Genomic DNA, 55915 nt, shown 5'->3' on the forward strand with positions numbered 1-55915 from the left:
GACCGTGGGCAGCTTCGCCACGGTGTTGTCGGCCCTGGCCTTCTTGGCGGCCTGGCGCGGCGAGGCCGAGGCCCTGCTCGAGGCCGCTGCGCAGACCGACCCGCTGACCGGCTTGGACAACCGACGCGCGCTGGAGCAGCGGGGGGACGCCCTGATCGCCAACGCCCGCCGCCACGGCGACACCCTGCTGGCGCTGATGATCGACCTCGACCACTTCAAGCAGGTCAACGACCGCCACGGCCACGCGCAGGGCGACGCCGTGTTGGTGCTGCTGGCCGACATCCTGCGCGAACTGATGCGCCCCGGCGACTGCGCCGCGCGCCTGGGCGGCGAGGAATTCGTGGTGCTGCTGGGCCGCACGCGGTCCGACGGCGCCGAGGCCTTCGACCGCCGCCTGCGCGAAGCGCTGCAAGCCCGCGCGCCCGAGGCCCTGGGCTTCTTCGTCGACTTCAGCGCCGGCTGGTCCGTGCTGCGCCCCGGCGACCGCGACGTGCACGACCTGCTGCAGCGCGCCGACGCGGCGCTGTACCTGGCCAAAGGCGACGGCCGCGGTTGCCTGCGCGGCGAGCCCGGCGGCGCGCCGTGAGCGACGCCAACCTCGTCGACGAGCGCCGCGGCGTCGACGCCTGGGCGACCGACGCCGCCCTGCGCGAGCGCCTGGGCCCCCGGCCTGCGCTGGCCACCTACGCCGCGCACTTGGCCACCGAACAGGCCTGGGACTGGGCCGAGCAGGCCAACGCCCGGCCGCCCGAGCTGCACACCCTGGACGCCCGCGGCCGCCGCATCGACCGCGTGGACTTCCACCCCCACTGGCACCGCCTGCTGGGCGCCATCCGCGGCACCGGGGCCTTGGCCGCGCCCTTCAGCGGCGGGCGCTGGGCCGAAGCGGCGGCCACCTTCTACGTGCACGGGCAGCTCGAGGCCGGCAGCCTGTGCCCCGCGACGATGACGCAGGCCGCCATTCCCGTGCTGGCGCGCCACGCGCCGGCGCTGTTCGCGGCGCTGCGCGACGGCCTGCTGAGTGCCACCCACGAGGGCCACGACGCCCCCATCGCCCCCGGCCGCCCGCTGTGGATCGGCATGGGCATGACGGAGAAGCAAGGCGGCTCCGACCTGCGCGCCTGCGTCAGCAGCGCGCAGCCCCTGGGCCACCGGCTGCACGGCGCCGAGGCCTACCGGCTGGACGGGCACAAGTGGTTCTTCAGCGCGCCCATGAGCGACGCGCACCTCATGCTGGCCCGCACCGACGAGGGCCCGACCTGCTTCCTGGTGCCGCGCTGGCGCTGGGACGGCAGCGGGCTCAACGGCGTGCACATCCAACGCCTCAAGGCCAAGCTGGGCAACCACAGCAACAGCAGTTCCGAGGTCGAGTTCCACGGCAGCGAAGGCCTGCTGGTGGGCGCGCCGGGCCGCGGCATCGCCACCCTGGTGGAGATGGCCGGCTACACCCGCCTGCAGTGCGTGGTGGGCAGCGCGGCGCTGATGCGCGCCGGCCTGGTCCAGGCCCTGCACTGGGCGCGGCACCGCAGCGCCTTTGGCCGGCGCCTGGTGGGCCAGCCGTTGATGACGCAGGTGCTGGCGGACCTGGCCCTGGAGAGCGAGGCCGCGCTGCAGCTCATGCTGCGACTGGCCGAGGCCTTCGACCACGCCCCTGAGCGAGCCGACAGCGACCCGGTCGAGCGCGCCTGGCAGCGCGTGCTCACGCCCGCCGCCAAGCTCTGGGTGTGCAAGCGCGCGCTCGCGCACACCGGCGAGGCCATGGAGGTGCTGGGGGGCAACGGCTACGTCGAAACCGGCGTCATGGCGCGCCTGTACCGCGAGGCCCCGGTCAACAGCATTTGGGAGGGCAGCGGCAACGTCATGGCCCTGGACGTGCTGCGCGCCGCGCAGCGCGAGGCCCTGGCGCTGGAGGCCTGGTTCGACGCCACGGCCCCCGCCTTGGACGCCCCCGAGCAAGCCCGCCTGCAGGTCCTGCGCCAGGCCCTGCGCGGCACCGATGCCGAGCCTCGTGCCCGGCAAATGGCCCTGGAACTCGCGCTGTTGGCCCAGGCGGCGCTCTTGCGCCAGCACGCCCCGGCCACAATGGCCGACGACTTCATCACCGCCCGCCTGCGCGCGCCGGCGATGGTGCTGGGGGGCACGCCCCTGGCCCACGCCCACGCGCACCTGCAGCGCGCCCTGCCCGCTTGAACACGCCCCAACGAATCGCCCTGTTCGGCGATGTGCTCGACATCGCCTCGCCCCCGCCGGCCGGCGCGCCGCTGGACGCCATCCCCGACGGCGTGCACTGGCACCCCGACCACTGGCTGCTGATCGAGAACGGTCGCGTCCACGCCCTCCAGGCGGAGGCCCCCGACGCGAGCTGGACGCGCCACGAGCACCGCGGTCACCTGATCCTGCCTGGCTTCGTCGACACGCACGTGCACGCCCCGCAGCTCGACGTCATCGCCAGCTATGGCACCGAGCTGCTGGACTGGCTGAACCGCTACACCTTCCCCACGGAACTGGCCTGGGCCGACCCGGCCGTGGCGCAAGCCGGCTGCGAGGCCTTCGTGCGCCAGCTGCTGCGCCACGGCACCACCAGCGCGCTGGTCTTCCCCACGGTGCACAAGGGCAGCGTCGACGCCCTCTTCACCGCCGCCCAGGCGCGCGGCATGCGCCTGCTGGCCGGCAAGTGCCTGATGGACCGCCACGCCCCACCGGGCCTGCTGGACACCGTGGCATCGGCCGAGCGCGACAGCCTGGACCTGATCCAACGCTGGCACGGCCAAGGCCGCCTGGCCTACGCGCACACGGTGCGCTTCGCCCCCACCAGCACCGAGGCCCAGCTGGCCTTGGCGGGCGAGCTGCTGGCCGCGCACCCCGGCACCTACCTGCAAACCCACGTGGCCGAGAACCGCGCCGAGGTGGAGTGGGTGCGCCACCTGTTCCCCCACGCCCGCAGCTACCTGGACGTGTACGCCCAGCACGAGTTGCTGGGTCCGCACAGCGTGCTGGCCCACGGCATTTGGCTGGACCCCGACGATCGCGCGCGCCTCCAAGACACCGGCGCCGTCATTGCCCACTGCCCAACCTCCAACACCTTCTTGGGTAGCGGCCTGTTCGATTGGCGCGGCAACGCCGAGCGCGGCGTGCGCCTGGGCATGGCCACCGACGTCGGCGGCGGCACCTCCCTGAGCCTGCAGCGCACCCTGGCGCAGGCCTACCAGGTGGCGGCCCTGCAGGGCCAGCGCCTGGACGCCTACACCCTGCTGCACAGCGCCACCGCCGGCAACGCCGAGGCCCTGAACCTCGGCCACGAAATCGGCCGCCTGGCGCCCGGCCACGTGGCCGACGTGGGCGTGTGGCGCTGGGCCGATGAGGACAGCCTGCTGGCGCAACGCCTGGGCCGCGCCCAAACCCTGCACGAAAAGCTGTTCGCCTGGCTGATGCTGGGCGACGAGCGCCTGCTGGTGCAAACGCACGTGGCCGGCCTCCCCCAACTCTGAAAGCAAGTCGATGAAATACCTGCACACCATGGTTCGCGTGCGCGACCTCGACGCCTCGATGGCCTTCTACCGCGACGCGCTGGGCCTCGTCGAAGTGCGCCGCAACGAGGTCGCCAACGGCCGATTCACGCTCGTCTACCTGGCCGCCCCCGGCGACGAAGACGCGCAGATCGAGCTGACCTACAACTGGCCCGACGAGAACGGGCAGGTCGAGGACTACGGGAGTGCCCGCAACTTCGGCCACCTGGCCTACGCGGTGAAGGACATCTACGCGGCCTGCGCCCGGCTGCAGGCCGCGGGCGTGACCATCCTGCGCCCGCCGCGCGACGGCCGCATGGCCTTCGTGCGCTCGCCCGACCAGATCTCCATCGAGCTGCTGCAAGACGGCCCCGCCCTGCCCCCGACCGAGCCCTGGGCCTCGATGCCCAACACGGGCAGTTGGTGATTCAGCCCCCTCGATCCAGTGCCTGTTGCCTCGGGGCGGCTCCCTATCATGCGGCGCGCGCCATCGGCTGACTGAGCCCGGGCGCGGCGCTTCGCCATGCTGTTCACCACCGTTCCTTTTGCCCTGCTGTTCCTGCCGCTGACCCTGGTCGGCTTTTTTGCGTGGGCACGCTGGTCTCACGCCGCGGCTGCCGCATGGCTGTTGGTGGCCTCGCTGTTTTTCTACGGCTTTTGGATGCCGGAGTTCACCCTGCTGCTGGTGGCCTCGATTGGGGCCAACTTCGCACTGGGCTTGCGCTTGGCGCGGCAGCCGCTCGGGCAGCGAGGGGCGTGGCTCACTGCGGGCGTCGCCTTCAATTTGGGGCTGTTGGCCTACTTCAAGTACGCGAACTTCTTCGTCGGTAGCTTGAACGCCGCCTTGAGTTGGAGCCTGCCCGGTGCCGATGTGGTGTTGCCCATCGGCATTTCGTTCTACACCTTCACGCAGATTGCGTTTTTGGTGGACGTTTCACGGGGCAAGGTGCATGAGGTCAACCCCGTGCACTACGGGCTCTTCGTCACCTACTTTCCGCACCTGATTGCAGGTCCCGTGCTGCACCACGGGCAAATGATGCCGCAGTTCCGCGACGCATCGACCTACCGCTTGCAGCCGCGCATGCTGGCCGTGGGTCTGTCAGTTTTCGCCATCGGCCTCATCAAGAAGGTGGTGTTGGCGGACGGGGTGGCACCCTACGCCGATGCGGTTTTCACGCCAACGGATGCGGGCCTCACGCCCAGCACGGCCGAGGCTTGGCTGGCCGCATTGGCCTACACGCTTCAGTTGTACTTTGATTTTTCCGGCTACTCCGACATGGCCATCGGTCTGTCGCTGATGTTCAACGTTCGGCTGCCGTTCAACTTCGATTCGCCCTACCAAGCCCGGAACATCAGCGACTTCTGGCGCCGGTGGCACATTTCCTTGTCGACGTTCCTGCGCGACTACCTCTACATCGCCTTGGGTGGCAATCGCCACGGGGCCGTGCGGCGCTACGCGAACTTGGCCACCACCATGGTGTTGGGGGGGCTGTGGCACGGCGCGAGTTGGACCTTTGTCTTCTGGGGCGCACTTCACGGCGCCTACCTCATGGTCAACCATGGGTTCCGGGCGCTGTGCGGCGAAGCGCGATTGGCCTGGCTGGCCACCCAGCGTTGGTTCACCTGGCCGAGCTGGGTCTTGACGATGGTGGCCGTCGTGGTGGCTTGGGTCTTTTTCCGGGCGACCAGCTTCGAGGGCGCGGCCCGCATGTTGATCGCGATGGCGGGGGAAGGCGGGAGTCCGCAAGCCCTTTGGAACGCGGGTCTGCAGGCCCACGCTGGCTGGCTGTGGTGCGGTGCTCTTGGTGCGCTTGCGCTGTGGGCGCCGAACAGCAACCGCATTGGACTCTGGTTGGAACAGCGTGCATCGCAAGGGGCTGCCTGGTGGCCGTGGTGGATGGGCACGGTGGGCCTGGCCTTGGCGCTGTTCATGGTCCTGCTCAACACCGTGCGCGACAGCGTTAGCGCATTCATTTATTTCAATTTCTGATGAGCTTCAAGCGTGCGCTGATCCATGGGGTGCTGGCTCTGTCGGCCGTGGCGCTCGTGCTGGAGTTGCTTCTCCGCATGCTGCCGGTGTCCACCGCCACCATGGTGGCGGATCACCTCGGCGCCGGCATTCCGACGGTGCCACCCCACCATCGCTGGACCATGGCCACCGGATGGGACCTCCGGAATGCCCAGACTTTGCAGGCCAACGCGCAGGGCTTCTCCGCGCGCCACGACTTCAAGCCCAACCCGCAAGCGGTGGCCTTGATCGGAGACAGCTTCGTCGAAGCCTCCATGTTGCCCGTCGAGCAGCGATTGGAGGCCCAATTGGAGGCCCAACTTGGGGCGCGCCCCGTCTATGCCATGGGAAGCCCGGGCTCCTCCCTGTTGGACTATGGACACCGACTGCGCTGGGCCGTGCAGCAGTTCGGCGTGCGTGAGGCGGTGATCTTCATGGAGCGTCTCGACGTGGCGCAAAGTCGCTGCGGCTCTGGCAATGTGAAGAGCCTGTGCTGGGACCCCCGCGAAGGTCGAGTGCGCCCCGTCGTCGAACCCGAGCCCAACGTCATCAAGAGGATCCTTCGCCACTCGGCCTTGGCCCAGTACGTCCTTGGCCAAATGCGGCTCGATGCCCGCGTGTTCTGGGCCAATGCCCTGCACCAGGCAACGCCTGCGCAAGGGCACGAGGTCGGGCAACGAAGCCGCAAAGCGGCGACTCCCTTGAGCAGCTTGCCCTTGAGTGAAGCCGAGCGCAACGAGATCGATCGCATCGCCGAACTCTTCTTCGCTCAATTGGATGGCATGCCGGTGCGGGTTGTCTTGGTCGTGGATGCCAGCCGATCAGACCTGCGAAACGGGGACACCGGTACCGGCGCCGCGCGCGAGCACTTCATGGCGCTGGCGCGCGCGAAGGGACTCACCGTGGTCGACATGGCTCCCGTTTTCGCCGAGCACCTGCGCCGCTCGCCTCTTTCCCTCGAAGTGGGTCCGTACGACCAACACTTGAACGGACTGGGTTTGTCTTTGGTGGCTCGGGCCTCTGCAAAGGCTTTGCTTGGGCATTGACAGCCTCCACTCGCCTCGCCGACCGATTTGAGCGGGTCGGCGCCGCCTCAGCGTCACAACCCATCACGTCTCTTTCAAGGCGGTGCGAGACAGCCCCGCCCTGCGCCCGACGCCCACCATGGGCAGCGGGCAAACCGGCATCGCGAAGCCCTGGGACCTCGGCGGATCAGCGCTCGCGCTTCAGCTCAACCTGCAAGCGCGCCGGCTGCTTGCCTTTGTTGCTCCACATCCAGCAATAGGTCTGCGACGGGTCCACGACCAAGCGCCCGTCGGCGCGGGACGTGCCGGGGTTCTTGACGGGGTACACGACGTCGTTGCCCAGGTGGTAGTGCACGTTGAACGCCAGGTCGGCGCTGCTGTCGAAGCGCCAGGCCACGGCCTGCCCCTTGTCCAGCGCGCCGCACAGCTCGGCGAAGCCGCCGGGCGCCACGTCCAAGCGCTGCTCGAAGCGGCCTTCGGCGTTCCAGGCGATGTCGACCACCGCGGCCTGCGCGGTGGCACCGCCCAACAAAGCGGCGAAAAGCGCCAGGGCGCGTGCGGAGGAGAAGGCGTTCATCAGTGCAAAGTTCCTCGGTCGTTCAGGGCTTGTTGGTCGGCGCGTTCCATCTCGCTGGCCGTGCTCACCGCCTCGCGCCACAGGCGCGCGGGGATGAAGGTGCGCAGTTGGTGCATCGCGCGCTCGATGAGCACTGGGGCCATCTCGTGGTGCACGTGGGGCAGCACGTCGGCGGTGATGTCGGCGCCCAGGTCCACCCAGGCCTGCGCCGCGTCCACCACGTGGGCGTAAGGCACGGCCTCGTCGCGCTGGCCGTGCAGCAGGTGCAGGGTGCAGCCCTCGGGCGCGCTCACCGGCCGGGCCAGGGGCGCCGCGCCGAAGCTCATCACGCGCCCGGCCAGCCGGGCCTCCGCCTGCACGGCCTCCAGCGCCATCAAGCCACCTTGCGAGAAACCGCCCAGGGCGACACGCGGCCAGTCGAGCGCGAAGGCCTGCGCCCACTGCCGCACGGTGGCCACGAAACCGGGCAACGCCGCGGCGACGCCGGCCACCAGACCCTGTTCGGCCTCGTCGAACCACTGGAAGCCGTCGATGGCCTTGGCCGGCAAGCGCAGCGGGGCGTCCAGGGCCACGATGGCGGCCTGTGGGTACTGCGCGCGCAGGGCCTGGGCCAGGCCGTCCATTTGCCCGGCGTGGGCGCCGGCGCCGTGGAACAGCAAAAACAGCAACTCCACCGCCCCTTGCGCGGGCAACAGGGGCTGCGCGTGGGCGTGGGCGGGCAAGGGGGGCAGATTCATCGGGCGGCCTGCAATTGGTCGCGCGTGGCCAGGGCCACGGCGCGGGCTTGTTGCGCAAAGTCGGCCAGGCTGCGGCCGGCGTACAAGATGGCGCGGCTGCTGTTGACCAGCATGGGGCCCGCGCCGTTCGCCTGCACGGTGGCCACGGCGTCGCCGCCCTGGGCGCCCACGCCGGGCACCAGCAGGGGCACGGTGGGGGCCAGTTCGCGCACGCGGGCCAGCTCGCGCGGGTAGGTGGCACCCACCACCAGGCCCACCTGGCCTTCGATGCGGTTCCACTCGGTCTGCGCGCGGCGCGCCAGCTCTTCAAAGAGGCGGGGCTGCCCGTCCACGTCGGCCAAGCGCTGCATTTGGAAGTCGTCGCCGCCCGGGTTGCTGGTGCGGCACAGCACGAACACGCCGCGGTCCTGCCAAGCCAAGAAGGGCTCGATGGTGTCGAAGCCCATGTAGGGCGACAGGGTCACGGCATCGGCCTCGAAGCGCTCGAAAGCCTCGCGGGCGTACAGGGTGGCCGTGGCGCCGATGTCGCCCCGCTTGGCGTCCAGCACCACGGGCACCTGCGGCGCCTTGGCGCGGATGTGGCGGATGACGCGCAGCAGCTGGTCCTCGGCGCCCGCGGCGGCGAAGTAGGCGATCTGCGGCTTGAAGGCCGCGGCCAGGTCGGCCGTGGCGTCGACGATGGCGCAGCAGAAATCGGCGATGCGCCGCGCGTCGCCCTGCCAGTCGCCCGGGAACTTGCTCGGGTCGGGGTCCAGACCCACGCAGAGCAGGGAGTCGCGGGTGGCGGCGTTCAGGCGGTCGGCAAATCGCATCGCAGGGCATCAAGGCAGGAAGTGCCGCATTGTCGCCAGCGCGGCACGGCTATGGTTCGGCCATGGACGTGCTGCTCACCCCCCGCCTGCGCCTGCGCTGGTTCCGCCCCGAGGACGCCGAGTTCATCCTCGGCCTGATCAACGAACCCGCGTGGATCGCTGGCATCCGCGACAGCGGCGTGCGCGACCTGGACGCCGCCCGCGCTTGGGCCCAGTCGCGCCTCATCGCCCCTTACTGGCAGGTGGGCCACGGCTTTTGGCTGGTGGAGCGGCGCGCTGACGCCGAGCCCCTGGGCCTGTGCGGCATCTTCAAGCGCGACAGCCTGCCCCTGCCCGACCTGGGCTACGGCCTGACCACGCGCCACGCCGGCCAGGGCTACGCCCGCGAAGCCGCCCGCGCCTGCCTGGTCTACGCCCGGCGCGTGCTGGGCCGCGACGAACTGCTGGCCATCACCTCGCCCACCAACGGGCCCAGCATGGCCTTGCTGGAAGACCTGGGCTTTGTGCGCGAGGGCGAGCGCGTCGGCGACGACGGCCCCACGGTGGACTGGCGCTGGCGCGCCGACCCTGCGCGGCCGCAAGACGACACCGCGCTGGCGACCGATTGGGTGCGGCGCTTTTGGGCCTGCCAGGGGCCCGATGCCGAGGGGGTGCGCGCACTGGCGGCCTTGCCGGCCTTGTGCACGGCCGAGGCGGAGTTGCAGGGTCTCGATGGGACGATGCTGAGCGTGCGCGGCTGGGTCGAGGTGGGCGGTTTGGTGCCCGGCTCTTGGGTCGGCGAAGAGCCTGCGGTCACGTTGGCCAGCGACGGCAACGAGGCCGAAGTGACCTGGGGGCCATGGCGGCACCGACTGGTGCGCGACGGCGAAAGGCGGTGGCGCTTGAGTCACCTCAGTTCAAGGTCGTGAGGGCTGCCCCCTGCGCCATGCATTTGGCTTGGCGCGCTTTGTGCGCGTTGAGGCAAGTGCCAGGTTGGTCGTCAACGAACTTGCGATAGGTCACTGACGAGCATGGAAGGTTCTGTGTACATCCACATCATTTACACCGACACCGAGATGCTCTTGTCTCGAAGGGAGTTCGGGTCTTGGCAGGAGATTCAGGATGTCTACGAGGCGTACAAGGCATCGCTAGGCCCGTGGCCGCCGGATGCCGTGATCGACTATCTTGAAAGGGAGTACGACGGCCTCTCTCCGTCGGCAAAAGTCCAAGTTGAGTCTCTTCTTGTGGGCGAGGCTGAGGCGTGCGTTCTCACCTTTGCTGCCGGATAACTTCTGTTTCGATTCGCCGATGAGCAGCCCCAGGGCCGCGACGAAAGTGCCTCTCCGAAGGCTTGACTTGGGGGCCCCGGCGCAGCGCCTGGCAGCTCGGCGGTGCTTTCAGTGCCGTGAGGCCAGTGACATTGGCTGCAAAGCCATTTACCCCCCAGCCCGCTTCGGCTTCCACCCCTCCGGCCGCGCTGCCAGCCAGGCCATCACCTTTTCCACGTGGTCGCCCTGCACCTCGATGCAGCCGTCCTTCACCGTGCCGCCGCTGCCGCAGGCGGCCTTGAGTTGGCGGCCCAGGGCTTCGAGCGCATCGGGGGCCAGGGGCAGGCCTTTGACGACCGTGACCCCCTTGCCCTTGCGGCCCTTGGTGTCCAGGCTGACGCGCACCTTGCCGTCGCCCACCACCGCTTGGTTGCGCTTGCAGATGCAGGTGGCCATCGAATGCCGGCAGTCGGGGCAGACGCGGCCGTGCTCGGTGCTGTAGACGAGGCGCGTGTTCATCGGGCGCTCCCGGGTTTGAGGTGGCGGTCGAAGAAGGCCTGCACGCTGCGGTACAGGTGCAGGCGGGCTTGGCGGCCGGCGATGCCGTGGGCCTTGCCGGGGTAGATCAGGGTGTCGAAGACTTTGCCCTCTTGCTGCAGGGCCTCGACGAGGCGCAGCGAGTGCTCGAACAGCACGTTGTCGTCGGCCGTGCCGTGCACCAGCATCAGGGGCTGCTTCAGCAGCTTGGCGCGCGAAGGCAGGTGAGCCTGCGCGTACGGCGCCGCCTTGCCCCCTTCCGGCAGGCCGAGGTAGCGCTCGGTGTAGGCGGTGTCGTACAGGGTCCAGTCGGTGACGGGCGCCACGCCCACGGCGGCGGCGAAGGGGGTGTCGGCGTCCAGCAGGGCGCGGGCGGCCAGGAAGCCGCCAAAGCTCCAGCCGAAAAAGCCGATGCGCTGCGGGTCGACGCGGGGCTGCAGCTTGGGCAGGGCGCGCACGGCGGCGAACAGGTCGGCCACCTCCACCAGGCCGAAGGCGCGGTGGTGGGCGCGCGTGAAGGCGCGGTCGCGATGGGCCATGCCGCGGGTGTCCAGGGCCAGCACGCCGTAACCGCGCTGCGTCCAGTGCGCGACCCAGGCGCTGTCGCGGCTCCAGGCCCAGGTGACGGTGGCGGCGCCGGGGCCGCCATAGGCCAGCACCAGCACGGGGTGGCGGCCCTTCACCGCGCCTTGGGGGGCGAAGTAGAAGGCGTTGAGCGGGGTGCGGCCGTCGGCGGCCGTCAGGTCCAGGGCCTGCGGTGCGCGCAGGATTTGGCGCAGCAGGGGGTCGGGCGCATCGCCAGGCAAGGGCGTGGCGCCCTCGCCGCTCACCGGGCGCAGGCTCAGGCGCGGCGGCTCGCCGAAGGCCGAGCGCGTTTCCAGCAGCTGCGTGCAGCCCAAGTCGGCCTGGGCGTCGCGCCACTGGCGCGGGGCGCTGCCCGGCAGGGGCTGCACGGTGGGCTGGATGGTGGGCTGAGCTTCGGCGGCGTTCAGCACGAACAAGTCACGGCCGCGGCCGCGGTCCAGCGCCGCGGCCAGCACCACGCGCTGGCCGTCGGTGCACACGGCGTGGGCCACGGGCTCGGGCAGGTCGGTGAGCGCCGTGCGCGCGCCGGTGACGCGGTCCACCAGCTGCAACTGGCGGCGGCCGCTGGCTTCGGACGACCACAGCAGCGCCGGCCGGCCCGACCGCAGGACGCCGGGCAGCTCCATCAGGTCGCTGTGCGCCTCGACCCAAGCGGGGTCGGTGTCGGTCAGCAGCTCGCGCGGGCCGTTGGCGGTGAACTCGGTGAGCGTCAGGCGCGTTTGGTCGCGCGGCATCCACTGCAGCCAGGGCGTGCCGTCGCGGAACCAGCCGGCGCGCACCAGGTACTCGGCGTCCTTGGGCAGCGGCAGGGCTTGGCGCTGGCCGGTGGCGACGTCGATGCGCCAGGCCGTGACCTCGGCGTTGGCCTCGCCCGCCGCGGGGTAGCGCTGCTCGGTGAGCGTGGTGCGGTCGGCAAAGATCTGCGCGCGGGTCTTGAGGCCCACGCGGGCCTCGTCGACGCGCAGCGCCAGCAGTTGCGTACCGTCGGGCGACCACCAAAAGCCGCGCTGGCGGTCGAACTCTTCGGCGGCGATGAACTCGGGCAGGCCCCAGCTCACGGTGGGTGTCAACGTGGCGCCGCCGTCTGGGGTGAGCGCGCGCGCCGGCTGGTCGCCGTCCAACGCTTGCACCCACAGGTGGCCGCCCATGGCGTAGGCCACGCGGCGGCCGTCGGCGCTGCAGCGCGGGTCTTGCTTGGGCTGGTCGGGGCTGTGGGTGAGGCGCTGGGCCACGGGGCCGGCGTCGGTCAGGCGGACTTGGTAGAGGTCGCCCGACAAGGGGAACAGCAGGCGGTCGTCGGCCTTGCCGCACCACTGGTACTGGGTGATGCCACGTTCGCTGATGCGGCGGCGCTCCAGCGCCATCTTCTCGGCCTCGCTCAGCACCTGGGCCGCGCCCCCCAGCAAGTCGGCCGCGGCGACGAGCCGGCGCGGCGCGCCCCCGGCGGTGGGTCGGGCCCAGAGCTCGAGCTGCTCGCTGTCGGCCTGCGAGGGCTGCAACAGGCTGACCCAGCGACCACCGGGCGAAATCTCGGCCTGGCGCGGCAGGCGACCGGCCAGCGGCGGGTCGGCGGTGAGGCGTTCGAGGGTGAGGGTTTGGGCCGCCGCGGGGGTCGCGAGGCCCGTGGCCAGCGACAGGCCCAGGGCAAGGAGCAAGGAACGGGTCATGCCCCGATTGTCTCGGCGACCCGGCGCCGATTCACCGGCACCGACTCACAGCTGCGGCAACCACAGGCCCATGACGGCCCCAAAGATGCCCACGGCCGTGGCCAGGCTGCACAGCACCAGGCCCAGGGCCATGAGGCGGCCGCGGCCGCGGGTGCGCAGGTAGAGCTCCAACACCCCGAGCGGCAGCAAGAACTGCCCGAAGCTCAGCGCGGTGACGAAGGGGCCGGTGAAGGTCTTGGGGTCGAAGCCCACGGGCTGCTGCCAAATCAGCAGCCACAGCATCAGCCCCACACGGAAGAACCACACGCCGTTGGCCGCCAAAAAGAGGCGCAGCGCCCAGCGCCGGTGCTGGTCGAACTGCCGCGCCCGCGCGTGCTGCCAAGCGCGCCAGGCGAACACCACGATGAGCACGCCATTGAGGCTCATGGCGACGTGCATGGAGGCGTCGCCCACGGTGCCGCGCATCCACACCAGGTAGAAGCCGCTGAGGCTGGCGATCACGGCCCCCACCATGAAAAGGCGTCCGCCCCAGCGGTGCCAGGCCGGGGCCGCGCGGCGCAGCGCCGGCACCAGCTGCAACACCCCCAAGGCGCTGAGCAGCAGGCCGGCCACCAGGTGCGCGCTGAGCAAGCCGTTGCCCAGGGCGTCGCCCAGCACCCAGCGGGCCTCGCCCGGTGCGCCGCCCAAGGCCGCCCGGCCGTAGGACAGGCCGATGTAGGCAGTAAAGATCGCCAAGCCCGTGGCGGCGACCAGAAACCAAAGCGTGGCGGCCCGCGAGAGCCAGGGGCTGGGAACGGCAACGGTGCGCATGGGGAGGTCCGGAGTCCGAAAACGCGGGACTGTCCGCAGGCGCCCGGCCGTGCGCCACCCGAGGGCGACCAAGCGGCGTTTCGGGCGGCTGAAATGCAAAGCCCCGCGATCGGCGGGGCTTTGCAGGGGGCGATCAGGTTGCGCTTAGGTGGCGCTTAGGTGGCGATCAAACCCGGGCCGCGAGCTGGGCGGCAATGCCCGTGTAGTGCCCCGGCGTCAGCGCCAGCAGGCGCTGCTTCTCGGCCTCGGGCAGGGCCAGGCTTTGGATGAAGTCCTGCATCAGTTGCTGGGTGATGACCTTGCCGCGGGTGAAGGCCTTGAGCTGCTCGTAGGGCTCGGGCAGGCCGAAGCGGCGCATCACGGTTTGCACGGGCTCGGCCAGCACCTCCCAGGCGGCGTCCAGGTCGGCGGCCAGGTTGGCCGGGTGGGCCTCCAGCTTGCCCAGGCCCTTGGCCAGGCTGTCGTAGCCCAGCAGGGTGTAGCCCAGGGCCACGCCCATGTTGCGCAGCACGGTCGAATCGGTCAGGTCGCGCTGCCAGCGGCTGATGGGCAGCTTTTGCGCCAGGTGCGTGAGCACCGCGTTGGCCAAGCCGAAGTTGCCTTCGGCGTTCTCAAAGTCGATCGGGTTGACCTTGTGCGGCATGGTCGACGAACCGACCTCGCCTTCCTTGGTTTTTTGCTTGAAGTAGCCGACGCTGATGTAGCCCCAGATGTCGCGGCTCAGGTCGATCAGGATGGTGTTGACGCGGGTGAAGGCGTCGAACAGCTCGGCCATGTAGTCGTGCGGCTCGATCTGGATGGTGTACGGGTTGAAGCACAGGCCCAGGCGCTGCTCGATCACGCCGCGGCTGAAGGCCTCCCAGTCCACGTCGGGGTAGGCGCTCAAGTGCGCGTTGTAGTTGCCCACGGCGCCGTTCATCTTGGCCAGCAGCGCCACGCCAGCAATCCGCTCGCGGCCGCGCTGCAGGCGGGCCACGACGTTGGCAATCTCCTTGCCCACGGTAGTGGGGCTGGCGGTCTGGCCGTGGGTGCGGCTCAGCATGGGCAGGCCGGCCAGCTGGTGGGCCATGGCGGTCAACACGGCCACGATGCCATCGAGCGAGGGCAGCATGACGTCCTGGCGTGCGGCCTTGAGCATCAGGCCGTGGCTGGTGTTGTTGATGTCTTCGCTGGTGCACGCAAAGTGCACGAACTCGCCCTTGGCCGTCAGCTCGGGGAAGGGGCTGGCGGCGAACTGCTGCTTGATCCAGTACTCGACGGCCTTGACGTCGTGGTTGGTGGTGCGCTCGATGTCCTTGATGGCCTGGGCGTCGGCCGGCGCGAAGGCGGCCACGCGCTGCTGCAGCCAGTCGCGGGCGGCGGCGCTCAGGGGCGGGAACTCGGGCAGGCCGGCGTCGCTCAGGGCGATGAACCACTCCACCTCGACCTGCACGCGGCGGTGCACGAGGCCGAACTCCGACAGCAGGCCGCGCAGGGCGCCCATGCGGCTGGCGTAGCGCCCGTCCAGGGGGCTGAGGGCGGTGAGGGCGGAAAGTTCCATGGCGGCGCGGGCGGCCAAGGCCACCGTCGAGAAGGGCTGAGGGAGGGGCGGGATTCTACGGAGTCGACCTGCGCGCCCGGCGCAGCGCCGGCGGGCAGTCCGTGCCTGTCAATCCCCCCAGTTTCGGGTGTGACCCCTAGGGAGGCGGCTCAAAAAACCCCTGCATAGAATCGTTTGCAACGGCCCCTCGCGGGGCGGCAAGGGATCGCATCTGATGTCCGCGATGAAGCTCATCGGCTCCACGACCAGCCCCTATGCGCGCAAGGTGCGCATCGTGCTGGCCGAGAAAAAACTCGATTACCAACTGGTCCTGGAAGACGTCTGGGGCAGCGACGAAATCCTCAAGATCAACCCGCTGGGCAAGGTGCCTTGCCTGGTCATGGAAGGCCAAGACTCCATCACCGGGGCCATGTTCGACTCGCGCGTCATCGTCGAGTACCTGGACACCCTGTCGCCGGTCGGCAAGCTGATCCCGGAAAAGGGCCGCGAGCGCGCCGAGGTGCGCACGTGGGAGGCGCTGGCCGACGGCATCTTGGACGCCGCCATCCTGGTGCGCCTGGAAACCACCTGGTCTGGCCGCCCGGCCGAGCAGCGCAGCGCCGCTTGGGTGTCGCGCCAAATGGGCAAGGTGCAGGCCGGCCTGGAGGCCATGGCGCGTGGCTTGGGCGACAAGGCCTGGTGCTCGGGCAACCACTTCACCCTGGCCGACGTGGCCGTGGGCTGTTGCCTGGGCTGGTTGTCGTTCCGCTTTCCCGAGCTCAACTGGGCGGAGGCCCACCCGAACCTGGCCCGCCATCTTGAGAAGTTGATGGCCCGCCCGAGCTTCGCGGAGACCGTGCCCGCGGTCTGAGCCCGCGCCCCCTCAGTGAGGGCGCAGGTGCTGCAAGGCGGGCAGGTGCCCTTGGGGCGCGAAGCTGTCGGCGCTGGCCAAGTGCCAGTAGGCGGCGTACACCGGATGGGCCGCGGCGTCGCGCAGCAAGGCACCGGGCGCCAAGAAGGGCAGCAGGTTGGCCAGCAGGCGGACCTCTTGCGCGTTGATGCGCCGCACGATGTGCGAGGCGGTGATCTCGCTGGGATGCTGCACCCCCGCGGCCTGCACCAGCTCTTTGAGGGCGTGCATCGTCAGGTCGTGGAAGCGGTACACCCGTTCGGACTTGTCGCCGACCACGAGCGCCCGTTGCCGCACCGGGTCCTGGGTGGCCACGCCCGTGGGGCAATGGCCCGAGTGGCAGGTCTGCGCCTGCACGCAGCCCAAGGCAAACATGAAAGCGCGGGCCGCGTTGCACCAGTCGGCGCCCAAGGCCATGAGGCGCACGATGTCGAAGGCCGAGGTGACCTTGCCCGCGCAGCCGATGGCGATGCGATCTCGCAGGTTCAAGCCCACCAGGGTGTTGTGCACCAGCAGCAGGCCCTCTTGCAGCGGCGTGCCCACGTGGTCGGTGAACTCCAGCGGCGCTGCGCCGGTGCCGCCTTCGGCGCCGTCCACCACGATGAAGTCGGGCGTGATGCCCGTGGTCTGCATGGCCTTGCAGATGGCGAACCACTCCCAAGGGTGGCCGATGCACAGCTTGAAGCCCACGGGCTTGTCGCCGCTCAGGTCGCGCAGGCGCTGGATGAAGTGCATCAACTCCGTCGGCGTGCGAAACGCGCTGTGCGCGGCCGGGCTGTTGCAGTCTTCGCCCACCGGCACGCCACGGGCGGCGGCGATCTCGGGCGTGACCTTGGCCCCGGGCAGCACGCCGCCGTGGCCGGGCTTGGCGCCTTGGCTGAGCTTGATCTCGATGAGCTTGACCTGCGGGTCGAGGGCGTTCTTGGCAAAGGCCTCCGCGTTGAAGTTCCCCTCGGCGTCGCGGCAGCCGAAGTAGCCCGAGCCGATCTCCCAGATCAGGTCGCCGCCGTGCAGGCGATGGTGCTCGCTGATGGAGCCCTCGCCGGTGTCGTGCGCAAAGCCGCCCTTCTTGGCGCCCAGGTTCAGGGCCTTGATGGCGTTGGCCGACAGCGAGCCGAAGCTCATGGCCGAGATGTTGAACACGCTGGCCGAGTAGGGCTGGGCGCGGCCTTCGCCGATGGTGATGCGGAAGTCGTGCGAAGGCACCTCGGTGGGGACCAGCGAGTGGTTGATCCACTCGTAGCCGCCCGCCCCCACGTCCAACTGGGTGCCGAAGGGGCGCTTGTCGGGATCGCCCTTGGCGCGCTGATACACGATGGAGCGCTGCTGGCGCGAGAAGGGCGCGGCCTCGTTGTCGCTTTCGATGAAGTACTGGCGAATCTCCGGCCGGATGTACTCCAGGGCGAAGCGCATGTGGCCGATCACCGGGTAGTTGCGCAAGATCGCGCGCTTGGTCTGCAGCACGTCGCGCAGCCCCAGCACGGTCAGCGCCCCGAAGCTGAGCACCAGCCAGGAGCCGTAGCGCAGCACGTACCAACTCAAGGCCGTGGCCACAAAGCCCAAGGCGCACACCAGCCAAGTCAGGTAGCGCAAGGGGAACTGCTCGTTCAGGGCGTTGATCCAGCGTCTCATGGGGCTCCCCCAAGGTTCAGCCGATCCTAGGGGCCATGACCGGCGCCATCCCCTGGGGCGCTCCCTAGAATCCAGGCCCTTTCGAGCCATCTTTCACATCATGGGCATCAAGCAGGTTCTGTCTCCGGTGGGTCGCTTCATCGCCCGTGCATGGGGCTGGGTGGACGGCAGCCGCCGCTTCGTGTTCAACCTGATCTGGCTGGCGATCTTGATCGCCCTCGTCAGCGCCCTGTTCACCGGCGGCGACAAGCTGCAGGACAAGACGACCCTGGTGCTCGGCCTCGAGGGCCGCTTGGTGGAGCAGCGCAGCGGCTCCAGCACCGACCGCCTGGCCACGGAGTTGCAGGGGGGCGACGCCTCGCAAACCCAGTTGCGCGACGTGCTCAAGGCCTTGGACGCGGCCGCCAACGACCCCCACATCACGCAAGTGCTGCTGGATTTCTCCAAGTTCGGTGGCGGCGGCCAGGCCAGCCTGCGCGAGGTGAGTGCGGCACTGGAGCAGTTCAAGAAGAGTGGCAAGAAGGTGCTGGCCTATGCCGACGCTTACGACCAGCGCAGCTACCAGCTCGCGGCCCACGCGCACGAGGTCTACATGCACCCCATGGGCATGGTGATGCTGGAAGGCTTCGGTCGCTACCGCAACTACTACAAAGACCTGTTCGAACGCGTGGGCTTGGAAGCCAACGTCGTGCGCGCCGGCAAGTACAAGAACTTCGGCGAGCCCTACTTTGCCAACGGCCCCTCGCCGGCGACGCTCGAAAGCGAGAGCTACCTGTACGGCGACCTGTGGACGCGCTACATGACGGGCGTGGAAGCCGCGCGCAAGCTCCCGGCCGGCAGCATCACGGCCTACATCGACACCCTGCCCCAGCGCATGAGCGAGCTCAAGGGCGACACGGCCAAGCTGGCCCTGGACGCCAAGCTGGTGGACGGCCTGAAAGAGCGCGATGAAGTGCGTGCGCTGCTGATCGAGCGCGGCGCGAAGGACGAGAAGGGCAACAGCTACCGCCGCATTGGCTTGGACGCCTACGTCGCCCAGCTCAAGCCCGAACTGCCCGCCGCCAAGCAGGTGGCCATCGTCGTGGCCGAGGGCAACATCGTCGACGGCAGCGCCAACCCCGGCACCATCGGCGGCGACAGCACGGCCGCCTTGGTGCGCCAAGCGCGCGAGAACGACAAGGTGGCGGCCGTGGTGCTGCGCGTGAACTCGCCCGGCGGCAGCGCCTTCGCCAGCGAACTGATCCGCCGCGAGCTCGACCTGACCCGCAAGGCCGGCAAGCCGGTCGTGGTGTCGATGGGCGACGTGGCCGCCTCGGGCGGCTACTGGGTCAGCATGAGCGCCGACGAGGTCATCGCCGACGCCTCCACCATCACCGGCTCCATCGGCGTGTTCGGCATGCTGCCCAACGCCACCAAGGCGCTGGAAAAGATCTCCCTGCACACCGGCGGCTACGGCACCACCTGGCTGGTGGGCGCCGGCGACCCCCGCCTGCCGCTGGACCCGCGCGTGAAGCAGGCCGTGCAAGCGGGCATCGACCGCGTGTACATCGACTTCACCACGCGCGCCGCCACCGCCCGCAAGACGACCCCCGAAGCCATCGACGCCGTGGCCCAAGGCCGGGTGTGGACCGGCCAGCAGGCCTTGGACCGCAAGCTCGTCGACCGGCTGGGCAGCCTGGGTGACGCGGTGGCCAGCGCCGCGAAGAAGGCCAAGCTCGACGGCACGCCCAGCGTGACCTACGTCGAGAAGGAACGCAGCAAGGCCGAGAAGCTGGTCGCCAGCCTGTTCGACGCCCACGCCCCGGCCGCCGGCGCTTGGTTGCGCAGCGCGCTGGGCCTTCCCAGCCTGCCGGCCCCGGTGACCGAGGCCCAGCGCGAACTGGGCTGGCTGATGCAAGTCAACGCCCGCAGCACCCTGCCCGCCGCCGCGCACGTGCACTGCCTCTGCACGGCGCCTTGATCGAATGAGTTCGGTCGGCCGCGTCGAGCCCCAGCGCCTGGACTTCAGCACCCCGCTGCCCCTGCGCCGCGGCGGCGTGCTGCCGGCCTACCACCAGCTGGTGGAGACCTACGGCACGCTGAACGCCGCCAAGAGCAACGCGGTGCTGGTGTGCCACGCGCTGAACGCCAGCCACCACGTGGCCGGCCACTACGACGACCCGCGCAGCACCGGTTGGTGGGACAACCTCATCGGCCCCGGCAAGCCCTTGGACACCGACCGCTTTTTCGTCATCGGCGTCAACAACCTGGGCTCCTGCTTCGGCTCCACCGGCCCAATGCACGACAACCCCGCCACGGGCAAGCCCTGGGGCGGCGACTTCCCCACGGTAACGGTGCAAGACTGGGTCGACGCGCAAGCCCGCGTGATCGACCACTTCGGCATCGACCGCCTGGCCGCCGTGCTGGGCGGGTCCTTGGGCGGCATGCAGGCCCTGGACTGGAGCCTGCGGCGGCCCGAACGCCTGGCGCACTGCCTGGCCATCGCCACGGCGCCCAACCTGTCGGCGCAGAACCTGGCCTTCAACGAGGTGGCGCGCCGCGCCATCGTCAGCGACCCCGACTTCCACGGCGGGCACTTCTACCAACACGGCGTGGTGCCCAAAGCCGGCCTGCGCGTGGCTCGCATGCTGGGCCACATCACCTACCTCAGCGACGACGTGATGGACGCCAAGTTCGGCCGCGAGCGCCGCCGCGACCTCGAGGCCGGCGTCGACGAGTTCCAGATCGAGAGCTACCTGCGCCACCAAGGCGACAAGTTCGCCGGCTACTTCGACGCCAACAGCTACCTGCTGATCCAGCACGCCCTCGACGACTTCGACCCCGCGGCCGAGTTCGGGGGCAGCTTGAGCGCCGCCTTCGCCCGCGCCAAGGCCAAGTTCTGCGTGGCCAGCTTCACCACCGATTGGCGCTTCTCGCCGGCGCGCTCGCGCGAGATCGTGCAGGCCTTGCTCGACAACAACCTGGACGTCAGCTACGCCGAGATCGACGCCCCGCACGGGCACGACGCCTTCCTGATGGACGACCCGCGCTACCACGGGCTGCTGCGCCACCGCTTTGCGCAGATCGCGCGGGAGGTGGGCGCATGAACAAGGTCATTGCCGATTTGGTGCCCGCCAGCAGCCGCGTGCTCGACCTGGGTTGCGGCAGCGGCGAGTTGCTGGCGTACCTGCAGAACGTGAAGGGCTGCAGCGGTTACGGCATCGAGTTGGACGACGCCAAGCTCCTGGGCTGTGCCGAGCGCGGCGTCAACGTGCTGCAGCTCGACCTGGAGCAGGGCCTGTCGATGTTCAAGGACCAGAGCTTCGACGTGGTGCTGCAACTGCAAACCCTGCAGCAAGTGCGTCACGCCGCCGAGATGCTGAAAGAAACCGTGCGCGTGGGCCGGCGCGGCATCGTCAGCTTCCCCAACTTCGCGCACTGGCCCAACCGCCTGCAGGTGATGGCCGGCCGCATGCCGGTCACGCGCACCCTGCCTTACGAGTGGCACGACACGCCCAACATCCGCGTGGGCACGCACGCCGACTTCGCGCTGCTGTGCGAACGCCTGGGCATCCGCGTGCTGCAGAGCTTCGGCTTGCGCGGCGATGAGCGCATCGACACCGCCCCCAACTGGCGCGCGCCGGTGGCGGTGTTCCTCATCGAACGGGCGTGAACGCCCCGGCGGCGGCGCGCGGCATGCGCCCGCCGGTAGCGCGAGGCGCGACTTCGGCCCCTCGCGCTGGCGCGCAGCACGCCGTTTGACCACCATGCGGGCGCGGCATGTGCCGTGACTTCGCAGGTGGTTCATGAACCGATCCTCGACCCTTTCCTTCCGTTCTTCACTGGCCGTGCTCGCGCTGGGCGTGAGCGCCGGCCTCACCGGGTGCATGGTGGTGCCCTTGGACCCGCAGCCCTACCGCACGGCCAGCGCCGCCCCCACGCCGGTGCTGGTGCCCGCGGCCCCCAGCAGCCAGCTCTTGCAGGTGCGCCTGTACCCGCTGAACGCCGAGGCCAACCAGGCCGGGGCGCTGCAGGCGGTGGTGATGGACGGGATGAACGGGCGTGGCAGCTTCACCCTGGCCTACCGCGGCCACAACCTCAGCGGCGAGGCCACCCGCGTGGGCCCCGAGTACCCCGGGTTCGGCGCGTTGATCAGCGCGACCCTGGGCGAACACCAACGCCAGGTCAGCGGCCGTCGCGGCATCGCCAACGCCGCCGGCGCGGGCACCAACGCGCAGTGCGAGTACGTGCTCACGGCCCCCGGCCAAGGCGTGGGCGCGTGCCTGTTCTCGGACGGGGCGCGCTACCAAATGCACTTCGGGCTGTGATCGTTGGGGGGCCTGGCATCGGATGATCGGGCCCCTGCTCCAACCCAACCCAAGGACGCCCCATGATCGGCTACACCACCCTCGGCACGAACGACCTGCCCCGCGCCATGGCCTTCTACGACGCCTTGTTCGAGGTCGTAGGGGCCAAGCGCATCATGGAGTTCGATCGCGGGTGCGCGTGGGGCTGCCGCATGGACCAACCTGGCTTTGGCGTCATGCGCCCGTTCGATGGCCAACCGGCCACGGTGGGCAATGGGGTCATGGTGGCGCTGGTCATGGACAGCAAGGCCAAGGTCGACGCCCTGCACGCGAAGGCCTTGGCCTTGGGCGGCACCGACGAGGGCGCGCCCGGCCCGCGGGGCGAGGGCTTCTACGCCGCCTACTTCCGCGACCTGGACGGCAACAAGCTGAACGCCTTCTGCATGGGGCCGGCCGCGGCGTGAACCCGGACGGCGGCGCTCAGGCGCCGTCTTTCTCCACCCAGCCCTTGGCGCCGCTGCGCTGGGCCTCGGCCGCCCGCTGCTCGGCCCAAAGGGCTTCGAGCTGTTGCCGGCCTTGCTTGGACAGGGCGATGAGCTTTTGCTCGTCGCCCATGTGCGGCACCATGGCCTCGAGCTGCTCGACGTTGTGGGCGCGGAAGGCCTGGGCCTGTTGCCAGGCGCGGTGCGGCGTGAGGCCCATCTGCTCCAGCACCGTGCGGGCGCTGACCAAGGCGCTCTCGAAGGTTTCGCGTTCGACGTGCTGCACCCCGGCGCGCTTGAGCGCCGCGTAGTGCGTGACGTTGCGCGCGCGGGCCACCACGGTGAGCCGCGGGAAGTGCTCGCGCGCCAAGCGTGCCAGGGCCTCGCTCTGCGCCACGTCGTCCAGCGCGATGACCAGCACGCGGGCGGTCTCGGCGCCGGCGTTGCGCAGCAGGTCCAGGCGCGTGGCGTCGCCGAAGTAGGCCTCCCAGCCGAACTTGCGCACGCTCTCCACCTGCTCGGGGTCGTGGTCCAGCACCGTGGCCTTCAGGCCCTGGGCCGAGAGCATGCGGCCGACGATTTGGCCGTAGCGGCCGAAGCCGGCGATGACCACGGGCGCGTGGTGCGGCTCGTTGAGTTCGGGCGCGTTGTGGGCTTTGGCCGGCGCGCAACCGCTCAGGCGCGGCAGCCACCAGCGGTCCACGACCAGCAGCAGCAAGGGCGTGAGCAGCATCGACAGTGCGATGGCCGCCAGCAGCACCGAGTTGGCCTGCGCGCTCAGCACGCCCGCGCCCAGGCCGGTTTGGGCGACCACGAAGCCGAACTCGCCCCCTTGGGCCAGCAGCAGCACGAAGAAGGGCCGGTCGCCCAGGGGCAGCTTCTGCGTCCGGGCCAGGGGCCACAGCACCGCCGCCTTCAGCGCCACAAAACCCAGCACCAGGGCCGCCACCAGCCCGGGCATGGCCGCCACCGTGGCCAGGTCGATGCTCATGCCCACGGCGATGAAGAACAGGCCCAGCAGCAGGCCCTTGAAGGGCTCGAGGTCGGTTTCCAGTTCGCGGCGGTACTCGCTGCCGGCCAACAGCACGCCGGCCAGGAAGGCGCCCAGGGCCATGGACAGGCCGGCGGCGCGCATCAGGAAAGCACTGGCCACCACCAGCAGCAGCGCGGCGGCGGTGAACATCTCGCTGGAGCCGGTGCGTGCGATCCAGCGCAGCGCCGGCGTCAGCAGCCAGCGCCCGCCCAGCACCAGCGCGGCCACCATGGCCGCGGCCTTGCCCACCTGCCAGGCCCAGTGCCCATCGCCCCCGCCCGCGGGCGACACCGCCAGCAGCGGCACCAAGGCCAGGATGGGGATGGCCGCGATGTCTTGCAGCAGCATGACGGCCAGCACCTGCTGCCCCCCGGGGGTGGGCATCAGGTTGCGCTCGGCCAGCACGCCCAGGCCGATGGCGGTGGACGACATGGACAGGGCCAGGCCGCCCACCAGCGCCAGGCGCCAATCCAGGCCCACGGCCACGCCCACACCCATCAGCAGGCCCGTGGACGCCAGCACCTGCAGGCCGCCGGTGCCGAAGATCGGCCGGCGCATGGCCCACAGGCGCTGCGGCTCCAACTCCAGGCCCACGAGAAAGAGCATCAGCACCACGCCGAACTCGGCCACGTGCAGCACCGATTGCGGGTCGGCCACCAGGGCCAAGGCCCCCGGGCCGATGGCCACCCCGGCCACCAGGTAGCCCAGGATGGCGCCCAGCCCCAGGCGCTTGGCCAGGGGCACGGCCAGCACGGCCGCGCTCAAGAACACGAGGGCGGCGCTGAGCCAGTCGGATTCGAGATGCGCCATCACACGCCCCCTTCGAGCGGCCGTTCGCCGGCCACCTCGGCGGGCAAGGCCCAGGGCGTGTCCTCCAGGCCCTCGGGGTAGCGGCGCAAGCGGGCCACCAGGTTGGCGACGTGCGCGTCGAGCGCCGCGCCCTCCGCCCGGTGGGCATGGAAGAAGACCGAGGGCGGCAACCAGCGCATGCGGGTCAGCGCCGCGGTCTGCCGGTAGGGCGGCAGGAAGGGGTCAAACGGGTGGACGTTGGGGTGGGCGTCGGCCGCCGCGCCCGGCATGGCGCGGTAGCTGTCTTCAGCGCCGCCGGCGCTGGCGCACAGCCACAGGTCCTTGCCCGCCAAGGCGGTACCGCCCGGCCCGTAGGCCCAGCCGTAGCCCAGCACGGTGTCCATCCATTGCTTCATCAGCGCCGGCATGCCGTACCAGTGCACCGGGTGCAGCCACACCACCAACTGGGCCGCGCTCAGCGCAGCGCGTTCGGCGTCGACGTCGATCCAGAAGTCGGGGTAGCGGGCGTACAGGTCGTGCAGCACGAGCTGGGGTTCGGCCTCGAAGGCTTGCTGCACCCGGCGCGTGACGCGCGAGTGCGCCAGATCGGGGTGGGCCATGACGACCAGGCAGGGGGCGGTTCGCATGCAGTCAGTGTGCCCGCCCCCGGCGCGCTCGCGCCCTCGGGTCAATGCCCGTAGCTCAGCACCCGCAGCAGGCGCCACACCCCGTCCGGCTCCTGCGCCCAGACGTGGCTGAAGCCCAGCTCCTGGCACTGCGCGGCCGCGCCATCGGCCGGGTGGAAGCAGAAGCGGTGGCGGCCGATTTGCATCGCGCCCACGCCGGGCACCGGGCGGATCTGCAAGCCCTCGGTCAGCAGGGTGCGGCTGCTGCGCCCCTCGGTGCGGGCGAAGTTCTGGCGGAACTGGGCCAGGTTGTCGGCGTGGGTGCTGCGGCCACCTCGGTCGTGGAAGAACTCCAGCTGCTGGCTGAAGACGTCGGCCATGGCCGACAGGTCGCGCTCGTTCAGGGCGCGGGACAGGCGCGCGTCGGCCGCCAGCACGGTGGCTTCCAAGGCCTCTTGCGCGGCGTCCACGTCGAAGCGCATGGGCCCCGGCGGCATGCCCACAGACCAGCGGCGGTTGTCGGTGCGCTCCCAGCGCAGCACCTGGCCTTGGGCGTCTTCCAGCACGAACTTGGACTCCAACGGCAGGCCCGCGCGGCCGGTCCAGGCCAGCTCGGCCGTCCAGCGGCCGTCGGGCTGCAGCGTCAGGGGCAGGCCGCGGTCCCATCGCAGGGGCGGCAGGCTGCCGCGCAGGGCCCAGCGGCTGCCCGCGGACTGCGGCTGGCCGCGCGGGTCCAGCACGACGGTCCAGCGCTGCGCCTGGGGCCGCAGGTCGGTGGGCGCGTAGCCCGGCTCTGCGCCGTGATGGGCCCAGCGCAGGAGCTCGTCGCGCAGCGCGTCGCGCGGCAGGCGCTCGGCGTTGGCGAGCACCGCCAAGGCCGTGCCGCTGCGAGGCTGCACCATCCAGGTGGCGCGGTAGCCGTCGATCACCCCCTCGTGGCCCCAGGACGGCTCGGCGGCCCCGGCCGGCAAGGGATAGAGGCCCAGGCCGAAGCCGTCTTGCACCGTGGTCATGCGCGCCAGGGTCTCGGGGCCAAGCAGGCGGTGGGCGAACAAGGCTTGCCCGAAGCGCACCAGCTCGGCCGGCGTGGACACCAGCGCCCCCGCGCCCAGGGGCACGCTGGGGTCGGTGGCCGACACCGGCTGCCAGGCGTGGCCGTCCCAGTGGCGGCTGTCGCTGTTCTCCTCGGCCGGCAGCGCCAGACGGGTGTGCACCAGGCCCAGCGGCGCGGCGATGCGCTCGCGCAGCTGTTGCGCGTAGGGTGCCTGCCCGGCCCGCTCCACCACCCAGTGCAGCAACAGGTAGCCGGTGTTGCTGTAGGCCGCGCGGCTGCCGGCGGGGAACTGCCGGGGCAGGCCCAGCACCAGGGCCTGCAGCTCGTCCATGCGGCGCGGCTGGCGGGCCCAACGCTCGAAGTCGGGCGCGTCCTTCACGTCGGACAGGCCGGCGCGGTGGCGCAGCAGGTGCTCCACCGTCACGCCGTCCAGTTGGGCGGCGCCGGGGAAGAAGTCGGCCACGGGCTGGTCCAGGCGCAGGCGCCCCTGCTCCACCAACTGCAGGGCCAGCACGGCGGTGAAGGTCTTGCTGACGGAGCCGATGCGGTAGGCGGTGTCGGGCCCAGCGGCCTGGCCCCGGCGGGACTCGCCCAGGGCCCCGCTCAACGGCGCCGCCTCTCCGCGCTGCACGGCCCAAGCGGCGTGCAGCAGGTCGCCGCGCTGGATCTCGTCCAGGTAGGGCTGCAAGCGCGACAGCGGTGGCAACGGCGTCGCGGGCTCGGCGCGCGAGGGCGACAAGGACAAGGCGGCCAGGGCCAAGCCGCCAGCCAGAAGCCGGCCGATCCAACGATTCATGGGAACTCCTCAGGGGGTGAAGGGCGACCGGCGTCGAGGCCGACCGAGCAGGAGGCCGCCCAGGCCCAGGCCGAGCCAGGGCCAGGCCCCGTCCCAGCGCGACAGCACGGGGCGCCATACGTCGAGATCGGCGTGGGTCATCAGCAGCACGAGCGCGGCCATGGCCAGCAGGCCCAGCCAAGCCAGGGTCCAGGCCAGCAGTTCGGCGGGCCGCAGGCGCAGGGTGTGCGGCGCGGGCACGCGGGCCAGCACGGTTTCCGCCCAGCCGGGCGGGGGCTCGTCGCCCGCGCGCGGCCGGCGCAGGGCGGCGCGAAAGCTGCGGTCAACGTCGTCGGCGGTCGGCTCGGTCATCGCGAGGTCTCCAGGTGCTGGCGCAGGCGCGCGCGGCTGCGGGCGAGGTGACTTTTCACCGTGTTGTCAGGCAGGCCGGTGAGCGCCGCGACCTCGGCCACGGGCAGCTCCTCCAGGTAGAACAGGGTGACGACCAAGCGCGGCACGGGCGCCAGCGCGTCGATCGCGTCGCGCAGGCGTTCGTGCTGCTGCCTCGCGTCCACCTCGGCCGCGGTGTCGTCGGCCGCCGGGAGCGGCAGCGCCTCGTCGATCTCGACGGTGGGCAGGCGCTGCCGCTCCAAATGGCGCAGCGCCACCGACGTGGCGATGCGGCCGATCCAGGTGCGCAGGCTGCTTTCAAAACGAAACTGGTGCAGGCGCTGCGACACGCGCATGAAGGCCTCCTGGCCGAGCTCGCGCGCGTCCTCCGGGTCGCGCACCAAGCGCTGCACCAGCAGCCACACCAGGCGTTGGTGGGCGTGCACCAGGGCGGCGAAGGCCCCGGGTTGACCGGAGAGGGCGGCGTGGACCATGGCGCGGTCGTCGTCGAGCGAAGGGGGAGACACGCCAGGCATAGACACGCCCGCCGCGGGGGCGGTTGCAGCTCCGATGCAAAAAATCTTTGGGAGGCCCCTGCAACCGGACAGCGGCCCACCGTGTCTATGCTGCCATCGCCCACCTTTCGCGCCCCGCCATGGACAAAAACATCGTCGTTCCCGTGCTGCTGTTCCTGTGCGTGACCTACGCCTTCAAGCTGCTGCTCGACGCCCGCATGCGCTACCTGATGCTGCGCGCCAGCAGCGCCGAGGCGGTGCAGGCCCTGATGGCGGGCGAACAGGGCCTGCGCCGGCAGGCGGCGCTGCATGGCGGCTTGGTCGCGCTGTCGCTCGGCCTGGCCTTGAGCGTCGTCAGTGCCCTGGGTTGGGGACCGGCCCACCCGGGCACGTGGGGATTGGTGCTCAGCGCCCTGGGCGTGGCCCGTTTGGCCGCCTACGCCTGGGAGCGGCGCGTGGGCCCCTGAACCTCGGCCAAGCTGCCCGCGGGTGTGCGGGACACGCGACACCCCATCGCCTTCGGTTACGCCGCGGTACGGCCGGTCCTAGACTGCCCGCATGGCCGCCCTCCAACGCCCCGACGCCGTCCTCCCCATCGACCACTGGCCCGCCCATGGCATCCCGCGGGCCCGGGTGCTTTTGGTGCACGGGCTGGGTGAGCACCCAGGGCGCTACGAGGCCTTGGCGGCGCAGTTCGTGCACTGGGGCTTGGACGTTCGCGCGGTGCACTTGCGCGGCCACGGCCGGGCCAGCGGTCCGCGCGGCGACGCGCCCACGCCCACCGCGATGTTGGACGACGTGGCCGCGGCCATCGACGCGGTGAGCGAGCCGGGCCGCCCCTTCATCTTGGTCGGCCACAGCCTGGGCGGCTTGCTGGCCGCGCGGGTGGTGGCCGGCGCCCTGCGCGGCGAGCCCTTTGGGCGCGAACCCGACTGGCTGGTGCTCAGTTCCCCGGCGCTGGACCCCGGCATGCGCTGGGACCAGCGCCTGCTGCTCGGCTTCGGGCGCCGCTTTTTGCCCCACCTTGGCGCTGGCAATGGGCTGAAGCCGGCCTGGATTTGCCGCGACCCCGCGGTCGTCAAGCTGTACCAGCAGGACCCGATGGTGCACGGCCGCATCACGCCCACGGTGGCCGAGATGATCGTGGACGGTGGCGAAGTGGTGCGCGCCGAGGCCGCCCGTTGGCGCGTGCCCACCTTGCTGCTGTGGGCGGGCGCCGACCGCTGCGTGGCCCCACGCGGCAGCGAGGCCTTCGCCACGGCCGCACCGCCCGCCGTGGTGCAGGGCCGCTGCTTCGACAATCTGGCCCACGAACTCTTCAACGAGCCCGAGCGCGCCGAGGTTTTGGCCGTGATGAAGGCCGCGCTCGACCACCGCTTCCCCCACCCCACGACACCATGAACGCCAACCTTGCCAGCACCTGCCACCGCATGTGGGACGAGCAGATCATCCCCGCGCTGCAGGACTACATCGCCATCCCCGCCAAGAGCCCGATGTTCGACAAGGACTGGGCCGCCAACGGCCACATCGAACGCGTGGTGCGCGACGCCGCCGCCTGGGTGGAGCGCCAGCGCGGCGCGCACGGCCCCAATGTGCTGCACGGCCTGACCTTGGAGGTGGTGCGCGCCCCCGACCGCACGCCCGTCATCCTGTTCGAGCTGCCCGCCACCAAAACCGGCAGCACCGACACCGTGCTGCTGTACGGCCACCTGGACAAGCAACCCGAGTTCAGCGGCTGGCGCAACGACCTGGGCCCCTGGACGCCCAAGATCGTCGACGGCAAGCTCTACGGCCGCGGTGGCGCCGACGACGGCTACGCCATCTACGCCAGCCTCACGGCCCTGATCGCGCTGGACAAAGAAGGCCTGCCGCGACCGCGCTGCGTGGGCTTGATCGAAACCTGCGAAGAGTCTGGCAGTTACGACCTGCCGGCCTACATCGACGTGCTGCGCCCGCGATTCGGCAACGTCAGCCTGGTGGTGTGCCTGGACAGCGGCGCCGGCGACTACAACCAGCTGTGGCTGACCACCTCGCTGCGCGGCAACGTGACCGGCACGCTGAAGGTCGAGGTGCTGGCCGAGGGGGTGCACAGCGGCGACGCCAGTGGCATCGTGCCCTCGAGCTTCCGCATCATGCGGCAGCTGATGGACCGCCTGGAGGACGCCAAAACCGGCGCGCTGCTGCCCGAGGACTTCCACTGCCCCATCCCCGAAGTGCGCATCCAGCAGGCCCGCGACACCGCCGCGGTGCTCGGCGACGCCGTCTACAAGCGCCTGCCCTGGGCCTGCGGGGCCGACGGTGGCGCCGTGCTGCCCATGAGCGAGGACCCGGCCCAGGTGCTGATCAACGGCACCTGGAAGCCCACCCTGAGCGTGACCGGCGTGGACGGCATGCCGCCCCTGAGCAACGCCGGCAACGTGCTGCGGCCCTACACCTCCTTCAAGCTGAGCCTGCGCCTGCCCCCGCTGGTGGATGGCAATGCCGCCGCGCTGAAGCTCAAGGCGCTGCTGGAAGACAACGCGCCCTACAACGCCAAGGTCACCTTCGAGCCCGACGGCCGCATGGGTGCTTACGGGGCCAGCGGCTGGAACACGCCCGACCTGCAGCCCTGGCTGTTGACGGCGCTGGACGACGCCAGCCGCGCCCAGTTCGGCGCGCCGGTGGGCTTCGTGGGCCAGGGCGGCACCATCCCGCTGATGAACCTGCTGCAGCAAGGCTTCCCCAGCGCGCAAATGATGGTCTGCGGCGTGCTCGGCCCCAAGAGCAACGCCCACGGGCCCAACGAGTTCCTGCACATCGACTACGGCAAGCGCCTCACGGCCACGGTGGCCCAGGTGATCGCCGCGCACCCCTGAGCAGCGCTTGACGGGAAAGGCCACGCCATGAAGCTCGCCATCGTCACCGGCCATTCGCGCGGCCTGGGGCGCGCGCTGGCCCTGCAGTTGCATGCCGAAGGCTGGCAGGTGCTGGGCCTGGCGCGCCATTGGGCGGCCGAGTTGCCCGCCAGCATCGAGCAGTGGCGCCTGGACCTGGCCGACCCGCTGCCCGGCGCCGAACGCCTGCAGGCCTTCTTGGCGCCACTGAAGCCCACGCAAGCGCTGCTGATCAACAACGCCGCGTTGGTCACCGAGCCCGGCCCGGTGGAGACGGTCTCGCTGTCGGCACTGTCGGCCTCGGTGCGCGTGGGGCTCGAAGCCGTGTTGCTGCTGTCGGCCGCCTTCGTGGGCGCGCTGCGCGCCTGCCCCGACAAGCGCATCGTCAACATCTCGTCGGGTCTGGGCCGGCGGGCCATGGCCGGCGCCGCGCCCTACTGCGCCGTCAAGGCCGGCATGGATCACCTCAGCCGCGCGATGGCGATGGACGAGGCGCGCCAAGCCCAGCCGGCGCGCATCGTGTCGCTGGCGCCCGGCATCATCGACACCGACATGCAGGTGCAACTGCGCAGCGGCGACCCCGACAAGTTCCCCGAGCGCGATCGCTTCGCCGAGTTCAAGGCCAGCGGCGCACTGGAATCGCCGGAGGCTGTGGCCGCCAAGGTGCTGGCCTTCGCGGCACGCGCCGACTTCGGCCAAGAGCCCGTGGGCGACGTGCGCGGCTGAAGCGCATCGCTGTAAACAAAACAGGGCCAAAGCGCTGTGCTTGGGCCCTGCTCCTTGCCGACCGACGCCTCAGTGGCGGAAGTGGCGCACGCCGGTGAACACCATCGCGATGCCACGCTCGTTGGCCGCCGCGATCACCTCCTCGTCGCGCATCGAGCCGCCGGGCTGGATGACGCAGCTGGCCCCCGCGTCGGCCAGCACGTCCAGGCCGTCGCGGAAGGGGAAGAAGGCATCGCTGGCCACCACCGAGCCCTTCAAGGCCAGACCGGCGTTGGCCGCTTTGATCGCGGCGATCTTGGTGGAGTCCACGCGGCTCATCTGGCCGGCGCCCACGCCCAGGGTCATGCCGCCGCCGCAGAAGACGATGGCGTTGCTCTTGACGTACTGCGCCACCGTCCACGCGAACATCAGGTCGTCCAGCTGCTGGGCCGTGGGCTGCAACTGGGTGACGACCTTGAGCTCGTCGCGCTGGAGGAAGTGGTTGTCGGCGGTCTGCACCAGCAGGCCCGAACCAACGCGCTTGCTGTCTTGCGCGTTGCGGCCTTGCAGCCAGGGCGTGTGGCCGCCCAAGGGCAGCGCGATTTCCAGCAGGCGCACGTTGGCCTTGCCGGCAAAGATGGCGCGGGCCTCGTCGGTGAAGCTCGGGGCCATCAGCACCTCGACGAACTGCTTGGCCACCAGCGCGGCCGCGGCGCCGTCCACCGGGCGGTTGAAGGCGATGATGCCGCCGAAGGCGCTGGTCGGGTCGGTCTGGAAGGCCTTGCTGTAGGCCTCGGCCGGCGTCGCGGCCACGGCCACGCCGCAAGGGTTGGCGTGCTTGACGATGACGCAGGCCGGGGCCTCGAAGCTCTTCACGCACTCCCAGGCCGCGTCGGCGTCGGCGATGTTGTTGTAGCTGAGCTCCTTGCCCTGCAACTGCTTGCCGGTGACCAGGCTGCCCGGGGCGGGGTGCAGGTCGCGGTACAGCGCCGCGCTTTGGTGGCTGTTCTCGCCGTAGCGCAGGTCTTGCACCTTGACGAAGCTGCTGTTGAGCTGGGCCGGGTACTCGCTCAAGGTCCCGTCGGCTTGGTAAGCGCTCAGGTAGTTGCTGATGGCGGCGTCGTACTGGGCGATGCGGTTGAACGCGGCCACGCTGCAGGCAAAGCGCGTGGCATCGCTGGTCTTGCCATGGGCCAGCAACTCGGCGAGCACCTGGGGGTACTGGGCGGCGTCGGTCAGCACGGTGACGTCCTTCCAGTTCTTGGCCGCGCTGCGCACCATGGCCGGGCCGCCGATGTCGATGTTCTCGATGGCGTCTTCCAGCGTGCAACCCGGCTTGGCCACGGTGGCCTCGAAGGGGTAGAGGTTGACGGCCAGGATGTCGATGCGCGTGATGCCGTGCTGCTGCATGGCGGCCACGTGCTCGGGCAGGTCGCTGCGGGCCAGCAGGCCGCCGTGGATGGTCGGGTGCAGGGTCTTGACGCGGCCGTCCATCATTTCCGGGAAGCCGGTGTGCTGGGCCACCTCGGTGACGGGCAAGCCCGATTCCTGCAGCAGCTTGGCGGTGCCGCCCGTGCTCAGCAAGGTGCAGCCCAGGCCGTGCAGGCTGCGGGCGAAGTCAACGATGCCCGTCTTGTCGGAGACGGAAAGGAGTGCGGTCAAGGCCATGAAGGAGCTCACAGGAGGTGGTGATCGGAAAGTTTGCGGCGCAGGGTGTTGCGGTTGATGCCCAGCCAATCGGCGGCACGGCTCTGGTTGCCTTGGCAACGGGCCATCACCACTTCGAGCAGCGGCTTCTCGACGAGCTTGACGACCATCTCGTGCAGCGAGTGCGGCGTTTGGTCGCCGAGGTCGCGGAAATAGACATCGAGGTTTTCGCGGACGCATTCGTCCAGGGACTTCACGGGCATGGGCGGGTCGAGATCGGTCAGGCCTGCTGCAAGAGCGCGGCGTCGTTGGCGGGCAGGCGTTCGAAGTCGAGCGCCAGCCGCTGAAAGGTGTCGTCCAGCCAGCGCAGCTGCTCGGCGCTGGTCTGCAGTTGGTTCATGGCGGCGCGCAGGTCCTCGCCGCCGGGCAGCTGCTTCAGCAGCCAGCCGATGTGCTTGCGCGCCGTGCGGGTGCCCGTGAGCTCGCCGTACAGGCGGTAGTGGTCGTCCAGGTGCTCGGTCAGCCAGGCCTGCACCTCGGCCACGCGCGGCGCGGGGCGGTGCGTGCCATGCGCCAGGTAATGCGCGATGTCGCCAAAGATCCAGGGCCGGCCTTGCGCCGCGCGGCCGATCATGATGGCGTCGGCGCCCGTCGCGGCCAGCACGGCCGCGGCGCGCTCGGGGCTGTCGATGTCGCCGTTGGCCACCACGGGGATGCGCACGGCGCGCTTGATGGCGGCCACGGTGTCGTGCTCCGCCTCGCCGCCGTAGCCCTGCTCGCGCGTTCGGCCGTGCACGGTCAGCATCTGCACGCCCAGCTGCTCCGCGGCCACGGCCAGGGCCGGCGCGTTCTTGTGGGTGGCACACCAGCCGGTGCGCATCTTGAGCGTGACGGGCACGTTCAAGGGCGCGCAGGCCTGCACCACGGCGTCGACGATGCGCAGGGCCAAGGCTTCGTTCTGCATAAGCGCCGAGCCGGCCCACACGTTGCACACCTTCTTGGCCGGGCAGCCCATGTTGATGTCGATGATCTGCGCGCCGCGCTGCACGTTGTAGCGGGCGGCTTCGGCCATCTGCACCGGGTCCACGCCGGCGATTTGCACGGCGATCGGCGCCGGCTCCCCATCGTGATTGGCGCGGCGGCTGGTCTTCAGGCTGGCCCACAGGTGGGGTTGGCTGGTCACCATCTCGCTGACCGCGTACCCCGCCCCCAGCTTCTTGCACAGCGTGCGGAAAGGGCGGTCGGTCACGCCGGCCATCGGGGCGACAAACAGCCGGTTGGGCAGCTCGTGGGGACCGATGCGCATGGGGGAGGCTTGCCTAAAAAAACAGCAGATTCTAAGGGGAAGCCCTGAGCACGCCAGAATCCGCGCGCCATGGAAGCCACCCTCACCGCCTGGATCACCGCCCTGCTCGCCTGGCTGGCCCTGCCGACCGTCGGACTGCCGGCGGTGTTCATCGTGGCACTGGTGTCGGCCACGCTGCTGCCCATGGGCTCGGAGCCCGTCGTCTTTGCGCTCGTCAAGGCCGACCCCAGCCTGTTCTGGGCGGCCATCGCCGTGGCCACGGTGGGCAACACCTTGGGCGGCGCCATCAGCTGGGGCATGGGCTACGGTGCCGAGCGCGGCTACGAGCGCTGGCAAAAGCACCGCCCGAACAACCCCCGCCTGCTGGCCTGGCTCGAACGCTTCGGCCCCAAGGCCTGCTTGCTGAGTTGGCTGCCCGTGGTGGGCGACCCCCTGTGCGCCGTGGCCGGCTGGCTCCGCCTGCCGTTCTGGCCTTGCGTGGCCTGGATGGCCGTCGGCAAGGCCGCCCGCTACTTCGTGATGACGTCGTTTTTGCTGTGGGTGTTCCCGGGCGGGTTGCCGGGTCAGGGGACGGTGTAAGTGACCGTCAGCTTCGGGCGCAGGCTGGGGTCAAGCGCGTATTCGCGGGACCAGAAGGTCTTCAAGTTGGGGTTGCCCGCGGTGCGCCGCAGCTTCCAGCCATGGTTCACCGCGCCCTGCTGCATGGCACGAACACCCGGCCCCACGTCGATGCTCATCCAGCCGGCAGGCCAGCCGATGGCACCGCTGCCGTCAGCGATGGCCAAAGCATCCGACGAGCCAACGGCACCGGGGCTGGCCCAGTTCGTTCCGCTGCGACACGCGTTCCACGTGACTGTGACCTCGTTCCAATCGCAAAGCAGGCGGTAAGCGGACAGGGTCACGTCGTACGCAGTACTTTTGAACAGCCCCAGTTGCGCACTGACGATGGTGGCGTTGTCCGGGATGGGCCCGCCCTCGCGAGCAAAGATCGCAAAGCGCAACACCGGTGTGTACGAGCCGTACTCGTCCGCCAGGTTGGTCCGCGCGCCTAGGTTGGTCGTCGGCCACCAGACGTACAAATTGGCGTCCCGCGTTCCGTTGTAGCCCGCCAAGCCGTCCTGCAGCACGCGGATAACGGGCGTACCGGTTTCAGGCGGTGCTTGCACCGTGATAGAGACGGCCGAGGCGTTGGCTGTCAACCCGCCAGCGTCGGTCACGGTCGCCGTCAGGACCTTGGTCCCCAGGCTCGCCTGGGACCAGGTGGTGGACCAGGGAGCCTGGGTCACGGTCGCCAGCGGCACGCCATTGGCAAAGAAGCTGACCGAAGCGACCTGACCCTCGGGGTCGCTGGGCTGGGCAGTGATCACGATCGGCTGGCCCAAGACAAAAGTCTGCCCCGACTGGGGCGAAGTCAGCGAAACACTGGGCGCCTGGTTGGGCACTTGCACTTGCACCGTCACCGTGCTGCTGGTGGTCACCGCACCGGCGTTGTCGGTGGCCCGAGCCGCAAAGCGAACACTGCCAGTCGCCGGCGCGTTGCGCACCACTTGCCAAGGCGCTTGCGTCAGCGTGGCGACCACCAAGTCGTTTTCAAGGAACTCCACTTTGACAACGCTTCCGCCGGCATCAGGATCGCTGGCCGTCGCAGCCACGGTCATGGCCTGCCCGGGAGCCACCACGTCGCCTTGACGCGGCGCACTCAGCGCGACCGAGGGGGGTTGGTTGACGGGGGCGGGGGTGCCGTTGGGTGGCTGCCAGCCGAACGGCTTGTACAACCACACCTGACCTTCCATGCTGTTTTGCAGCGCCATGAAGGCGTCCAAGTTGGGGATGTACTTCCACTTGCCCAAAATGCCGGTGCCCACGTTGGCGCTGGGCAGGGCGCCGCCGACGTTGGGTTGACGTGTCAAGGTCCAGCCCGTGGTCGACACCGTCGCAGGCGGCTTCAAGCGCCACAGGTAGTCGGCACCGCACCAAAGCACGTGATCGCGGCGCACGGGATCGAAGTCAAAGCCGCAGTTCTGAATGGACAACGTGCCGGCGCTCAGCAGGGCCTGCAACTCGCCTGAGGCTTCGGTGTAGGACAGGGTTTTGTCGGCATTTCCATTGGGCCCTGTGAGGGCGGTCGCCACGTTCCAAAAGGCAAAGGGACGTGTCTTGTCCGCCACGCGCACCACCAAGCGCTGCACGGGGTCATAGGCACAGACCGTTTGGCCCTGTGGGGTGTCCCACCATGCGCCGACTCGACTCCAAGTGTCAGCCGCCGGATTGCCGACGTCATTCAAGGCCAGGCGGTAAAGGTAAGTGGACGTGCCCCCGCCCGGAGGCCGGGCCGCCATGTAGACCACGTCCTTGCCGCCCTCCTGCGCGTAGCCGGTGCAGCCCTGCAAATGGGCGCCAGGGATCGAAGTGGGCGCGAAGTAGCGCGCCGCATCCCGGTTTTGCCACATCGCCCCACCAGTGACCTCGGGAAACGGAGCCACCCGTTTGACGTGCGAGCCCGTCGTCCCACCGACCTTCATCGGATCGGCTTTGGCCGGGTCCCACAAATAGGGGCCGGTGACGCGGGTGCCGCCGCTGCCGTTGTCTCGTACATAGGCGCCTCCGGTGTTGTAGCTGGCCCCACCCAGCACCAGGAAGCGATCTGCCACGGGCAAATAGATGTTGTTGTCGTAGGTATGGGCGGCAGCCGGAGCGTTGTCGGGCCCGTCAACCGCGTGAAATGCCCCAGCCCGGAAGAGTTGAATGTCGCTGGGCAGTGAGGCACGCTCCCACAGCCGCGTGCTGCCTCTCCAGCGATACACCTCATTGCCCCCGTAGTTGGCATGCCCCCCCCCGAACAGCAGCAGGTCGCCACGTCGGCTGTCCCAAGCAAACCCACTCCAGGCGGTGATCAGCGAGGCCGGCTGCCCCACCCCGCCAAAGTTCTGCTCCCACACGCGCAAGTCCGCGGGCGTCCACACGCTGTTGAACAAGTTGGCGTTGACCTGCACCCACCCCCCTTCGGGCACCGTTCGCAACAGAGCCACCAGTTCCGGCAGGTCGGCAAGAGGAGTTCCGTCGGCGGCCACGGCGCGGGCCCGGCGGTCCGGCCCAGCGGCGGCGCCCACAGGATCACGCAATGCACGACCAGCCCAACGGGTAGGGCTGTCGGCGTCGGAGGCTTCGGCAGCATCGGGTTCGACCACCGAGAAGCGAAGGCGTGCCTGCGCCACCTGGCCTGCAGCATCGACGGCCTCCACCTCGACCCAGGTCTCGCCGGCGCGCTGGGCCGTGCCCAGCAGGTCGCCATTCGGCGTCAGCCGCAAGCCCTGGGGCAAGGCCCCGGCAGCCACGCGCCAACGCACCTCGCCCTCGGCGTTGGAGGCGCTCAGCCGGAACTGCAGCGCACGCCCCACCGACAGGATGGGCGCGGCCGAATCTTGAATGGCGAAGGCCTCCTGTGCGCGCACGGGGGGCGCTTGGCGGACCGCGGCCGCTTTCAGAACCGGCTGCGGGTCGGGCTGCCCACCGCCGCAAGACGCTAGCAGCATCAGTGCGGCGACCGCCACAGGTGCACGCCATGCGAAGGGCAACGAGGGAGTGTGGCGATTCGTCATGTCAAGTTCAGTCTGTAAAACATCGTGAGGCACAAGCCCCGGGGGTCGCGTGCGCGATTCGAGAACCAGGCGGGATTCGCCTGTTTCAGGGGGAACGACCGAAGTCTGCGCCGACTTCCCCCGATTGCCAATCCAGCGAATCAGGGTCACCGTGCTGACGACAATCCTGCCCTCTGCGTCCTTTCTATCGCCCCCATGAGCAACCCCGCCTACGAACGACTCGTCCAGCGCCACCTCCGCATGCACCGCCTGGGCCACTTGCAATCGATCGCCGCCTGGGACCAGTCGGCCTTCATGCCCCCCAAGGGCAACGATGCCCGCGCCGCGGCGCTGGCCGAAGTCGGCGGGCTGCTGCACGAGATGGGCACGGCGCCGGAGCTCAAGACCTGGCTGGACGAAGCCGCCGCCGAGCCCCTGAGCGACTTCGAGCGCGATTCGCTGCGCGAAATGCGGCGCGCTTGGGATGCGCGCAACGCGCTGCCACCTTCGCTGGTCGAGGCCATCAGCTTGGCCACCTCGCACTGCGAGCACGCTTGGCGCACGCAACGTCCGGCCAACGACTGGAGCGGCTTCCTGCCCAACCTGAAGGAAGTGGTGCGCTTGCAACGGGAAATGGCCAGCCGCTTGTCCGAGGCCCAAGGTCTGAGCAAGTACGACGCGCTGCTGGACCGCTACGAGCCGGGCATGCGCAGCGCCGACATCGACCGCGTGTTCGGTGACCTGCGCCAGTGGCTGCCCAGCCTGATCCAACGCGTGATGGTTAAGCAATCGACCGAGGCCGTGTTGCGTCCCGAAGGCCCGTTCCCCAAGAGCGCCCAGCGCGAGCTGGGCTTGGCCGCGATGCAGTTGATGGGCTTTGACTTCGAGGCCGGCCGCCTGGACGAATCGGCCCACCCCTTCTGCGGCGGCGTGCCCGAGGACGTGCGCATGACCACGCGCTACCGCGAGGACGACTGCCTGCCCGCGCTGATGGGCGTGATCCACGAAACCGGCCACGGCCGCTACGAGCAAAACCTGCCGCGCGAGTGGCTGGGCCTGCCCGTGGCGGAAGCCCGCTCGATGGGCATCCACGAAAGCCAAAGTCTGTCGTTCGAGATGCAACTGGGCAGCCACCCCGGCTTCGCCCGGCAACTGGCGCCGCTGCTGCAGCGGCACTTGGGCGCCCAGCCCGCCTTCGAGGCCGACAACCTGCACCAACTGCTGACCCGCGTGAAGCCGGGCTACATCCGCGTCGATGCCGACGAGGTGACCTACCCTGCCCACGTGATCCTGCGTTACGAGATCGAGCGGGCGCTGATCGAAGGCGAGATCGAGTGCGAGGACATCCCCGCGCTGTGGCACGCCAAGATGACCGAGCTGCTTGGACTTTCTACCGAGGGCAACTACACCAACGGCTGCATGCAGGACGTGCACTGGTCGGCCGGCCTATTCGGCTACTTCCCCTGCTACACGCTGGGCGCCATGTACGCCGCGCAGTGGTTCGCCACCATGCGCCGCGAAATGCCCGACCTGGACGACCGCATCGCGCGCGGCGACCTGATCCCGGTGTTCGACTGGCTCAAAGCCAAGGTCTGGAGCCAAGGCAGCCGCCGGAGCACGCCGGAACTGGTGCAACGGGCCAGCGGCGAGCCGCTGAACCCGGCGCACTTTCGGGCGCACTTGGAAGCGCGCTACCTCTGATCAGCGCATCGTGACGCCCACGGCCGTGAGGCCGGGGCGCAGCGCCTCGAGAAGGGGCACCAGCGGCGCCAACTCGCGGTACCGCATGGCGGTTTTGGTGGCGTAAGCGAAGAAGCGCGGCAGGTCTTCGGCGTAGGCCGGCTTGCCGTCGCGGTGCTTCAGGCGGCAGAAAATGCCGAGCACCTTGAGGTGGCGCTGCAGTGCCGTCCACTCGATGCGTCGCCACACCTGGCCGAAGTCCTCGTCCCAATCGATGCCGGCCTTGCGGGCCTGCTCCCAGTAGCGGATGGCCCAGTCCAACTCTTGCGCTTCGTCCCAACTGACAAAGGCATCGCGCAGCAGGGAAGCGATGTCGTAGCCCGCCGGGCCGCGCACGGCATCTTGGAAGTCCAGCACGCCGGGAGCCGCGCCCTCGGTGGGCGGGAGCATGAGGTTGCGCGGCATGAAATCGCGGTGCACAAGCACCTGTGGCTGCTCGGCGAACGCGCCGACCAGGGCGCCACAGACCGACTCCCAATGCCGCTGCTGCGTGGCATCCCAGGCCTGCCCAAACTCGCGCCGAACGCACCAGTCCGGGAACAACTGCAGCTCACGGCGAATCAAGGCTTCGTCATAGGGCGGCAATCCCTCGGCGTCGCCTTCCCGTTGCAGTCGCACCAGGGTCGCAATGGCCGCGCGCATCAGCGACTCGGCGTTGCCCTGCCCGGCCTGCGCGGCCTGCAGCGCCGGCAGGTAGGTGCTGGCCCCCAGGTCGGTCATCAGCAAAAAGCCCTGGGACGGGTCGGCGGCCAGGTTCATCGGGGCCGACAAGCCGGCCCGCAGCAGGCGCTCTTGGACATCGCAAAACGGTGCGAGGTCGTTGTGGGCCGTGGGCGCGTCCATCACGATGGCACTGCGCCCATCGGCCAGCGGCAGGCGCCAGTAACGGCGGGGGCTGGCATCGCTGGCCGCCACGTGCAGGCCATCCAGGGCCAGGCCGAGGCCCGCGGGCAGGCCGCGCAGCCAAGCAAGAAGCTGCGCCTCGCGGTCGGGCTCGAACCACGCAGAAAGGGTCATGGGAGGGGGCACCAAAAATCAGGAGGGCCACGCGGCCGGGGACGGTGAACCGCGCTGGGGATAATCGATTTTAGAAATGCCACGCCTCCTCCCCTCTGGCGCCCCGGGCGCCCTGCCCTTTCGCGGCACCCCCTGGCCCCGTTCCGCCCGACGCCTGCTGCCGGTGGCCGCTGCTTGCTGCTGGGTGGCCTCGGCCTGGGCCCAAGCGCCTACCCCGGCAGATGCAGATGCGCCTCTGCGCCTGATCAAGGGCAGCGCGCCGCGATCGGCACCCTCCGTGCCTGGCAAGGAGCGCGACAAGGCGATGGTCTTGAAAGCCGATCGCAGCACGGCCGAGTTGGGCAAGTCCGTGCGTGCCGAAGGGGGCGTGGAACTTCGCTACGGCGACACCCTGCTGCGCACCGAGGCGCTGCAAATGAACGAAACGCGCACCGAGGTGGTGGCGCCAGGCGAGGTCCAGATCGAACACCTCGGCAGCCACATCCAAGGGCGCGCACTCCGCCTGGAGTTGGACGCCTTCTTGGGCGAGTTACTGGCGCCGACGTACCGCATCGCGCAAACCGGGGGCAGCGGACAGGCGCAACGCCTGGACTTTTTGGGCGAGCAGCGCATGCGCGCCGATGCCGCCTCGTACTCCAGTTGCCCGCGCGTCGACGAGCAAGGGCAGCCCGTGGCCCCCGACTGGGAGTTGCGCACCGACCGACTCGAGTTGGACCTGGCGCGCAACGAAGGCCGCGCCGAAGGGGCCGTGCTGCGCTTCATGGGCGTGCCTTTGTTGGCCGCCCCCTCGTTTTCCTTCCCGCTGGGCGACCAGCGCCGGTCCGGCTGGCTTCCGCCCCACATTGGGGCCGACAACCGCAGCGGTTTCGAACTGGCCGTCCCGTACTACTTCAACCTGGCCGACAACGCCGACGCCACCTTGACCCCCTTCGTCATGACCCGACGGGGGTTCGGCGCCGACGGCGAGGTCCGCGGATTGAGCCCCTGGGGCTCGGGCGAATTGCAAGGGTCGTGGCTCCCGCACGACCGCGTTCGCGGCGACGACCGCTGGGCGCTGCGCCTCTCGGGTCAAGCGGCGCCCTGGCCGGGCTTGGACCTGCGCTGGGCCACCGAGCGGGTCAGCGACGACGACTACTGGAAGGACCTGCGGCGCCGCATCGCCAGTCCCACGCCGCGGCTGCTTTCGAGCGACCTGCAATTGGCGCAACGCGGCGGCTGGGGCGAGGCGCTCGATTGGCAGGCCTATGCCCGCGTGCAGCGCTGGCAGGTGCTCCAGACCACGGAGTTGGGCACGCAAATCGTGGCCCCCTACCAGCGCGATCCTCAGGTGGGCTTGCGCCTCAGCAGCCGGGGCGAACTGGGCTTGCTCGCGGGCTTCATGCCCCGTCAGCACCGGCCCCGCCTGGAGGGCGGGTTGGAACTGGAGTTCAACCGCTTCAGCCTGCCCGCCGCGGCCTTGGCGTCGCAGTCGCCCGAAGGCGAACGCCTGCACGCCCTGGCCCACCTGGCCTTGCCCGTGCTGGACCCGGCCTGGTGGCTGATTCCTCGCCTGGACCTCAACGCGGCGGCGTACCGGGTCAAAACCCCGCTCGCCGACGGCCGCACCCGGGCCGACCGCGTGGTGCCAACCTTCTCGATCGACGCCGGCCTGGCCTTCGAACGCGACACGGCGCTGTTCGGACGCCCCATGCTGCAAAGCCTGGAGCCGCGCCTTTTGTTCGTGAACACGCCGTACCGCGCCCAAGAGAACCTGCCGAACTTCGACAGCGCCGAGCGCGACTTCAACGTCGAGTCCCTGTACGCGATCAACCCGTTCACGGGGGTCGACCGGGTGGCCGATGCCCGGCAACTGGCCTTCGGGGCGGTCAGCCGTTGGCTAAGCCCCCAGAACGGCGAAGAACTGCTGCGTTTGGGCCTGGTGCAGCGCTACCAGTTCCGCACCCAGCGCCTGAGCCCGATCCCAGATTCGCGGCGCTTCTCCGACATGCTGCTCACGGGCGCGGCCCACCTGCGGGACCCGTGGTACCTCGACGGCGCGGTCCAATTCAACCCCGACAACCAACGCAGTGTGCGCTCGGTGCTCCGCGCCCGATACAACCCGGGCCCCTACCGGACCGTGAGCTTGGCCTACCGCTTCCAGCGAGACCAATCGGAACAACTCGACTTGGCCTGGCAATGGCCGTTGGCCGGACGCCAAGGCGTCTCCGCCAGCGGGCAAAGCTGCCAAGGTCGCTGGTACAGCGCCGGACGGGTGCAGTACAGCATGCGCGAGAGCCGCGTCACCGATTCCCTGTTGGGCCTGGAGTACAACTCCGGCTGCTGGGTGCTTCGCATGGGGGTCGAGCGCCTGTCCACCGGCCTGAGCCAGGCCAACACCCGCTTCCTCATCCAACTCGAACTGGTCGGCCTGTCCCGCTTGGGCGCCAATGCGCTCAAGGTCCTGAGGGACAATGTGCCCGGTTACCGCCCTCTGGCCAGCGACGACGGCCTCCCCGCGACCCCATGACCCTGTTCCGCATGAGCGCTTTGGCGCTGGCCGCTTCCCTGGCCTTGACCCTGGCAATGGGCACCGGCCCGGCGAACGCCCAACCGGCCAACGCCAAGCCCGCCCTCGACACCCGCAGCGGGCCCACGCCCGCCGCCGCGGCCGCCGAAGAGGCCGCCGCGCGCGCGCGGCGCATCCCAGGCGACCACATCGCCGTGGTGGTCAACAGCGAGGTGGTCACCGCGGGCGAGATCGCCGGGCGCGCCGAGCGCCTGCGCGACGAAGCCCGTCGCAGCGGCCAGCCGGCACCCGACCTGCTGAGCGCCCGCGAAGCCGCACGCGAACAACTGATCGAAGAGCGCGTGTTGGTGACCTACGCCCGCGACAGCGGTGCGCGCGTGGACGAACCCGAACTCGACCGCGTGGTGGCCAACGTGGCGGTCCAGAACCGCTTGACCATGCCGCAGTTGATCGAACGGTTGAAGGCCGATGGCATCGACGTGAAGCGCTTCCGCGAAAACATGCGGGATCAGATGCTGCAAGAGCGGGTGCGCGACCGCGAGGTGGTCAGCCGCATCCGCGTGACCGACGGCGAGATCGACACCTACCTGGAAGAGCGTCAAGCCGCTGCGCGGACCAACGCGCCGCTGAACATCGCGCAGATCCTCGTGCCCGTGCCCTCCGATGCCTCGGCCGCGGAGCGCGAGGCCCGCAAGCAAAAAGCAACCCTGGCGCTGACCCGCGTGCGCTCGGGCGAGAACTTCACGGCGGTGTCCAAGGAACTGAGCGACGACGCCAACCGCGATCGCGGCGGTGAGATCGGCCTGCGCGCCGCCAACCGCTTGCCCGACCTGTTCGTCAAAGCGGTGGCCAACTTGGCCCCCGGCCAGGTGAGCCCCGAGTTGGTGGTCAGCGAGGCCGGCTACCACGTGCTCAAGCTGATCGAACGGCAAGCCAGTGCCGATGCCAACGTGGTGACCGAGACCCGGGCGCGGCACATCCTGCTGCGCCCCAGCGATCGCCTGCCGCCCGAGCAAGTGGCCCGTCGCTTGGCCGAAGCCAAGCGCGCCATCGAAGTCGGGCGCGCCAAGTTCGAAGACCTGGCCAAGGAGTACTCGGAGGACGGCACGGCCGCCAACGGCGGCGACCTGGGCTGGGCCCCGCCGGGCAATTTCGTGCCGGAGTTCGAAGCGGCCATGGACGCCTTGCCGCTGAACGGCATTTCGGAGCCGGTGCAGTCGCGTTTCGGCATCCACTTGATCCAGGTGCTGGAGCGCCGCGAGACCAAGATCGACCCGCAAAAGCTGCGCGACCAGGCCCGCGGCGTGCTGCGCGAGCGCAAGTTCGAAACGGCGTACAAAGAATGGGTCAAGGACCTGCGCGACAAGGCCTTTGTCGAGCTGCGTGACACCGAAGCGAACGACTGAGGCCTGGGCTTGAGCGCACCGCACCAAGCCCGCAAGCGCTTCGGCCAGCACTTCCTGACCGACACGGGCGTCATCGACGCCATCGTGCGGGCGATCGACCCGCGACCGGGCGACGCCATGGTCGAAATCGGGCCCGGGCTGGCGGCCATGACGCAGCCGCTGGTCGAGCGACTCGGAGCACTAACCGTCATCGAGTTGGACCGCGATTTGGCCGCGCGGCTTCGGCAACACCCCCACCTCACGGTCATCGAAAGCGACGTGCTGCGGGTGGACTTCGCCAGTGCCCTGCCCGATCGCCTGCGGGTGGTGGGCAACCTGCCCTACAACATCAGCTCCCCCATCCTGTTCCACCTGCTGCCGTTCGCGCACCGGGTGATCGACCAGCACTTCATGCTGCAAAAGGAAGTGGTGGACCGCATGGCCGCGGGGCCGGGCAGCAAGGACTACGGGCGCCTGAGCGTGATGCTGCAATGGCGCTACGACGTCGAAGCCCTGTTCGACGTCCCTCCCGAGGCCTTCGATCCACCGCCCCGCGTGATGTCGGCCATCGTGCGCATGACGCCCCACGCCACGCCGTCCGGCGTCAACGCGTCGCTGCTGGAGGAACTGGTCCAAGTGGCCTTCAGCCAGCGCCGCAAGCTGCTGCGCCACAGCCTGGGCCGTTGGCTCGACGCCCGGGGCTTCGCGGGCCATTTCGACGTTCAGCGCCGAGCAGAAGAGGTGCCGGTGGCCGAATTCGTCGCCTTGGCGCAGTCGCTCTGAGCGCGCTTCGACGCCAAAAATCAAAAGGGCGCCCCATGGGCGCCCTTTTCGTTCGGAGAGCCGCCGGTCAGGCCGCGTTGAGCCAAGCCGAGGTGTCGAAGGCCGAGCACATCAGCGGCATGTTCAGGCCGAAGTTGGGATTGCCACCCGCCTTGGCAGCCGCGCTCTTGGGCAGGGGCTTTTCCGGCGGGGTTTGCGGCTCCAGGGTCCGCGTTTCCCAGATGCCCGCTTCTTGGGCCGGGTACTGGAACGAGTAGAAGCAGCGGAACTGCACGCGGCGGTCGCCCCAGTAGTCGGCCGCCTCACGGAACACGTCCAACAGTTGCTCGCGGCTCTCACGGTCGAACTTGCTGTTGTCGGGCAATTGCTCCAACACCACCACGAAGCCGGGTTGCGGACCCGACTTGTGCACCAGGTCCGTCATGCAGTCGTACAAGGCGTCCAGGTTCTTGCCGAAGTGCTCGGGGAACAAGAAGCCCGCCGCGATGCGCTCCAGCACGTCTTGCTTCGACGGCGCGTCGGCCAGGTTGGCGTACAGGAAATGCTGACCGGCCTCTTGGGCCGCTTGCAACAGGTCTTCCGGCCGGTGGGCCCGGATCGACTGCACCGAATTGGGGCGAATGGATTGCAACAGCATGGAAGCTACCTCTGGGACTCGAGAAAGAACGGGGGTGGGCGCCATCAGTTCGTCAGCACCTGGCGGAAGCTGGCGTAGTGGTCCTCGGTGTAGTAACAAACTTGCGGCCGGGTGGGCGGCACCCCACCACAGACCAACCGGCGCGCGCCCCGGTTGCGTGCGCCCGGCGTGCGCACGGTGTACTCGCGGTAGTGGCCTCGGGGCTGCGCTGGCAACAAGCGCTCCCGGTTGCCAAACACGGTGCCGTCTTTGGCGTAGGGGAAGGGCCCTCCGGCCAGGATCAGTTGGTGGGTCCGCTGCGCTTGGGTCGGCAAGGCCGACAGCGCCACCGTGGGCATCGACGGGGCCGGCGACTCGCGCGCCGCCACCGCCCCCAGGGACAGGCCCAAAGCCAAGGCCGCGAGGCCCTGGGTGAGGCGTTGACCCCACCCTGAACGCTGCGACTGATCGACCGACGGTGCCACGGGTTTACCCTCAAATGAAGGCGCAAATGGTACCGAAATCGCCCCGAAAGCTCAAGCCCAAACACCCCGGACAAACCGGGGCAGTCTTCGTCGTTTGCGGGCACTCACATGCACGTAAACCTTTGATTCAAAAAGCTTACGAGGTGAAAGTCATCGTCACATCGAGATGCAAACTTTTTGAGCGAAGCGCCGATAACGCCCCCGGGAAAACACCCTTGGCACGGCTTTCGCATCGTGAATTTCAGCGGCTGGCGTTGGCATCGGCCACGGTCAAGGCCGTCAAGTTGACGATGCGCCGCACGGTGGCGCTGGGCGTCAGGATGTGCACAGGCTTGGCCGCCCCGAGCAGCACCGGGCCGATGGCAATGCCGCCGCCGGCCGCCGTTTTCAACAAGTTGTAGGCGATGTTGGCCGCATCGATGTTGGGCAGCACCAACAAGTTCGCTTCGCCCGACAGGGTGCTGCGGGGCATGAGCTTGGCACGGTAGTCGGCATCCAGGGCGGTGTCGCCGTGCATCTCGCCGTCCACCTCCAGCCATGGGGCTTGGTCGTGGAGCAGGGCCAGGGTCTCGCGCATCTTGAGCGCCGACGGCTGGTTGCTCGAGCCGAAGTTGCTGTGGCTGAGCAAGGCCGCCTTGGGCCGCAAGCCGAAGCGGCGCATTTCCTCCGCCGCCATGATCGTGATCTCGGCCAACTGCGCCGCCGTCGGGTCGTAGTTGATGTGCGTGTCGACCAGCATGACCTGCCGGCCGGGCAGCACCAGACCGTTCATGCAGGCGTAGGTGTTGACGCCCGCGCGCTTGCCGATGATCTGGTCGATGTAGGCCAAGTGGTTGGCCGTGCTGTGCCACGTGCCACACAACATGCCATCGGCCTCACCCTTGTGCAGCAACATGGCGCTGACCAAGGTCAGGCGCCGGCGCATCTCGATCTTGGCCAACTGCTCGGTGATGCCCTTGCGCTCGCCCATGCGGTGGTAGGTCTGCCAAAAGTCCCGGTAGCGCGGGTCGTTCTCGATGTTGCAGACCTCGAACTCCTTGCCCGGACGAACCCGCAGGCCAAAGCGCTCGCAGCGCTTCTCGATCACCGCCGGGCGGCCCACGAGGATGGGCTGGGCCAGGCCCTCGTCCACCACGACCTGGACAGCCCGCAGCACGCGCTCGTCCTCGCCCTCGGCGTACACGACCCGCTTGGCCTTGGCCCGCTTGGCGATGCTGAAGATGGGCTTCATCGTCGTGCCACTGGCGTAGACGAAGCTTTGCAGCTTTTCCCGGTAGGCGTCGAAGTCGGCGATCGGGCGTTGGGCCACGCCGCTGTCCATCGCCGCCTGGGCCACGGCCGGGGCGATGCGCATCATCAAGCGCGGATCGAAGGGCTTGGGGATCAGGTACTCGGGCCCGAAGCTCAGCGAAGCGCCGGCGTACGCGGCCGCCACCACCTCGCTCTGCTCCGCCTGCGCCAATTCCGCGATGGCATGCACCGCGGCCACTTCCATCTCATCGGTGATGGTGGTCGCACCGCTGTCCAACGCGCCCCGGAAGATGTACGGGAAGCACAAGACGTTGTTGACCTGGTTGGGGTAGTCGCTGCGACCCGTGGCCATGATGGCGTCGTCGCGCACCGCCGCCACCTCTTCGGGCAGGATTTCCGGCGTGGGGTTGGCCAATGCCAAGATCAAAGGGCGAGGCCCCATGGCCTTGACCATGTCGGGCTTGAGCACGCCGCCGGCCGACAGACCGAGGAACACGTCGGCGTCTTGGATGACCTCGGCCAACTTGCGCGCATCGGTCTTCTGGGCGAACTGCACCTTGTCCGGGTCCATCAGCTCGGTGCGTCCTTCGTAGACGACGCCCGCCAAATCGGTCACCCAAATGTTGTGGCGAGGCACCCCCAGCTTCACCAACAGGTTCAAGCAAGCCAATGCGGCGGCGCCGGCACCGCTGGTCACGAGCTTGATCTCGTCGAGCTTCTTGCCCACCACCTTCAAGCCGTTCATCAAGGCCGCCCCCACCACGATGGCGGTGCCATGCTGGTCGTCGTGGAAGACGGGAATCTTCATGCGCGAACGCAAGGCCCGCTCCACCTCGAAGCAATCGGGCGCCTTGATGTCTTCGAGGTTGATGCCTCCGAAGGTCGGCTCCAAGGCCGCGATGATCTCCACCAGCTTCTTGGGGTCGCGCTCGCGCAGTTCGATGTCGAACACATCGATCCCGGCGAACTTCTTGAACAGGACCGCCTTGCCCTCCATCACCGGCTTGGCGGCCTCGGGCCCGATGTCACCCAGGCCCAGCACCGCAGTCCCGTTGGTGACCACGGCCACCAAGTTGCCACGGGCGGTGTAGCGGAAGATCGACGACGGGTCGTCGACGATGGCTTCGCAAGCCGCGGCCACGCCGGGCGAGTAGGCCAGGGCCAGGTCGCGTTGGTTCACCAAGGACTTGGTGGCCGAGATCGCCAGCTTCCCCGGCGTTGGGAACTCGTGGTACTCCAGGGCGGCTTGGCGGAGTTGGGCGCGTTGTTCTTCGGTGGACGGCATGGCTGAGCGCAGTGGTTCGCGAGGGGCACTGAGTGTGCCGCAAGCCCCTACGATGCCGCCCTTCTTTCATGCCAAGCCCGCATGCCGGTATGGCCCTCGGTGAATTCGAACTGATCCGTCGCTTTTTCGACCGCCCGACCGCCCACGCGGGCGTGGTGCACGGCGTGGGCGACGACTGCGCGGTGCTGGCGCCCTCCCCGGGCCACCAATGGCTGGTGAGCACCGACATGCTGGTCGAGGGGCGTCACTTCCTGTCCACCGTCGACCCGGAAGCCCTGGGCCACAAGGCCTTGGCGGTCAACCTCAGCGACCTCGCCGCCTGCGGCGCCACACCACGCGCCGTGTTCCTAGCCCTGGCGCTGCCCCGGGCCGATGCGGCGTGGCTCGAGGCCTTCGCCCGCGGGCTGTTCCAGTTGGCCGACGCCCATGGCGTCGCCTTGGCCGGGGGCGACACCACGGCCGGTCCGTTGAACCTGTGCATCACCGCCATGGGCGAAGCCCCGGCGGGCCAGGCCCTCCTGCGCAGCGGCGCCCAGCCCGGCGACACGCTGTGGGTCAGCGGTACCCTCGGCGACGCCCGTTTGGCGCTGGAGGCGTTTCGCGGCACGGTCGCCCTGACCGGCGAGGCCTTCGCCGCCACCCGACTGCGCATGGAACGCCCGACGCCGCGCGTGGCGCTGGGGCAAGCCTTGCGGGGACTGGCCACCAGCGCCGTCGACGTGTCCGACGGCTTGCTGGGGGACCTCGCGCATGTTTTGGCGGCATCCGACGTCGGCGCCGAGTTGCAAGCCGATGCACTGCCGCGAGGCGCTCACCTGGCGGCCCAGCCCTTGGACCTGCAACGCCTGTGCACGCTGACAGGGGGCGACGACTACGAGCTGGTGTTCACCGCGCCGGCCGACGGCGATGACGCGGTGCGCGCTGCCGCCGCACGCAGCGACACCCCCGTGACCCGCATCGGTCGCATCACCGCCGAGCCCGGCCTGAGCTGCGTGGATGCCCAAGGCCAGCCCGTACCTGCCCCCGGCGCGAGCTTCGACCACTTCCGCAACCCATGATCGCGCAGCCCACCTTCGGCTTCATGGCCCGCCACCCCGCGCGCTGGATCGCGCTGGGGTTTGGCGCCGGCCTCGCCCCCAAAGCCCCGGGCACGGTGGGCACGCTGTGGGCCTGGGCGGCGTTTTTGGCGTTGGAGCGTTTCTTGGGGCCGCAGCCTTGGGGCTGGATCGTGCTGATCGGCACCCTCGTCGGCGCCTGGGCTTGCACCCGCTGCGCGCAGCACCTGGGCGTGGCCGATCCCGGCAGCATCGTGTGGGACGAGGTGCTGGCCTTCTGGCTCGTGCTGTGGGTGGCGCAACCCGCGCTGCTTTGGCAGCAAACGCTGCTGTTCGCGCTGTTCCGCTTCTTTGACGCGGCCAAGCCGGGCCCCGTGGGCTGGGCCGACCGCTTGTTCAAGGCCGAGCGCGGCGCCCCCATCGGCTGGGCCCAAGGCTGGGGCATCCTCGTGGACGACTTCGTGGCCGCCGGCTGTACCCTGTTCGCCTGGGCCCTTGGCGTGGCCCTGCATTCCGCCTTGGGGAGATGAAGCCATGTTCAGCGACGACACCGACCTGATCCAACGCATCGCCGTGGCCTTGATTCGGCGCAAGGAGTGCATGGGCGTGGCCGAGAGTTGCACCGGCGGCCTGATCGGTGCGGCCTGCACCTCGTTGTCGGGCTCGAGCCAGTGGTTCGAGCGCGGCGTGATCAGCTACAGCGACCAGGCCAAGACCGAGTTGCTGGGGGTGCCACCGGCCCTGATCGCTCTGCACGGGTCGGTGAGCGAGGCGGTCGCTGGCCACATGGCGCGGGGATTGCTCGCACACGCACCGCTGGACTGGGCACTGGCCGTGACTGGGATCGCAGGGCCCACAGGCGGCAGTGCGGACAAGCCGGTGGGCACCGTCTGGCTGGCCCTGGCGCACAACGGACGCCTGCTGCGGGTGTGGCGCGAGCAGTTCCCGGGCACGCGCCAAGCGGTCCGCATGGCCACCGTGCGCGCCGGCCTCATGGCCTTGGCCGACGCGGTGGAAGAGCAGGACGCTTGATCAGCCCTGGGCCCGTGCGCGGGCCCAGGCCAGGAACTGGTCGGCCGGCATGGGCTTGGCGATGAAATAGCCCTGCGCCTCGTCGCAGCCCATGGCCGCCAAGAGGTCCAAAGCGCCCTGGGTTTCGATGCCTTCGGCGACCACCGACTTCTTGAGGTTGTGGGCCAGGTTGATGGTGGAGCGCACGATCTCCCGATCGCCCTCGTCGGCCTCCATGCCGAAGACGAAGCTTTGGTCGATCTTCAGTTCGCGCACCGGCAGTTGCTTCAGGTAGGCCAAGGACGAGTAGCCGGTGCCGAAGTCGTCGATGGACAGCTTGAACCCTTGCTGCGCCAAGTCTTTCGCCGTGGCCAGGGCTCGCGCCGGGTCGTCCATGATGGCGCTTTCGGTGATCTCCAGGCACAGCAGGCTGGGGTCGCCGCCTTCGGCGGCCAACCAAGCCTGGATCTTGCCCGGCAGATCGGCATCGAGCAGGTCGCGGGTCGACAGGTTGACGCTGATGCGCAGGACCTCGCCCTGCGCACGCGCCTGCACCGCAAACCGCAGCGACTCGATCAGCATCCAGCGGGACAGCTCGCGGATGAAACCGGTCTGCTCGGCAAAAGGGATGAACAAGCCCGGCGGCACCAAACCGCGCACCGGGTGCTGCCAGCGCACGAGGGCCTCGGCCCCCTCCACGCGCTGCGAGCGCAAGTTCAGTTTGGGCTGCAGGTAGAGCCGCAACTCGTGGTGTTCCACCGCCTGGCGCAACTCGGAGAGCAAGCCCAGCGACGCACGACTCCGGTCGTCGAGGCTGTCGTCGTACACCTTGACCCCGGCTTGCGTGCGTTTCGCCGCGTGCATGGCCTGCTCGGCGCGGGACACCAGGCCTTCGGGCTCGCGGGCATGGCGAAGGGCGAGGGCGATGCCGATGGCGGCCCCGACATCGACCGTTTGCGCGCCCAAGCACATGGGGTCCTCGAAGGCTTCGAGCACGCGCCTTGCTAAGTCCATGGCCGGCGCTTCTTCGCCACCGGGCACCGCGATGGCGAATTCGTCGCCCCCCACCCGCGCCAGCAAAGCCTCGTCCCCAACACAGCCTTGAAGCCTTTGGGTCACCTGCTGCAAGAGCTGGTCCCCCACGTCACGGCCCAGCACGTCGTTCACGTGCTTGAAGCGGTCGAGGTTGAGCATCAAGAGCCCCGTCGGCTGCAGGGGCTGCAAGCGCTGCAGGAACTGCACGCGGTTGGGCAGGCCGGTGAGCGGATCCCAAAACGCCAATCGCTGGACTTCGCGTTCGCGGTCGCGAATGCCCAGGCGCATGTGCTCGAGCGACTGGGCCAGTTCCTGGACTTCGCTGAGGTCGGAGGACGCGGTCACCGGGCCCTCGTAATCGCCCTCCCCCAGGCGCTCGGCCGAGCGCGCCAAGGCTTGGATGGGGCGACTGACGCGCCGGGCCGTCAACACGGCACCCACCGCGAAGGCCAAGATCCCCAAGACGTTCAGACCGATCAAAGCCAACTGCAGGTCCTTGAACGATCGGAGTGTCAGGCGGTACGGCACCCACAGCAGCGCTCGCACTTCCGGAGTGCCGGCGGACGCGTTGGCCGGCAACAAAGTCACCCACCGCGCGCGCAACCGGCCCTCGTCGGCATCCAGCAAATTCAAGGCATCTCGGTCGACCCCCGAGCCGTCCGTTTGTTGCAGGAAGGCCAACTGGGCATCCTCCACGACCAAGGGAGGTGCCACGCTGCCCGACCCACGAAGTTGGATGAGGCTTCCCACGTTGGTCAGGGTCAACAACTGCTCAAGCAGGTCCCGGTCCAGCTTGAACCCCATCACCACGTGCCCAATGACCAAGGGCGCCCGAACCGGAACCTGCACCAATTGGTAAAGCTGCCCCTCGATCACCGTCAGTTGCAGGTCGTTGCCCTCGTCGGATGCGAACTTCAGCACCTGGAGACCGATCGCCGCCCCTTCGGCGGCCAGCATCCGGCCGCCCACGTCGAAGTAGGCCGCCAGGTCGGCGCCGATGCGCTTGCCGTGGTTGTCCAGCGCGTCACGCAGGGTGGCCAGGTCCTCGTCGCGCGTCAGCCCCTGGCCCAACGCCGAGCGAAATCCGTAGTCCTGGGCCAGCAGCTCCACCGCAGCGCTCTTGCGGGCGGCGCGCTGCTGGAGAAGGATTGTCAAGATGCCCCTGCCCACGTCCAACTCGCCATCGAGAGTGCGCTCAGCCTGGCGATCGAGCGCGTAGCGAACGAAGCCAAAGTTGGCCACCTGGATGACCAGCAAGAGCCCCAAGAACAGGGCCACGATGCGCCCTTGCAGGCGCCTCAGGTCCAAAAAGGCCGGGCGCCGCCTCACAGCGGCAACACCCACTCGAGCGTGCCCCCTTCAGGCTTGGCCGGCTGGGCCAACAAGGCCGCATCGGGCAGCTTCGGGTGCCACGCCCGCAACACCTGACCGCCTTGCTCAAATCGCACGCGCCCCTGGGCGTCGCTGATGGCGAAGTTCGGCGTGTCGAGCACCACGATGGTGGCGCTCATCTGGTCGTGGATGTTGCAGCCCGTGGCCACGACCCCGCTCTTGTCAAACTTCACCGGCGGCGCGGCCTTCCCCAAGTAGAGCTTGAGCTCAAAGGGTTTGGTGGGCGAGAACGAATAAACGTGGTGCCGCACCTTGTCGTGGTTCGGGAAGTGAACCTCGGTGCCGGTCTGGACCACCAGCAAGCGCGGCTCGAACTGGCGGTCGCGCTGGCCCATTTCGGCCTGCGTGCCCGCCTTGGCCAACTTGGGCTCTCCCGCTCGCTCCAGGCCCACCACGGCGCCGGCCACGGGCGCCCCTTGGCGGTCGCGCAGTTGCACCACGAGCGGCGCGGCCAAGCACGCCTGCGCCCCCAGGGCAAGGCCCAAGGCCCCCAGCACCGCTCTTGCCACCCTCCGTGCCCCCATGCGCAGCTCCGTGTTTGTGTGCGCGTCAACGATAGCTCAGGCCGCGAGGTGCAAACGGGCGGCTTGCGCAGGGCGTTGGGCCGCCAGGATCATCAGCACCCATTGGCGCAACGCGGCCCAGGGCTCCTCGGGCCAGCCTGGGGCGCGCAGGCCCTTGCACAAGCCGTCCACCACGCTCGCCGCCTGCACCAAACCATCGAGCGCGCGCGGGCTCATCTTGGGCAGGGCCCGCTCCAAAACCTGGACGCGCTGCCCCCAGACCCGCGCCTCGCGCCAGGCCATCGGCAAGGGTTGCCCCCCAGCCTTGGCATGGGCGGCACGCCGCAGCGCGCGCACGTCGTCGGCCAACAACCAGTGCAGGCGAACCGCGGCCTCGCCTTCGGCTTGCAAAGCATCCAAGAGCCGCAGGGTTCGGGCCAGGTCGCCCGCCCACAAGGCTTCGCTCAATTGACCGGCCTCGAAGCGGGCCACGTCGCTCACCGCCTCGTCGATGGTAGCCACGTCCAGGATGCCGTCCGGGCGCAGCAGGGCGAGCTTTTCCAACTCCTGCTGGGCCGCCAGCAGGTTCCCTTCGACGCGCTCCACCAAGAGCAGCAGGGCCTGCTGGCCCTCCTCGCCGTCGGCCAGCTGCAGGCCCAGTTGGTGCGCGCGACGTGCCAGCCAAGTGGGCAGCGCACGCCGCTCGATCGGGTCGGCCCGCAAGGTGATGCCGGCGCCGTCCAGCGCACGGAACCAGGCACTCTCCAACTGGGTCTTGTCCAGTCGAGGCAGGGTCACCAGCAGGAGGAGCTCAGGGCCGAGCGACTCGCACAAGCGCTGAATCGCCTCGCCCCCCTCCTTGCCGGGCTTGCCGCCAGGGATGCGCAACTCCACGATCTGCGCCTCGGCGAAGAGGGACAAGGAACTGGCTTGCGCTTGCACCGCGCTCCAGTCGAAATGGCTGCCGGCCACGGTGAACACCTGCCGTTCCGTGAAGCCCCGCCCCCGGGCCGCCGCGCGGATGGCGTCGGTGGCCTCCTGGGCCAGCAGCGCCTCGTCGCCCCACACCGTGTAGGCGCTCCGCAAGCCTTGCGCCAGGTGCGCAGCCAGGCCGTCGAGCTTGATTTGCATGCGCGCGTTCCGGCTCAGCGGCTGGGCTTGAGGGCCGCGAGGCGACGCATCAGCAGGGCCACGGCGTCTTGCACCATGGCCCGACGCAGTTCGGCCTCCTCTCGCTCTTTGGCCAAGGCGATCGCTTCGGTCGTCGTCAGGTCGCGGGTCAAGCGCATCTGGGTCAGCGGCAGCAAGAGCTCGTCGCCCGGCGTGGTGACCCGGTACTCCATCACGAGCTGCAACTGCCACTCGCGCACCTGCCCGGCGGCCGTGCTGGCCACGGCCACCTTGGAGTGCTCTTCGCGCTGCACCTCCAGCACCACCTGCGACTGCGGCGCCGCAACCACCCCCATGGGCAGGCTGCTCAGAGCACGCACCAAGGCGTCCCGAACCGGCGAGGAGCTGGGGAAACCCACCAAGGCCAGCCGCTCGAATTCGAAGCGCGGCGCCCCGCGCGGCGCGAATCCGCAGCCGGACACGGCCACCACCCCGGCGCCACCCAGCACGAGCGCACGACGCCGCATCACAAGACCACGTTCACCAGACGACCCGGCACCACCACCACCTTCTTCGGGGCGGCGCCTTGGCTGAACTTCAAAAAGTCGGGCGAGGCCAAGGCCGCGGCCTCGATGGCGGCCTTGTCGGCTCCCGCGGGCACCTTGATGCTGCCGCGCAGCTTGCCGCCCACCTGCAGCATCAGTTCGATCTCGTCTTGCACCAAGGCGGCTTCGTCCACCAGCGGCCAGGGCGCATCGAGCAAGTCACCCAAGGCGCTGGCAAAACCCAAGTCTTCCCACAGGCCGTGGGTCAGGTGCGGGCAAGCGGGGTAGAGAACGCGCAGCAGCACGGAGGCGCCTTCGCGCAGCACCGCGGCGTCGGCGGCGGCCGTGGACTTGAAACCGTCCAGCGCGTTGAGCAGCTTCATCGCCCCCGACACCACGGTGTTGAACTGCAGACGCTCGTAGTCGCTGCTGACCTGGCGCAGCACCAGGTGCACCTCGCGGCGCAGGGCCTTCGCCTCGGCGGAGAGCTGGCTGAAATCCTGACCGGCGCCGCGCAGCAGGTCACCCTGCTTGGTGGCGAAGTTCCACACGCGCTTCAGGAAGC

Annotated in this window: 51 protein-coding genes and 1 pseudogene (2 of these 52 only partly in view); 26 read left to right on the top strand and 26 right to left on the bottom strand. The window is 69.5% G+C overall.

Annotation, left to right across the window (positions count from 1 at the left end; translation table 11 throughout):
* From EOD73_RS07525 to EOD73_RS07550, 6 genes are all read left to right on the top strand, one after another.
* Positions 1-586, top strand: partial view of a GGDEF domain-containing protein gene (locus EOD73_RS07525; protein WP_164845976.1) — the 3' portion only. It extends 572 nt beyond the left edge of the window; only the last 586 of its 1158 coding nucleotides appear in the window; the start codon falls outside the window, past its left edge; its stop codon occupies positions 584-586.
* The gene (locus tag EOD73_RS07530; protein WP_240660624.1) at positions 583-2190 is read left to right on the top strand and encodes an acyl-CoA dehydrogenase family protein; all 1608 of its coding nucleotides are present in this window, start codon (positions 583-585) and stop codon (positions 2188-2190) included. The genes EOD73_RS07525 and EOD73_RS07530 overlap by 4 nt, the downstream gene beginning before the upstream one ends.
* Complete coding sequence (gene guaD, locus EOD73_RS07535) at positions 2187-3488, top strand: guanine deaminase (protein WP_127682265.1); 1302 nt, start codon at positions 2187-2189, stop codon at positions 3486-3488. Before EOD73_RS07530 ends, guaD begins: the two co-directional genes overlap by 4 nt.
* Positions 3489-3498: 10 nt before the next feature.
* A complete protein-coding gene (locus EOD73_RS07540; protein ID WP_127682266.1) occupies positions 3499-3933 on the top strand; it encodes a VOC family protein in 435 nt (144 codons plus the stop codon).
* A gap of 96 nt (positions 3934-4029) precedes the next feature.
* Positions 4030-5496 carry an MBOAT family O-acyltransferase gene (locus EOD73_RS07545; RefSeq protein WP_127682267.1) on the top strand — a complete coding sequence of 489 codons (1467 nt, stop codon included), beginning with the start codon at positions 4030-4032 and terminating at the stop codon, positions 5494-5496.
* Positions 5496-6560, top strand: a complete 1065-nt coding sequence (locus tag EOD73_RS07550; protein WP_127682268.1) for an SGNH/GDSL hydrolase family protein — start codon at positions 5496-5498, stop codon at positions 6558-6560. The genes EOD73_RS07545 and EOD73_RS07550 overlap by 1 nt, the downstream gene beginning before the upstream one ends.
* Positions 6561-6726: 166 nt before the next feature.
* Here EOD73_RS07550 and EOD73_RS07555 read toward each other — a convergent pair whose 3' ends face one another.
* From EOD73_RS07555 to pyrF, 3 genes are read right to left on the bottom strand one after another with little or no spacing between them, the layout of a single operon-like run.
* Positions 6727-7116 (bottom strand): hypothetical protein, encoded by a 390-nt coding sequence (locus EOD73_RS07555; protein WP_127682269.1) that lies wholly within the window; start codon positions 7114-7116, stop codon positions 6727-6729.
* On the bottom strand, positions 7116-7853 hold the full coding sequence (locus EOD73_RS07560; protein ID WP_127682270.1) for a dienelactone hydrolase family protein: 738 nt from the start codon (positions 7851-7853) through the stop codon (positions 7116-7118). The genes EOD73_RS07555 and EOD73_RS07560 overlap by 1 nt, the downstream gene beginning before the upstream one ends.
* Entirely contained in the window at positions 7850-8665 is an 816-nt protein-coding gene (gene pyrF / locus EOD73_RS07565) for an orotidine-5'-phosphate decarboxylase (protein WP_127682271.1), read from the bottom strand. The genes EOD73_RS07560 and pyrF overlap by 4 nt, the downstream gene beginning before the upstream one ends.
* A gap of 62 nt (positions 8666-8727) precedes the next feature.
* On the opposite strand from pyrF, the gene EOD73_RS07570 reads away from it, so the two are divergent.
* A complete protein-coding gene (locus EOD73_RS07570; RefSeq protein WP_127682272.1) occupies positions 8728-9573 on the top strand; it encodes a GNAT family N-acetyltransferase in 846 nt (281 codons plus the stop codon).
* A gap of 114 nt (positions 9574-9687) precedes the next feature.
* On the top strand, positions 9688-9933 hold the full coding sequence (locus tag EOD73_RS07575; RefSeq protein WP_127682273.1) for a hypothetical protein: 246 nt from the start codon (positions 9688-9690) through the stop codon (positions 9931-9933).
* Positions 9934-10080: 147 nt separating this feature from the next.
* On the opposite strand, the gene EOD73_RS07580 is transcribed toward EOD73_RS07575, so the two are convergent.
* The 4 genes from EOD73_RS07580 to purB form a co-directional block, all read right to left on the bottom strand.
* Complete coding sequence (locus EOD73_RS07580) at positions 10081-10431, bottom strand: translation initiation factor Sui1 (RefSeq protein WP_127682274.1); 351 nt, start codon at positions 10429-10431, stop codon at positions 10081-10083.
* Complete coding sequence (locus EOD73_RS07585) at positions 10428-12701, bottom strand: S9 family peptidase (RefSeq protein WP_127682275.1); 2274 nt, start codon at positions 12699-12701, stop codon at positions 10428-10430. Before EOD73_RS07585 ends, EOD73_RS07580 begins: the two co-directional genes overlap by 4 nt.
* A 45-nt stretch (positions 12702-12746) precedes the next feature.
* Positions 12747-13511 carry a DUF2306 domain-containing protein gene (locus EOD73_RS07590; RefSeq protein ID WP_127682276.1) on the bottom strand — a complete coding sequence of 255 codons (765 nt, stop codon included), beginning with the start codon at positions 13509-13511 and terminating at the stop codon, positions 12747-12749.
* A 166-nt stretch (positions 13512-13677) separates the two neighbouring features.
* The gene (purB, locus tag EOD73_RS07595; protein ID WP_127682277.1) at positions 13678-15051 is read right to left on the bottom strand and encodes an adenylosuccinate lyase; all 1374 of its coding nucleotides are present in this window, start codon (positions 15049-15051) and stop codon (positions 13678-13680) included.
* A gap of 223 nt (positions 15052-15274) precedes the next feature.
* On the opposite strand from purB, the gene EOD73_RS07600 reads away from it, so the two are divergent.
* Complete coding sequence (locus tag EOD73_RS07600) at positions 15275-15901, top strand: glutathione S-transferase family protein (protein ID WP_127682461.1); 627 nt, start codon at positions 15275-15277, stop codon at positions 15899-15901.
* A 12-nt stretch (positions 15902-15913) separates the two neighbouring features.
* Here the strand turns inward: EOD73_RS07600 and EOD73_RS07605 are convergent, their stop codons facing one another.
* On the bottom strand, positions 15914-17572 hold the full coding sequence (locus EOD73_RS07605; protein ID WP_127682278.1) for an FMN-binding glutamate synthase family protein: 1659 nt from the start codon (positions 17570-17572) through the stop codon (positions 15914-15916).
* A 100-nt stretch (positions 17573-17672) separates the two neighbouring features.
* Here EOD73_RS07605 and sppA point away from each other — a divergent pair, with 100 nt between their 5' ends.
* From sppA to EOD73_RS07630, 5 genes are all read left to right on the top strand, one after another.
* Positions 17673-19532, top strand: a complete 1860-nt coding sequence (gene sppA / locus EOD73_RS07610; RefSeq protein WP_127682279.1) for a signal peptide peptidase SppA — start codon at positions 17673-17675, stop codon at positions 19530-19532.
* Between the two features lie 4 nt (positions 19533-19536).
* Positions 19537-20658: a homoserine O-succinyltransferase MetX gene (gene metX, locus EOD73_RS07615; protein ID WP_127682280.1), complete on the top strand. Its 1122-nt coding sequence runs from the start codon at positions 19537-19539 to the stop codon at positions 20656-20658.
* Entirely contained in the window at positions 20655-21224 is a 570-nt protein-coding gene (gene metW, locus EOD73_RS07620) for a methionine biosynthesis protein MetW (protein ID WP_127682281.1), read from the top strand. Before metX ends, metW begins: the two co-directional genes overlap by 4 nt.
* A gap of 133 nt (positions 21225-21357) precedes the next feature.
* Positions 21358-21879, top strand: a complete 522-nt coding sequence (locus EOD73_RS07625; protein WP_127682282.1) for a hypothetical protein — start codon at positions 21358-21360, stop codon at positions 21877-21879.
* 62 nt (positions 21880-21941) lie between these two features.
* Positions 21942-22322: a VOC family protein gene (locus EOD73_RS07630; RefSeq protein WP_127682283.1), complete on the top strand. Its 381-nt coding sequence runs from the start codon at positions 21942-21944 to the stop codon at positions 22320-22322.
* A 16-nt stretch (positions 22323-22338) separates the two neighbouring features.
* Here the strand turns inward: EOD73_RS07630 and kefC are convergent, their stop codons facing one another.
* Genes kefC through EOD73_RS07655 form a run of 5 tightly spaced genes read right to left on the bottom strand, consistent with a single transcriptional unit; the run spans position 22339 to position 27501 of the window.
* Positions 22339-24183 carry a glutathione-regulated potassium-efflux system protein KefC gene (gene kefC, locus EOD73_RS07635; RefSeq protein ID WP_127682284.1) on the bottom strand — a complete coding sequence of 615 codons (1845 nt, stop codon included), beginning with the start codon at positions 24181-24183 and terminating at the stop codon, positions 22339-22341.
* Positions 24183-24809, bottom strand: a complete 627-nt coding sequence (gene kefF, locus EOD73_RS07640) for a glutathione-regulated potassium-efflux system oxidoreductase KefF (RefSeq protein ID WP_127682285.1) — start codon at positions 24807-24809, stop codon at positions 24183-24185. Before kefF ends, kefC begins: the two co-directional genes overlap by 1 nt.
* Before the next feature lie 41 nt (positions 24810-24850).
* Positions 24851-26638 carry a serine hydrolase gene (locus EOD73_RS07645; protein WP_127682286.1) on the bottom strand — a complete coding sequence of 596 codons (1788 nt, stop codon included), beginning with the start codon at positions 26636-26638 and terminating at the stop codon, positions 24851-24853.
* A gap of 9 nt (positions 26639-26647) precedes the next feature.
* Positions 26648-26989 carry a hypothetical protein gene (locus tag EOD73_RS07650; RefSeq protein WP_127682287.1) on the bottom strand — a complete coding sequence of 114 codons (342 nt, stop codon included), beginning with the start codon at positions 26987-26989 and terminating at the stop codon, positions 26648-26650.
* Positions 26986-27501, bottom strand: a complete 516-nt coding sequence (locus EOD73_RS07655; RefSeq protein ID WP_205702418.1) for an RNA polymerase sigma factor — start codon at positions 27499-27501, stop codon at positions 26986-26988. Before EOD73_RS07655 ends, EOD73_RS07650 begins: the two co-directional genes overlap by 4 nt.
* A 161-nt stretch (positions 27502-27662) precedes the next feature.
* Here EOD73_RS07655 and EOD73_RS07660 point away from each other — a divergent pair, with 161 nt between their 5' ends.
* The 4 genes from EOD73_RS07660 to EOD73_RS07675 all read left to right on the top strand — a co-directional run bounded on the left by EOD73_RS07660 (position 27663) and on the right by EOD73_RS07675 (position 31121).
* Entirely contained in the window at positions 27663-27989 is a 327-nt protein-coding gene (locus tag EOD73_RS07660) for a hypothetical protein (protein ID WP_127682289.1), read from the top strand.
* Between the two features lie 91 nt (positions 27990-28080).
* Complete coding sequence (locus tag EOD73_RS07665; RefSeq protein ID WP_127682290.1) at positions 28081-28923, top strand: alpha/beta hydrolase; 843 nt, start codon at positions 28081-28083, stop codon at positions 28921-28923.
* Positions 28920-30377 (top strand): M20/M25/M40 family metallo-hydrolase, encoded by a 1458-nt coding sequence (locus EOD73_RS07670; protein ID WP_127682291.1) that lies wholly within the window; start codon positions 28920-28922, stop codon positions 30375-30377. Before EOD73_RS07665 ends, EOD73_RS07670 begins: the two co-directional genes overlap by 4 nt.
* Positions 30378-30404: 27 nt before the next feature.
* Positions 30405-31121, top strand: a complete 717-nt coding sequence (locus EOD73_RS07675) for an SDR family NAD(P)-dependent oxidoreductase (protein ID WP_127682292.1) — start codon at positions 30405-30407, stop codon at positions 31119-31121.
* Positions 31122-31190: 69 nt separating this feature from the next.
* Here the strand turns inward: EOD73_RS07675 and purH are convergent, their stop codons facing one another.
* Genes purH through dusB form a run of 3 tightly spaced genes read right to left on the bottom strand, consistent with a single transcriptional unit; the run spans position 31191 to position 34053 of the window.
* Positions 31191-32768, bottom strand: a complete 1578-nt coding sequence (gene purH, locus EOD73_RS07680; RefSeq protein WP_127682293.1) for a bifunctional phosphoribosylaminoimidazolecarboxamide formyltransferase/IMP cyclohydrolase — start codon at positions 32766-32768, stop codon at positions 31191-31193.
* Positions 32769-32776: 8 nt separating this feature from the next.
* Positions 32777-33010 carry a helix-turn-helix domain-containing protein gene (locus EOD73_RS07685; RefSeq protein WP_127682294.1) on the bottom strand — a complete coding sequence of 78 codons (234 nt, stop codon included), beginning with the start codon at positions 33008-33010 and terminating at the stop codon, positions 32777-32779.
* Between the two features lie 17 nt (positions 33011-33027).
* Positions 33028-34053: a tRNA dihydrouridine synthase DusB gene (gene dusB, locus EOD73_RS07690; protein ID WP_127682295.1), complete on the bottom strand. Its 1026-nt coding sequence runs from the start codon at positions 34051-34053 to the stop codon at positions 33028-33030.
* Between the two features lie 69 nt (positions 34054-34122).
* On the opposite strand from dusB, the gene EOD73_RS07695 reads away from it, so the two are divergent.
* Positions 34123-34632: a YqaA family protein gene (locus EOD73_RS07695; RefSeq protein WP_127682296.1), complete on the top strand. Its 510-nt coding sequence runs from the start codon at positions 34123-34125 to the stop codon at positions 34630-34632.
* On the opposite strand, the gene EOD73_RS07700 is transcribed toward EOD73_RS07695, so the two are convergent.
* A complete protein-coding gene (locus EOD73_RS07700; RefSeq protein ID WP_164845977.1) occupies positions 34617-37505 on the bottom strand; it encodes an Ig-like domain-containing protein in 2889 nt (962 codons plus the stop codon). The genes EOD73_RS07695 and EOD73_RS07700 overlap by 16 nt on opposite strands.
* 342 nt (positions 37506-37847) lie before the next feature.
* On the opposite strand from EOD73_RS07700, the gene EOD73_RS07705 reads away from it, so the two are divergent.
* Positions 37848-39332, top strand: a complete 1485-nt coding sequence (locus EOD73_RS07705) for a carboxypeptidase M32 (protein ID WP_127682298.1) — start codon at positions 37848-37850, stop codon at positions 39330-39332.
* On the opposite strand, the gene EOD73_RS07710 is transcribed toward EOD73_RS07705, so the two are convergent.
* Positions 39333-40388 (bottom strand): aminoglycoside phosphotransferase family protein, encoded by a 1056-nt coding sequence (locus tag EOD73_RS07710; protein ID WP_127682299.1) that lies wholly within the window; start codon positions 40386-40388, stop codon positions 39333-39335.
* A gap of 76 nt (positions 40389-40464) precedes the next feature.
* Between EOD73_RS07710 and EOD73_RS07715 the strand changes: the two genes are divergently transcribed.
* From EOD73_RS07715 to rsmA, 3 genes are read left to right on the top strand one after another with little or no spacing between them, the layout of a single operon-like run.
* Positions 40465-42894 carry an LPS-assembly protein LptD gene (locus EOD73_RS07715; protein WP_127682300.1) on the top strand — a complete coding sequence of 810 codons (2430 nt, stop codon included), beginning with the start codon at positions 40465-40467 and terminating at the stop codon, positions 42892-42894.
* On the top strand, positions 42891-44300 hold the full coding sequence (locus EOD73_RS07720) for a peptidylprolyl isomerase (protein ID WP_240660625.1): 1410 nt from the start codon (positions 42891-42893) through the stop codon (positions 44298-44300). The genes EOD73_RS07715 and EOD73_RS07720 overlap by 4 nt, the downstream gene beginning before the upstream one ends.
* 9 nt (positions 44301-44309) lie before the next feature.
* Entirely contained in the window at positions 44310-45062 is a 753-nt protein-coding gene (gene rsmA, locus EOD73_RS07725) for a 16S rRNA (adenine(1518)-N(6)/adenine(1519)-N(6))-dimethyltransferase RsmA (protein ID WP_127682301.1), read from the top strand.
* 247 nt (positions 45063-45309) lie between these two features.
* Here the strand turns inward: rsmA and EOD73_RS07730 are convergent.
* The 3 genes and pseudogenes from EOD73_RS07730 to EOD73_RS07740 all read right to left on the bottom strand — a co-directional run.
* Positions 45310-45744 (bottom strand): annotated as a pseudogene (locus EOD73_RS07730) (barstar family protein); the annotation flags it as partial.
* Complete coding sequence (locus tag EOD73_RS07735) at positions 45744-46163, bottom strand: guanyl-specific ribonuclease (protein ID WP_375137430.1); 420 nt, start codon at positions 46161-46163, stop codon at positions 45744-45746. The pseudogene EOD73_RS07730 and the gene EOD73_RS07735, both read right to left, overlap by 1 nt.
* Positions 46164-46404: 241 nt before the next feature.
* The gene (locus tag EOD73_RS07740) at positions 46405-48699 is read right to left on the bottom strand and encodes an NADP-dependent malic enzyme (RefSeq protein WP_127682303.1); all 2295 of its coding nucleotides are present in this window, start codon (positions 48697-48699) and stop codon (positions 46405-46407) included.
* Positions 48700-48788: 89 nt separating this feature from the next.
* Between EOD73_RS07740 and thiL the strand changes: the two genes are divergently transcribed.
* The 3 genes from thiL to EOD73_RS07755 are packed head-to-tail and all read left to right on the top strand — an operon-like array spanning position 48789 to position 50786.
* Positions 48789-49757 carry a thiamine-phosphate kinase gene (gene thiL / locus EOD73_RS07745; protein ID WP_127682304.1) on the top strand — a complete coding sequence of 323 codons (969 nt, stop codon included), beginning with the start codon at positions 48789-48791 and terminating at the stop codon, positions 49755-49757.
* Positions 49754-50284: a phosphatidylglycerophosphatase A family protein gene (locus tag EOD73_RS07750; protein ID WP_127682305.1), complete on the top strand. Its 531-nt coding sequence runs from the start codon at positions 49754-49756 to the stop codon at positions 50282-50284. Before thiL ends, EOD73_RS07750 begins: the two co-directional genes overlap by 4 nt.
* 4 nt (positions 50285-50288) lie before the next feature.
* Complete coding sequence (locus EOD73_RS07755) at positions 50289-50786, top strand: CinA family protein (RefSeq protein WP_127682306.1); 498 nt, start codon at positions 50289-50291, stop codon at positions 50784-50786.
* On the opposite strand, the gene EOD73_RS07760 is transcribed toward EOD73_RS07755, so the two are convergent.
* The 5 genes in view from EOD73_RS07760 to leuS are tightly spaced (at most 36 nt apart) and all read right to left on the bottom strand, a layout consistent with a single transcriptional unit that may run on beyond the window.
* Entirely contained in the window at positions 50787-53129 is a 2343-nt protein-coding gene (locus tag EOD73_RS07760; RefSeq protein WP_164845978.1) for a putative bifunctional diguanylate cyclase/phosphodiesterase, read from the bottom strand.
* Positions 53126-53716: a methylamine utilization protein gene (locus tag EOD73_RS07765; RefSeq protein WP_127682308.1), complete on the bottom strand. Its 591-nt coding sequence runs from the start codon at positions 53714-53716 to the stop codon at positions 53126-53128. The genes EOD73_RS07760 and EOD73_RS07765 overlap by 4 nt, the downstream gene beginning before the upstream one ends.
* A 36-nt stretch (positions 53717-53752) precedes the next feature.
* On the bottom strand, positions 53753-54826 hold the full coding sequence (gene holA, locus EOD73_RS07770) for a DNA polymerase III subunit delta (protein WP_127682309.1): 1074 nt from the start codon (positions 54824-54826) through the stop codon (positions 53753-53755).
* Positions 54827-54840: 14 nt separating this feature from the next.
* Positions 54841-55332: an LPS-assembly lipoprotein LptE gene (locus EOD73_RS07775; protein WP_127682310.1), complete on the bottom strand. Its 492-nt coding sequence runs from the start codon at positions 55330-55332 to the stop codon at positions 54841-54843.
* Positions 55332-55915: the end of a leucine--tRNA ligase gene (gene leuS / locus EOD73_RS07780; protein WP_127682311.1), read on the bottom strand. The gene runs 2074 nt beyond the window's last position; only the last 584 of its 2658 coding nucleotides appear in the window; its start codon lies off the right edge, out of view — the gene reads right to left on this strand; its stop codon occupies positions 55332-55334. The genes EOD73_RS07775 and leuS overlap by 1 nt, the downstream gene beginning before the upstream one ends.

The sequence above is a fragment of the Inhella crocodyli genome, from assembly GCF_004004565.1.
Lineage (GTDB): Bacteria > Pseudomonadota > Gammaproteobacteria > Burkholderiales > Burkholderiaceae_C > Inhella > Inhella crocodyli.

Excerpts from the sequence above, each read along its gene's own strand:
- EOD73_RS07775 (WP_127682310.1), bottom strand. The coding sequence starts at position 55,332 with ATGCGGCGTCGTGCGCTCGTGCTGGGTGGCGCCGGGGTGGTGGCCGTG.
- EOD73_RS07590 (WP_127682276.1), bottom strand. The coding sequence starts at position 13,511 with ATGCGCACCGTTGCCGTTCCCAGCCCCTGGCTCTCGCGGGCCGCCACG.
- EOD73_RS07625 (WP_127682282.1), top strand. The coding sequence starts at position 21,358 with ATGAACCGATCCTCGACCCTTTCCTTCCGTTCTTCACTGGCCGTGCTC.
- EOD73_RS07560 (WP_127682270.1), bottom strand. The coding sequence starts at position 7,853 with ATGAATCTGCCCCCCTTGCCCGCCCACGCCCACGCGCAGCCCCTGTTG.
- metX (WP_127682280.1), top strand. The coding sequence starts at position 19,537 with ATGAGTTCGGTCGGCCGCGTCGAGCCCCAGCGCCTGGACTTCAGCACC.
- holA (WP_127682309.1), bottom strand. The coding sequence starts at position 54,826 with ATGCAAATCAAGCTCGACGGCCTGGCTGCGCACCTGGCGCAAGGCTTG.
- EOD73_RS07580 (WP_127682274.1), bottom strand. The coding sequence starts at position 10,431 with ATGAACACGCGCCTCGTCTACAGCACCGAGCACGGCCGCGTCTGCCCC.
- kefC (WP_127682284.1), bottom strand. The coding sequence starts at position 24,183 with ATGGCGCATCTCGAATCCGACTGGCTCAGCGCCGCCCTCGTGTTCTTG.
- pyrF (WP_127682271.1), bottom strand. The coding sequence starts at position 8,665 with ATGCGATTTGCCGACCGCCTGAACGCCGCCACCCGCGACTCCCTGCTC.
- EOD73_RS07670 (WP_127682291.1), top strand. The coding sequence starts at position 28,920 with ATGAACGCCAACCTTGCCAGCACCTGCCACCGCATGTGGGACGAGCAG.
- EOD73_RS07650 (WP_127682287.1), bottom strand. The coding sequence starts at position 26,989 with ATGACCGAGCCGACCGCCGACGACGTTGACCGCAGCTTTCGCGCCGCC.
- purH (WP_127682293.1), bottom strand. The coding sequence starts at position 32,768 with ATGGCCTTGACCGCACTCCTTTCCGTCTCCGACAAGACGGGCATCGTT.
- EOD73_RS07655 (WP_205702418.1), bottom strand. The coding sequence starts at position 27,501 with ATGGTCCACGCCGCCCTCTCCGGTCAACCCGGGGCCTTCGCCGCCCTG.
- sppA (WP_127682279.1), top strand. The coding sequence starts at position 17,673 with ATGGGCATCAAGCAGGTTCTGTCTCCGGTGGGTCGCTTCATCGCCCGT.
- EOD73_RS07740 (WP_127682303.1), bottom strand. The coding sequence starts at position 48,699 with ATGCCGTCCACCGAAGAACAACGCGCCCAACTCCGCCAAGCCGCCCTG.
- EOD73_RS07705 (WP_127682298.1), top strand. The coding sequence starts at position 37,848 with ATGAGCAACCCCGCCTACGAACGACTCGTCCAGCGCCACCTCCGCATG.
- EOD73_RS07665 (WP_127682290.1), top strand. The coding sequence starts at position 28,081 with ATGGCCGCCCTCCAACGCCCCGACGCCGTCCTCCCCATCGACCACTGG.
- EOD73_RS07755 (WP_127682306.1), top strand. The coding sequence starts at position 50,289 with ATGTTCAGCGACGACACCGACCTGATCCAACGCATCGCCGTGGCCTTG.
- EOD73_RS07695 (WP_127682296.1), top strand. The coding sequence starts at position 34,123 with ATGGAAGCCACCCTCACCGCCTGGATCACCGCCCTGCTCGCCTGGCTG.
- EOD73_RS07710 (WP_127682299.1), bottom strand. The coding sequence starts at position 40,388 with ATGACCCTTTCTGCGTGGTTCGAGCCCGACCGCGAGGCGCAGCTTCTT.
- EOD73_RS07765 (WP_127682308.1), bottom strand. The coding sequence starts at position 53,716 with ATGGGGGCACGGAGGGTGGCAAGAGCGGTGCTGGGGGCCTTGGGCCTT.
- dusB (WP_127682295.1), bottom strand. The coding sequence starts at position 34,053 with ATGCGCATCGGTCCCCACGAGCTGCCCAACCGGCTGTTTGTCGCCCCG.
- EOD73_RS07675 (WP_127682292.1), top strand. The coding sequence starts at position 30,405 with ATGAAGCTCGCCATCGTCACCGGCCATTCGCGCGGCCTGGGGCGCGCG.
- EOD73_RS07645 (WP_127682286.1), bottom strand. The coding sequence starts at position 26,638 with ATGAATCGTTGGATCGGCCGGCTTCTGGCTGGCGGCTTGGCCCTGGCC.
- metW (WP_127682281.1), top strand. The coding sequence starts at position 20,655 with ATGAACAAGGTCATTGCCGATTTGGTGCCCGCCAGCAGCCGCGTGCTC.
- EOD73_RS07545 (WP_127682267.1), top strand. The coding sequence starts at position 4,030 with ATGCTGTTCACCACCGTTCCTTTTGCCCTGCTGTTCCTGCCGCTGACC.
- purB (WP_127682277.1), bottom strand. The coding sequence starts at position 15,051 with ATGGAACTTTCCGCCCTCACCGCCCTCAGCCCCCTGGACGGGCGCTAC.
- EOD73_RS07570 (WP_127682272.1), top strand. The coding sequence starts at position 8,728 with ATGGACGTGCTGCTCACCCCCCGCCTGCGCCTGCGCTGGTTCCGCCCC.
- EOD73_RS07720 (WP_240660625.1), top strand. The coding sequence starts at position 42,891 with ATGACCCTGTTCCGCATGAGCGCTTTGGCGCTGGCCGCTTCCCTGGCC.
- thiL (WP_127682304.1), top strand. The coding sequence starts at position 48,789 with ATGGCCCTCGGTGAATTCGAACTGATCCGTCGCTTTTTCGACCGCCCG.
- EOD73_RS07585 (WP_127682275.1), bottom strand. The coding sequence starts at position 12,701 with ATGACCCGTTCCTTGCTCCTTGCCCTGGGCCTGTCGCTGGCCACGGGC.
- EOD73_RS07660 (WP_127682289.1), top strand. The coding sequence starts at position 27,663 with ATGGACAAAAACATCGTCGTTCCCGTGCTGCTGTTCCTGTGCGTGACC.
- kefF (WP_127682285.1), bottom strand. The coding sequence starts at position 24,809 with ATGCGAACCGCCCCCTGCCTGGTCGTCATGGCCCACCCCGATCTGGCG.
- EOD73_RS07540 (WP_127682266.1), top strand. The coding sequence starts at position 3,499 with ATGAAATACCTGCACACCATGGTTCGCGTGCGCGACCTCGACGCCTCG.
- EOD73_RS07685 (WP_127682294.1), bottom strand. The coding sequence starts at position 33,010 with ATGCCCGTGAAGTCCCTGGACGAATGCGTCCGCGAAAACCTCGATGTC.
- EOD73_RS07550 (WP_127682268.1), top strand. The coding sequence starts at position 5,496 with ATGAGCTTCAAGCGTGCGCTGATCCATGGGGTGCTGGCTCTGTCGGCC.
- EOD73_RS07630 (WP_127682283.1), top strand. The coding sequence starts at position 21,942 with ATGATCGGCTACACCACCCTCGGCACGAACGACCTGCCCCGCGCCATG.
- EOD73_RS07555 (WP_127682269.1), bottom strand. The coding sequence starts at position 7,116 with ATGAACGCCTTCTCCTCCGCACGCGCCCTGGCGCTTTTCGCCGCTTTG.
- EOD73_RS07605 (WP_127682278.1), bottom strand. The coding sequence starts at position 17,572 with ATGAGACGCTGGATCAACGCCCTGAACGAGCAGTTCCCCTTGCGCTAC.
- EOD73_RS07750 (WP_127682305.1), top strand. The coding sequence starts at position 49,754 with ATGATCGCGCAGCCCACCTTCGGCTTCATGGCCCGCCACCCCGCGCGC.
- EOD73_RS07600 (WP_127682461.1), top strand. The coding sequence starts at position 15,275 with ATGAAGCTCATCGGCTCCACGACCAGCCCCTATGCGCGCAAGGTGCGC.
- EOD73_RS07715 (WP_127682300.1), top strand. The coding sequence starts at position 40,465 with ATGCCACGCCTCCTCCCCTCTGGCGCCCCGGGCGCCCTGCCCTTTCGC.